We start from the raw sequence: 49,513 nt of genomic DNA, 5'->3' as shown, positions 1-49,513 counted from the left end.
CCCGTCCTACGCTCCCTGACGGCCTATGACCACTGACCCCTTGGAATTACTCATCTAGCCTGCAAGCCCCGCATCATTGACTGTTAGGCCCTCATGACAGACGACAGAGCGCACGGCCACGCCCCTCAGCCCCAGCTGGACACGTCGGTCCCCCAATCGGCGCGTGTGTGGAACTACTGGCTGGGCGGCAAGGACAACTACCCGTCCGACCGCGCCGTCGGCGACCACATCCGTCGAACGAACCCCCACATCGTCGAGATCGCGGTGGCCGCCCGCGCCTTCCTCGTACGTGCGGTCACCCATCTGACCCGCGACGTGGGCATACGCCAGTTCCTCGACGTCGGGACCGGACTGCCCACCGCGAACAACACCCACGAGGTGGCACAGGCGATCGCACCCGATGCGCGTATCGTCTACTCCGACCACGATCCCCTCGTTCTGGCCCACGCCAGGGCCCTGCTCGTCGGCACCGACGAAGGCGCCACCGATTACATCGACGCGGACCTGCGCGAGCCGGACGTCATCCTCTCCCGGGCAGCCCGGACCCTGGACTTCGGTCAGCCCATCGCCCTGATGCTCATGGGGGTCGTCGGCCACATCACTGATGACGAGGAAGCGTATTCCCTCGTCCGACGGCTCGTAGCGGCTCTTCCCCCGGGCAGCCATCTCGTGCTGTACGACGACACCAATGTCATTCACCCCGAGACGATGAACGAGATGACGCGGAGCTGGAACGAAACCGGCCAGAACCCTCGGGTGAACAGGACACCGGAGAAGATCGCCGGGTTCTTCGAAGGGCTCGAACTCCTGGATCCCGGGGTGGTGTCCGTGAGCCGCTGGCGTCCTGACCCCATCGAGGTGGGCGAGACCGTCGAGGTCGACGACTTCTGCGGGGTCGGACGCAAGCCCTGACACACCCGCAGGCCCGAACGCGCTCAGCGGGGCTCGGGACCCTCGAGTCCGCTGAGTCCGCGCCGGGCGCGCTCCACCAGTTCGAACGCGGCCCGTCCACGCACCGCGGAGCTGGACAGTGCCGAGAACACACGCCGGTACGGTTCGACCGCGTTTTCCTCGGTCAGGCAGAGCTCGGCGCCGATGGTCTCCACCAGGACCCGGTCGTCGTCGAAGATCCAGAAGCCGTGGGACGGGACCACGTCCGTGCTGCGCCGCATCGGGACGACGCCGAGCTCGATTTTCCCTGATTCGAGAATCGCCCCGATGTATTCGAGCTGAGCAGCCATGACCGTGTCCGGGGCCAGGCGGAGGTGCAGAGCCGGTTCCCACACAAGAATGTGGAACGACTTGTCGGGGTCGTCGAGCACACGCTGGCGTTCGATCCTGGCGTCCACAGCCCTTTGCCCGTCATCCCGCACACGATGGAGTCGCACCCCTCGCCGAAACATGAACCGCGCATATCCTGCGGTCTGCAGGAACCCCGGGATGCACGAGGATTCGAAGATCCGGAAATTCCGCGTCTGTTCATCCAGCGGAAAATAGGATTGCTGACGCGCTTCGTGCCCGACCGAGAGCTGACGCCGCCAGCTCGCATAATGGGTTTCCAGGGACCGGAGCTGAGCGACCAGTCCCCCCGGCTGCTTCCCTGCGCCCGCACAGCAGCGCCCATGAGTGCAGGTCCTCCGTGCTCGCAGTCTGCTTGCCGTGCTCCAACCGCGACACTTTGGACGGGTGCCGTCCCGCCCTCGCAGCCAACTCACGCCCGGACAGCCCGGCCCCCTCACGGAGTTCGCGCAGGCGAACCCCGAGGGAGACTCGGGCCGTCTGATAGTCGGTCATAGGGCGCGGGAGGCCATGTACTCGGGGAAGGTCAACGCGTGGTGCCAGGCGGCGTCCCGTGCCCGCACGGCAGCGAGCACCTCTTCCGCGTCTTCTGTCAGGGTGGCCCCGAGGAACCGGTCCTCCTCGAACTCCAGCCGGGCCACCGTTCGGCTGTCGAAGACCCAGAAGTCGTGCCCGGGGAGTTCCGCCACGATCGGATGAGTTCGCGGCAGGTACCGGATGTCCTCACCGACACCGAGGTTGTAAGGGGTACCCCACAGCTCCCAGCGCAAGTAGTCCGAAGGCGGATCGTCGATGAGGCGGACCCGTTCCATGCGCTTTCCGATGGAGAGTTCCTCACGCATCATCTGCAGCCACGGCCGGAACCACTCCACTCCCGGGTCCTTGCCGGCGAGCCATTCCTGGAATGGCTGGTTCAGACGTAACGGCGGGGCTGCCGAAGGGGGCGGCCCCGCCGTCGTCGTGCGTGGGGGCAGTTGTTGCCGTCGTCGTTCATCCCAGCCTCCTCATCCGTGCAAGGGCCTCGGGCCCTGAGGTCCGTGCTCAGTAACGAGCCCGCAGAACCATGACAGCCGAAACCGTCGCTCCAACCAATGCCCTTGCGTGGGATTGCGGCCAGGGGGCGGTCCACCGAAACGACCGACACTGAGCGGCGGACCGGGCGGGGAGCACTGTGGGCGCCCTCCGCTCAGCCGGCCGGTTCGCAGAAACGCAGAACGTTCCCGAACGGATCGGTGACCTCGACCGTAGGTCCGCCAGGAGCATCGCGGTCGATGCCGGGCCGAAGCCCCCGATAGGGGCGTCCGGAGATGTCCGTGTGGAAGGCGGCGGCGTCGGCAACGGGTATCCACACCGCCGTGCCGGGCGTGCCGTCACCGTGGTGCTCGGACAGGTCCAGCACGGTCTCGTCACGACGAACCCGCAGGTACAGCGGTATCCCGGGCTCGAAGCGGTGCTCCCACTCGACGCTGAAACCCAGGTGGTCGAGGTAGAACCCTCTGGCCAAGGGCTCGTCGAGGATACGCAGTACCGGAACCGCGGCGCCCGATCCGGTGCCCGCTCCCGCGCGCGAGGCGGACAGCGCGGCCGATGCGGTCTTCCAGTCGGCGAAGCCGAGCTGCTGCGAGACGATCTCCAGCGCACGGCTGTGGGTGATGGCGACGTCGGTCGCGGCCAGGCTCCTTCGGAGCGCCCGCGCGGCGGCCTTGGCGTCGTCCGGGGTGAGATTCATGGGCTCTTCGCAATCCCGGTGCCGGAGATCCGGAAACCCGGAGGCCGGCAGGCCTGAAGGTCCGGATCCGAGGATGTGGTCGGTGCCCGCATTGCCGTCCGGGGCACCGTGATGCTCACGAGAACCTCTGACAGAAGAACCGTGCGATGTGTTCACCGGACCGAGGACCTCGGCGCGGGCGGCGGGCCCATCGCGTGCCTCTGCCACCAAGGTACCTACCGGGCGCTCGGGCTCTGACGGACGCACGGCGAACCGAACAAGTCCGCTGAACGCCGCTGTCAACGAGTCCCAGGACCGCATGACGTCCGAAGCCCAGGCCTGGACCCGTTTCAGTTCGCGGCGGCCGAGGCGGGGTAGGGCGACCCGGGCACCGCCACAACCGGAAGCCGCTCCTCCGCCTCCTTGAGGAGGCGCACGGCCGGCCACGGTGGCGACCTGACGGAGAGTCAGGGGTTCGGCGGATCGACGGACGACAGGCAGGTGGCTTCGGCGCTGGTCTGTCGGGTTGCAGGGGTGAGCTGGGTGGGGTGTTCTGTGGTGTTGCCTCGGGGGTGGTGGCTCGTCGGGGCCGGATCTTAGCCCGGCCGGGCCCTCGCGCAACCCTCGTCGGCGCCACCCCGACACTTTCTCTGGGCGGGAAGGTGTCGGCGTTGCGGTGTGTGGATCGCGGCGCCTCGGGGTGTGCGCTCCGGCCCTGTTCGCCGGGCTGACCCGACCCACCTCGACGAACCCCCTTCACCCCCGAGGCCCCCTGGCAGCCCAAAAGAACGGGATCAAGGGCGAACAGCAACTACCTCACCCCCTGGGGTGCTTCATTGCGATCAACGGTCGAGGCGTGTGCGTGGCGGCTCGCTCCTGCGACGGCACAAGCAACGGCACAGGCCGCCCGGCGCACTCCCGGTAGAGCATTGCGTCTCAGGGGTGACACGTGTGCGGATGGCCTCCGGGCCCCGGCCGCTCCGGGTGCGGCGCTGAGGCCGAGGGCAACACATGCGCGGGATCGGACAGCCCCGATTGCTGGTGGGCCGAGTGGTACGGATGCCCTGTTCCGTGTCGTTGTTAGTGCTCACAACAGCACTGAGAACGTTGTCAGGTGCTCATAACAGCACTACCAACGACCGACAACGGCGGCTCGGGCACCGTCCTGGACCCGGTACAGGCCGGGCCGCGCGAACGTCCAAGCCCGATCACACCCCGGTGCGGTCAAGACCGGCCGCCACAGGTGTGCGAGCGGCGACCGTCTTCTGTGGAGATTCTCCAGGGGTTGCACTCGGTGCCGGTGGCCGCCGGCGGGGCGGCCATCACTGGGCGCGGGCCTGGAGCACCTCTGAGGCCGAAGGCGCTCGCACCACCGGCCCCGGCGGAGGTTCAGGCATCCTCGGCGCAGCGGTGGTGCCGGCACCGCTGGCGGGGGTGTTTTCGGTGCGGGAGTGGCGGTACTTCAGGCGGTTGTGCTTGGAGCACAGCGGCTGCAGGTTGGCCGCGGTGGTGGTGCCGCCGTGCGAGAACTCGGTGATGTGGTCGGCCTCGCACTGCGAGACCGGCACGTCGCAGCCACCCGGCCAGGCGCAGGTCGTGTGGCCGATGAAAGCGGCGGTGCGCAGGTAGCCCGGCGCCAGGCGGTGGGCCCGGCCCAGGTCCAGGGGCAGGCCGGTGCGGTCGTCGAAGATCAACCGGCGGATCTGCGCCGTCGGCGCCATCGCACGCACGGCCGACAGGGCGAGCACGTTGCCGTCCTCGGTCACCGCCATGCCAGAGGACACGGGCACACCGGGGAAAGCGGGGTTGCCAGGGAAAGCCGGGTTGCCGGGAGAGCCGGGAAAGCCGGGCGGGCCGGTGTTGGTGTTGGTGCCACCTGCGGTGCCGGTGTTGGTGGCGCTGTCACCGCCGCCCGGGTCGGGGCCAGAATCGCCGCCCGAACCGGGGCACGAGCCGGGCGGGGATCCGGTCGCCCCGGCCGCGCAGCCGGGGGCGGTTGCCCCGGTGGTGTTGGTATCGCCGTTGGCACCAGCGGTGGTGGCGCCCGCGGCGCCGACACCGTCGGCCCCGGCGTTGCCGTTGGCGTTGGTGTCGTTCTTGAAGGCGAAGCCGAAGCCCATCAGCGCCGACAGGGGCACGGTGATGTTGATGACCGCCTTGGTCCCCGGCGGCTCGGTGCAGCCACCGCCAGAAGCGGAGCCATCAGCATCAGCAGAAGAGTCAGCAGCATCGGCAGGGTCTCCCGAGGCGAAACCGACGGGGCCAGCACCCGCGTCAGCACCAGCGGTGCCGGAGGCGTTGCCCTTGCCCTTGCCGGTGACCTCGGTCCCGGCCTTGGTCTTGATGTTGGTGTGGCCGTGGTGGCCGTGGGCGAACCCCATCGCGCAGATGAGCGCGTCGTAGGTACGCCCGTAGCGCGAAGTCACCGCCTCTCCCGGCGGGATGAAGCCCAGGTCGGAGCCACCGGCGTTGCCAGGGCCACCGGAGGCGGCGGAGGCGGCCTCGGCACCGTCGGCGCCCGCGCCGTTGGCGTCGGGGGTGTTGGTCTTCTCCGTGGTGCCGTAGGGGGCCGTGAACGAGGCCAGCGCCGCCTTGAGGCGCTCACCATCGGAAACCGGGCCCCAGGCCTCGAAGGTGAACCCAGCGAAGTTGGAGCGCAGGCGCGCCCCGCGTTCGGCGAAATGGGCCTGCTCGTCCTTCTCCGCCCGGCGGGGGTTGAGGGCAAAGCCCAGGGCGCGGGCGGCCTGGTCGAAGTTCTTCACCGACATCGACGCCTTGTGGTCCTTGAAGGCCATCATCCCTGTGTCCACCTTCGCCCGGTACTCATCGGCGTCCGGGTGGGCCTCGGTGTCGCGCTTTTTCACCTCGCGCTCCACCCCCGCCGCCACCGCAGCCGCCTCACCCACCGTCAGGGCGCCCGCCTCGATCGCGGCCGCGGTCTCGGGGATGGTGCCGTGGTGCAGGTTGCGGGCCAACTCCATCAACCGCTCGGCCTCGTTGGGGCCGATCCCCCAGGCGTGGGTCACATACGCCTTGATGGTTTTCTGCCCGCCCTCGGCCAGCAATTCACCGGAGGCTTCCATCTGCGCCAACGGCGCGAGCATGGAAAAGGTGAGCTTGTCGATCTGTTCGCGCACCGCCGTCATGCGCTCCAGAACGGTTGCGGCCGTACCGAAAGGCACATCCCCGGACAGAGTCTGGATGAACACCGTCACCGCGGTCATCAGCGCGGACACGGCCGGGTCCGGGCCGGTGCCCGGGACCGAGTGCGCGTGGTCGGTGGTGTCGTTCGCCATAATCCAACAATACGCACGGGGTCCAAGAATGGGTAGTGCCCTCCAGGGTAGAAGGCCCTTACCTATTACGGCCTCATGGCCACCCGCTGCCCCTATTTCCGGCCGCCCACATTCTCCGAAAAATGAGCTTGTGGATAACTCCACGGGGTGCCTTTCCTCGGGTATTCTGGAGCGGGGGAACCCTCACTCATAAACCACCCCCGCACCAGAGAATCTCCGAATCTGGGCGGGTCGAGCGCGCAGGCGCGCGCAGCACGCACTCGGAGAATCTCCGAACCCGACCAGCCCGGCCGCCCGCACACCCGCCACCCCCGAGACTCGATGCGCCACCGGGAGTGCGCGGGGCGGCTTGTGCCTTCGCGGGAGCGAGCCACCATGCCCACGCCCCGACCGTTAGCCGCAGTGGGGCCACCCCAGGGGGTGTGTAGTTGCCGTTGCCGTTGCCCGTGCCCACCGTTCTTTTGGCTGAGGGCGGGCGTCTCGGGGGAGCGGGTGGTTCGTCGATGCGGGTCGGGTCAGCCCGGCGAACAGGGCCGGAGCGCACACCCCGAGGCGCCCAGATCAACCACGCACAACGCCGACACATCCACTCCGGCCCGGAGATCAGGGGGTGGCGCCGACGCGGGTTGCGCGCAGGGCCGGCCGGGCTATCGTTCCCGACCCCGACGAACCACCACCCCGAGGCAACACCACAGAACCCCAGCCCTCCTCACCGAGGGAACCCCCACGCGCTACGCACCACCGCACCCACGCACCCACGCACCCACGCGCTCCAACACGCCCCGCCAAGGTTCTCCGAAACCGCTGGCATCACCTCAACGGCCTACGCAAGAAACAGAAGATCCGAGCAGTCACACTCGGTTTCAGCCGCACACCCATCGCACAGAACATGAGAGGCCAGGCCGCGAGCTACCTGCCCCCACCACCGCCCCTCCACCCCACGAGCCGAACGATCCGACCAAGCCCAGATGACCGGCTCAGGGCCCCAGCGGCCGGTACTCCCCCGGCTCCGGGACCCGCTCCCCCACGGGCACAGGCCCCGGCGCAGTCCCTCCGCCAAACGGCGACCCGCCCAGCGCCTCGCGCCCGTGCGGGGTCAGCCACTGGCGCGGGTCAGGCCCCCGGGCCACGATCCGGGTCGGGTTGATGCCCTCGTGCACCCAGTAATAGTGCACGCGGATGTGGTCGAACTGGGTGGTGTCGCCGAACCCCGGTGTCTGGAACAGGTCGCGCGCGTACGCCCACAGCGCCGGGTACTCGATGAGCTTGCGGATGTTGCACTTGAAGTGGCCGTGGTAGGCGGCGTCGAACCGCACCAGGGTCACGAACAACCGGATGTCGGCCATGGTGATGTGGTCGCCGACCAAATACCGCCGGTCGGTGAGGCGTTCCTCCATCTCGTCCAGGCGGGTGAAGAGCCGGTCGACGGCGCGGTCGTAGCGTTCCTGGTCGGGTGCGAACCCGGAGCGGTAGACGCCGTTGTTGATGTCCCGGTACACCCCGGCCCCGATCTCCTCGATCTCGTCGCGCAGGGGTTCGGGGTACAGGTCGGGGGCACCTTCCCGGGTGAGACCGCCCCATTCGGTGGCCATGTCCAGGGCGAGCCGGTCGTAGTCGTTGCTGACCAGGTGGCCGGTGGGCACGTCGACCAGCCCCGGAACGCTCACGCCGCCGTCGTATTCGGGGTCGCGCGCCAGGTAGGCCTCGCGCAGCGCGTGGATGCCCAGCACAGGGTCGCGGTCGCCCGGGCTGCCGGTCTCCTCGGTGAACACCCAGTGCGGGTCGCCGTCGATGATCTCCTGCTTGGGGTCGGTCACCGCTAGGGAGATCGTGTTCTCCAGGCCCATGAGGCGGCGGGTGATGACCGTGCGGTGCGCCCAGGGGCAGGCGCGGTTGATGACGAGGCGGTACCGCCCGGGCTCCGCCGTGCGTTCGAACCGTCCGTCGGCGGTGACGCGATCGTCGAACGCCGCCGGTTCGCGCTTGATCTCTTCGGTCGGAATCCGGTTGGCACGCACGGTCCTGCCCCTTTCCTCGCGGTCGTTCGTGTGCGGACTGGCGGTGGACCACCGGTGGTGGTTCGCTGCGGGTGGTCCTGCCCCGCGCCCGGGCGTTTGTCACCGGCACCGGGGGGTCGGTGGCGCAAGAGACACAGCTCCCCTCGGGGTGCTCGGGTCAGGGCGCCCGCCACCCGAAGGCCCCGCGGCTCCGGGGTAGGTGACGGCGTCCGGGGAACAACGGCAGTACGGAACGTGACCCGGTCCGGCGCGGCCGTTCCGGCCCGGGTCGGAACGGGTCGGCCCGGGCTGGATCGGGCCGGTCGTGGCACACGCCCGAATGACCGGCCGATGGCCCTTCGGCACCGTCCGCGAGGACCTCGGACCTACGTGGTCGCACCGGCCACACCGTGACACTCTCGTCCGTGGAGGAATGGCAATGAGCACCGCGACGAACACCGACACCACCTGCGTGATCGTGGGCGGCGGGCCGGCCGGGATGATCGCCGGGCTCCTGCTCGCGCGGGCGGGTGTGGAGGTGACCGTGCTGGAGAAGCACGCCGACTTCCTCCGCGACTTCCGCGGGGACACCGTGCACCCGTCCACCCTGCGACTGCTCGACGAGCTCGGGTTGGCGGAACGTTTCGCCGCACTGCCCCAGACGCGGTTGGAGCATGTGGCCTTCCCCGTCGACGGCGGTTCCGTGACCATCGCCGACTTCACACGGCTGCACACGCCGCACCCCTACATCGCGATGGTGCCGCAGTGGGATCTGCTCGACCTGCTCGCCGACGCCGCACACCAGGAACCCACGTTCACGCTCCGCATGAACACCCGCGCGACCGGCCTCCTGCGTGAGGGCGAGCGCGTGGTCGGCGTCGAGTACGAGGGGACGGACGGCCCGGGGCAGATCCGCGCAGACCTGACCCTGGCCTGTGACGGGCGCCGTTCCCTGCTGCGCGATCTCACCGGGCTGGATTCGAAGGACTTCCCGCTGGACGTGGACGCGTGGTGGTTCCGACTGCCCGGGAGCGGGCCGGAGGAGCTCGCCCTGTCACCGAGGGCCGGTGCCCGGCGCTTCATGGTGGTCTTCCCCCGCGAGGGGTATCTGCAGATCGCCTACATCGGCCCGAAGGGGACCGACGCCGAGCTGCGGGAACGGGGTGTCTCCGCCTTCCGCCGGGACATCGGCGAACTCGCGCCCGAGCTCGCCGAACGCACCGACGCCCTGACGTCGATGGACGAGGTCAAGCACCTGGACGTACGCATGGACCGGCTGCGCCGTTGGCACACCGACGGGCTGCTGTGTATCGGCGACGCGGCCCACGCGATGTCGCCCGTTGGAGGGGTGGGCATCAACCTCGCCGTGCAGGACGCGGTGGCCGCCGCGACCCTGCTCGCCGGCCCGCTCCGCCGGGGTCGGCCCACCCCCGCGCAACTGGCACGGGTCCGGCGCCGTCGGCTGCTCCCGACGATGCTGGTCCAGGCGCTGCAGCGCGGTATCCACCGGAACGTGGTCACCCCGATCCTCACGGGGCAGCGAGCGGGCCCGCCCAAACCGGTCATCGCCGCCCTCCACCGGTTCCCCGCGCTCACACGCCTGCCCGCCCGGCTCGTGGGACTGGGTCTGCGGCCCGAGCACGCGCCTTCGTTCGCCCGGAGGGCGACGGACGCTCGGCGGGGTGCACCGGCCTCGGGCGCCAAGGGAGACCCACGGGGATCGTAGGGCGCACACGCTCTGCCGACCTCGCGGATCGCGCGGATCGCGTGCGCCTCGCGGGTGCACGTCCTGGCTCTCACCCGCGCCTCGCGAGACCCGTCTCGGCCTGTCTCGACTGTCGCTACGGCTGCTCCTGCTGCTGCCACTCCAGCCCCCGCGCCTGCTCCCGCTCCATCGCGTTCCTCCGGTTCTGCTCACGGATGCGGTCGGCCGCGTCGGCGTACTGCTGTTCTTCGGGGGTCAGGGGGAGGTCGGCGGCGGGGTCGTCGGCGCTGTAGGTGCGGATCATGAGGGGCTCCTCGTGCGGTGGCTGTGGCTGTGGCTGCAGCCGTGTCTGTGTCCGTCGCTGTGGTTGTGGCGTTGCGGCACGGGCGTCAGGTCGCGATGGGTCCGCCGATCTGGCGGCCGGGGTTGCGCAACCGCCGTTCGAGCTCGTCGGGTGTGCGTTCCATGAGGGTCGGGGTGACGCCGTTGATTCGTGCGGTGGCCATCCACCAGTTCGTGGTGCGCCAGATGCACCAGTGGTGGCCGTAGGTGCGCCGGAGGTGGGCGAGGTCAGGGTCTGGATCAGGATCCGGCTCCGGGCTCAGACCCAGGCCCGGCCCCGATTCCGAGTCAGAACACGAAGCCCCATAACGGGTGGCTTCCGAGGCCGGATCCGGCCTCGCTCCTGGGCCCAGCTTCGGTTTCGAGCTCGTGGGAGGGGTGGAGGCATCCATTCACATCGCCTCCCCGGCGTGCGCGCCGTTTCCGAACGTGTCGTGCCCGAGAGCGTCGCCCGCACGCGGTCCGCTCTCAAACGGTCCGTTTTCGAGCGGCCCGCACGGGCGTGGGCCGCTTTCCGGAACGCTCCGCTCGAGCGTGTCTCCCGCGAGCGAGTGACGTGCGAACGGGTCACGCGTGAAGGGCTCCCGTGCGAGCAGGTTCTGGACGAACTGGTGCAGGGCAACTCGGGCGAGCCGGGCGAGGTCTTCGGGTTGGAAGGCGTAGCACCGCACACGCTGCGCGCGCCTGGTACGCACGGCGTCCCTGGCGCGCGTAGCGCGCACCGCACGTGGCGCAGAGATTCCAGGCGTCGTAAGCAACTCGGGCGCCCCGTCATCACCGGGGGGCGTGTAGACCCCGTAGGGCTTGTATCCCGCGTAGGGCGCGTAGTCCCCGTAAGGGCTGTAAGCCCTGTGGCCTGCGTATACCCCACGGCCCGGACGGTTCCCGATGGTCGGCCAGGTCGGCGAGGCCGGCGACGGAGACGGGCGCGACGTGGGCGCCCCGTACCTCAGGTGCCATGGGCTCCGTGGGTGCTGTGAGTGCCGTCGGTCGCGCTCCATGGCGCACACCTCCAGGGAGGAAGCCGGATGGAAGGTCCGGCGATGAATGCGTATGACCATCATGCGATATGGAACATGGAATAATCAAGATGCGAATCGCAAGTGGATGATATGTCTGGTTCCCCCGTGCTGGCCTATGATCAGGCAGGCCAGGAAGTGAGACGGAGTGGCCGACAGCAGATACAGCCCCAGCGCACGACGTCGACGTCTGTCGGCCCTGCTACGCCAGATGCGCGAAGAGCGGGGCCTCAAGATCGAGCGCGTGAACAAGGAGCTGGGGTGGTCGTCCGGCAAGCTCAGCCGGATGGAGCGCAACGAGTGGAAGCTGCCCTCGATGCGCGACATGAAGGACCTTGCCGACCTCTACGAGCTTCCCGAGCCCATGCGGGAGGCCATCGTTTCCCTCGCACGCGAGTCCCGGGTCCGGGGCTGGTGGGTCGACTACAAGGACGTCCTACGTGGTGGGCTCGCGGACTTCGAGTCCGGCGCTTCAATGATCCGCACCTTCGAGGCACTGCTCGTCCCCGGCCTCTTCCAGACACCGGAGTACGCCGCGGCTGTCCTCCGCGGAAGCCGCGTTCTCAGCGACGGGGACATCGACCGGAAGGTCGCCGGGCGAATGCGCCGCCAGGAGGTCCTCACCTCAACGGATCCGCCCCGAGTCTGGGTTGTGGTGGACGAAGCAGCACTCCGCAAGGCCGTCGGAGGCCAGGAGGTTATAAAGGGGCAGATCCAGCACCTCATCAACCTCGCCGAGCGCCCGAACATCGACATTCAGGTGCTCCGAGACGAGGCCGGATCGCATGCCGGCATGGAAGGGGCCTTCATGATCCTGGACTTCCCCGATCCGGCCGACCTCCCACTGGTGTACCTGGAGACGGCCACCGAAGACCTCTACTTGGAAGAGCCGGAAGCGATACAGAACTACGTGGCAAGCTTCGGCCACCTGTGCAACTCCGCCGACTCGCCCGAGGCATCCGTTCGGTTCCTGAAAACCCTCGCCTGACTAGGAAGACCCCCGATGCATTCATCCGCTCACGAGCTCATCTTCCGCAAGTCCTCCTACAGCGGTCGAGGCGACAACTGCGTAGAGGTGGCCGACGCACCAGGCCGCTCCGCTGTCCGTGACACCCAGAACCGCGAGGCCGGTCACCTCTCCTTCAGCTCGTCGGAGTGGAGCGCGTTGCTCGCCGGCGTGCGCTCCTCCGAGTAGCGCATAGCAAGAAGGGCGTCGGAGCTACTCCCAGCTCCGACGCCCTTCACGTGTTCCCAGAGAAGACACCGCCAGCAGGACGATCGCTGTCGTGGCCGGCTGTGGCCACGCGGTGCCTACCGACAGCGGGTAGGTGAACGTCATGGCTGAACTGATCTTCCGTAAGTCGAGCTACAGCGACCGCAACAACTGCGTCGAGGTTGCCGATGCCTCCGCCGGTTCAATCACCCGGGAGACGCAGGCCCCGGCAGGCGACAGCGCCCACTTCCGGACATCCAGCTACAGCGACCGCAGCGACTGTGTCGCCTTCGCTGACACACACGGCGGCGCTCTCATCCGCGACTCCCAGCACCCCGACCTCGAACACCTCCCCTTCACCGCCACAGAGTGGATCGCCTTCCTCCGCACCGCCGAAACGTAGACAGACGCGCGAGGGTCCTCCGCACGAAGCAGAGGGCCCTTCCCTCATTCCCGCGCCCGATTGCATACCTTAACCGGAGATAAGGCTTTGGTGCTTATCTCGAGCGGCCAGAACCAGCACCTTGCGCAAGTCATTTCTATTCTCACCTCTGGTTTTCAGGGCGTGGCAATTTGGACATAGCGCAATCATGTTGACCGGAACATCTTTTCCCCCTTGAGCGAGGTCGCGAACGTGATCCACCTCGAGCATCGGGTCACCATTGACTGCACGCTCATCAGGGTGACCAAGGCATTCAGGATTCTCGCATCTACCCTCGCTTCTCTGCATGACAGCCTTACGAGCCGCAGGCGACCTGAAATATTCCTGAATGCTCCTCGTCGCTGAACTCGCTCTTCTAACTCTCTCAGCCTCTACAGCGCGAGAGTTCAGGAAAACGTACCTCTCCACCATCCCCTTGAACCCCACCTCCAATTCATTCTGAGCGAAACACTCTACATCCTCGCTTTCCAGTTCCAGGGTTTCATCGTAGAATTTTGCCATATCATCATCCAAGGCATTCAGAACAGGGCGGGGCCAACTTTCTACATCAGGAGATGGAACCGGAGCAAGGACCCAGACATACTCCTTTCGCTCCTTTCCGTCGGTTCCAATACCCCACTGACGCCGACGCTGAACGATGACTGTCCAGGTCTCGAACCTATAACCCCTTCTCCCATCCCCTCGCCAGAATCGCACAGGAATACGCCGCTCCTGGCATTCTGCCATCTTCCGGTTTCCAGAGATCAGATTCTGGTCACCATATAGCCCATCCCCGACGTAGGCGATCCATCCTGTGTCCTGCATCACTTTATCTGAATACGGGCTCGAGGTCTTGGATATAGCCGATACATAGCCATCCACAAAGCGCACAATCCCCCGCACACCATCTCCTCCGTATGCCGCGGAAATTCCAAGCCGCTTGGAAAACCATTCCCCAATTTGCGGCAGCAAGGCTGAGTAGAGGCGACCACGCGTAAATTCCTCAAGGTCAAGCCTGTCGATGAATCTTTCAGAGGCCCCCGGGAAGAACCTCGTAAGTACTGCGCTTACCACAGACGCAGCCCATTGAGGATCGTTATCAAAAAATTCCGAATAATTCGGCGCAAGCCTCACTGCCTCGACAGGACCTTCAGGGATGTTCTCGATAGCCTCCCACACGCCCGCTTCAAGGAGCCGATCGATTGCCCTGTCCGCATCTCTCTTCTCATGAGAAGAAAGATTGAACTTTGCCAGGATCAGAGAGAGCTCATCCGAGGCTTCAGTTCGCGATGGCACAACCTTCTTTTGCGTTACTTTTTGACCCACCGACCACAGGAAGCCAACCGAGGAATGGATGTCTTTTTCAGAAGGACCTGACTTTCTTTCCTTCGCCAGGTTCAGTGTCTCCATCAAAGCTCGGGCTGTGTCGCTCACTTTAAATTCCTTTTTAGGGGGAGAGCCAGGAGGGGGCCTGACTCCGAAGCCACAAAGGCTACACCCTTCCCCGCGCCCCCTTAAAGGCCTTTATCTCAAGGATTTGATGCGCAGATAATTCTGAACACACTTACGACTCATTCAACTACTCTGTGCAGCCCCAATGCGAGCCCACGACCACCGGAGGCCCCGGCCACACCCCCGGGGGCGGTACCGTCGAGATCGTGTGTTACCGGAACGAGACAGGACAGACCGGATACGCACGCGGGCGGCGCCCGCACGCGACAGTGACCGTCCCGCGACCCGACCACCGGAGGCCCCAGTGAGCTCCCCCTCTCCCCTGCGTGAGACCGACCCGCGCCGCGTCGGCGCGTTCGTCCTGACCGGACGGATCGGCACCGGGGGCCAGGGCACCGTGTACCTGGCCGAGGGGCCGGACGGGGTCCCGGTAGCGGTCAAGACCCTCAACAGCGAGGTTGTGGACGACCCGGGGATGCGGCAGCGGTTCGTGCGCGAGGCACAGGCGGCGCGTCAGGTCGCGTCGTTCTGCACCGCGGCGGTGCTGGCGGTGGACTTCGAGGCCCGGCCGCCCTACATCGTCAGCGAGTACGTGGACGGCCCGTCGTTGCAGGACCACCTGGGTACGCAGGGGCCGATGGGCGGCGGCGATCTGAGCCGCCTGGCGGTGGCGACAGCGACGGCGCTGGTGGCGATCCACGAGGCGGGGATCGTGCACCGCGACCTCAAACCCGGCAACGTCCTTCTGGGCGGGGACGGGGCCCGGGTCATCGACTTCGGGATCGCGCAGAACACCCTCGGTGCGGGCACACTGACCAACTCACCGATCGGCACGCCGGCGTTCATGGCGCCGGAACAGATCGCCGACGGGCGGGCGACGGCCGCCTCGGACGTCTTCTCCTGGGGTGCGGTCATCGCGTACGCGGCCACGGGACGATCGCCGTTCCAGGGCACGACGGTGGCGAACGTGCTGCACAACGTCGTCAACGTCGAACCCGACCTGAGCCGGGTGCCCGAGCCCCTGCGCGACCTGGTGGCCGGAGCGCTGGCCAAGGACCCGGCGGCGCGGCCGAGCTCGGTGGACGTGCTCATGAGGCTGCTGGGGCGCCAGGGCGGCCCCGCGGACGCGGGCACGCTCGTGCAGGCCGCGCACGCGGCGCAGGCGACCATGGTCGCCCCGACCGCAGCGCAGGGGCAGGCGGTCGGCGCGAAGGGGCCGCGGAAGCGCTCGCGTGCGCGTGGCTGGCTGCTGGGCACCGGGGCGGTCCTGGCGGGCGCGGGGTTGTTCCTGGCGGGCCTGTCTCTGGGCCTGGGAATGAACGCCCCGCCCTGGCAGGCGGACTCTCAGGGGGGCTCCGAGCAGTCGGCCGGTGCCGGCGAGCCGGGTTCGGAAGGCGGAACGGAGCCGAGCGGGGACCCCGAGGAGCCCGCGTCCGGTGACCGCGACCTGGATCCCGCCGAGGGTGTGCCCCGGTTCTCCCAGGCTCACGAGGGCGATTGGGAGGGTGTGGCCGAGAACGGTGCCCAGGTGGAGTTGCAGGCCCAGGAGGGCGACCAGTCCGGCCAGCTCGACATCGACCGCGACGACTGCGACACGGACCTGAATCTGAGCGGGTCGACCGATCGTGGATACGACGCGGTGGTCTCCTTCGACTCGATGGAGCCCGGCCAGTGTGTGCTCACGCAGTCGGCGCGGCTCGACGAGCAGGTCGCGGTGATCGTGGACGGCGACACGATGGCGATCGACTTCTTCGATGAGGGCGACGTCGGCGGTGAGCCGGTGACCACGCTCAGCCTGGCCCGGGTGGACTGACCGGGAGCTCGTTCGCTTCTGGCCCGGAGCCACAGACCGCCGGCCGCTCAGCTCAGCTCGAGGGTGGTCGAGCAAGCGGGATCGTCCTCGTCGACGGAGCCGCGGGCGCTGCACGCTCGTGCCGCTCCTTCCCCTGCCCCGCGGGGTTCTCGTCCCTGTCCACATCCCGCCCTGGACAGGCATTCGAAACCGTGTTCGAATATGAGTCATGCGCTGGGAGAACCTCCGAAACGACACCGAGGACACGGGGCAGCAGACCCTGTTCGAGGCACCAACCCCACCCGAGCGCGGCACCGGCCGCGCGGGGTTGAAGGCACCGGGGCCGGGCCCCGTGGAGTCCGGTACCGGCGACGCCCCCGTGGCGGTGGAGATCCGGGCCCGGTCGATCATCAACCGGGTTCCGGGCGAAGATCCCATGATGCGGTGGACGCTCAATCCGTACCGCGGGTGCGCGCACGCGTGTGTGTACTGCTTCGCGCGGCGCACACACGAGTACCTCGATCTGGACAGCGGCCGGGACTTCGACACCCGGATCATGGTCAAGACCAACGCCGGCGAACTACTGCGCGCCGAGCTGGCGCGTCCCGACTGGGCCGGGGAGCCGGTGGCGATGGGCACCAACACCGACCCGTACCAGCGTGCGGAGGGCCACTACCGGCTCATGCCGCAGATCATCGGGGCGCTGCGCGACGCGGCCAACCCGTTCTCACTGCTCACCAAAGGTCGGTTGGTGCTGCGCGACCTCGACCTCATCGAGGAGGCGTCCCGGGTCACGGATGTGGGCCTGGCGGTCTCGGTCGGGTCTGTGGACGAGGCGGTGTGGCGGTCGGTGGAGCCGGGCACGCCGAGCCCGCGCGCACGGCTGGACGTGGTGCGCCGCTTCGCCGAACGGGGACTGCGCTGTTCGGCGCTGATGGCGCCGATCCTGCCGGGGCTCACCGATTCGGCGGAGCAGATCGAGGAGACCGTCGCGGCGATCGCCGAGGCGGGGGCGGCCCGCCTCACCCCGGTCGTTCTGCACCTGCGGCCCGGTGCGCGGGAGTGGTACCGGGCGTGGCTGCAGCGGGAGCATCCGCACCTGGTGCCGCTGTACCGGGAGTTGTACGGACGCGGTTCCTACGTCCCGAAGGCCTACGGCGACGCGGTTGTGGCGGCGGTGCACGAGGCCGCCGGACGGTACGGGCTCAACGGGCCCGCGCGGCACCGGCCACGGAAGGAACGCACGCGCCCGGCCACACCGTCGCAGACACCGGCCCCGGGAGCCGCGACTCAGCAGCTCTCCCTCGGTTTTTGACCTCGGACCCGTGGGGGAAACGGGCCGCCCGGCCCGGCCGGCTCAGACAGAGACGTCACGCTCGGGCACGGTGACGCGGATCTTGGACTGGCCGTGCGGGAGCTCTTCCCAGTCGTCCATGAACTTCGCGTTCAGTCCGTGCCTCTCGGCCAGGGCGATCAGGTTCTCGGTGCGGTAGTAGAAGTCCTCGCGCAGCACGTGGTGCTCGGCGCCCTCGGTGCGGTCGAAGGTGAAGTCGAAGAACCCGCCCGGGGCGAGCACCCGTTCCACGTGGGCCAGGCACTCGTCGATGACCTGTGGCGGGGAGTGCGAGAAGACGCTGTGGGCGTGGACGACGTCGAAGTGGTGCTCGGGCAGGAAGTCGAAGGTCAGGTCGTGGGTGAGTGTCAGGTGCGGGAGCTTGTGCTGCAGTCCGCGTTCGGACAGCACCTTCTTGGCTGCGATGAGGATGTCCGGGGAGATGTCGATCCCGTAGTAGTCACCGGGGTCGAGGTACTCGATGAAACGCCACCCGGCGCGCAGGTTGCCGCAGCCGATGTCGAGCATGCGTTGGCCGGGCTTGAGGCCGTGGCCGGTCAGGTAGTCGAACTGCATCCGGCCCAGGGCCAGCCAGCGCTTCTCGTTGCGGCTGCCCACGGCCCTCCTGGGGTCGCGCGCGGTGTCGGAGGCCATCACCGCGCGGTAGTAGGAGACGTGGTCGCGGTGGGTCAGTCGCAGCCGCATGTCGCGGGCGGAGCGGCGCAGGTACGGGCCGATCCGTTCGGGGTGGCGCATCGCGTAGCGGATGCGGTGCCTCAGGGAGGAACGATCCGCGGTGAGTGAGGTTCGTTTCGGCATCGGCTGTTCGTGGCCTTCTCGGTCGGTCACCCTGGTGCTGTGGCGCTCCAGGTGCGGGAACTCGTCCTGTCCGCGGGGCGTGCTCGCTCGGGGGCGTGCTGTCGCGGACGGGGATCCCAGACTCTCACGCGCGCGCGTTTGCGTGGGTTAAGGAACACGTGAAGTTTGCCCGGTGGAGACCGCCCGTTCCGGGCGGCGGGACACCGGTGTGATCGGCGGGTGCCGAGCCCGGGCGCGGTATCCGGCCGCGGGTCGGCTGTTCGCGCCCTGCCGGCGCCGGGTCGTTGCGCCGAGGCCCGGCGGGGTTCTCCCGGCCGCGGACGGTCCCGAGCAGCGCCCTGGGGCGGCTAGAATTTGAAAACGGTTTTCATTTTAATCTTGGGGGATTCCCCCGGAAGGAGGACACCATGCGCATCGCCTTGGTCACCGGCCTGCACGGGCTCGCGCGCCACGAAGCCGCGCAGGCCCTGCTCTCGACCTCCCCGCACTCACTCGCGGTCCACCACGACCTGGCCCGCACCGGCGAAGGGACGGTACTGCGCCTGACCCACGGCGCCGACGGCACACACGAACGCGAACAGGTCCGCCTCGACCACGCCTGCGCCTCCTGCACCCTGCGCGAGGACCTGATCCCCTTCCTCCTGCGCACCGCCGAGGCAGGACACCACGACCTGGTGGTGGTCGAGGCCTGGAACAGCGTCGAACCCCAGCTCATCGCCGAGAGCATCGCCGCGCGGGACGAGCTGCGCCTGGCCGCCGTCGTCACCGCCGTGGACACCGCCCGCCTCACCACCGACCTGAGTACCCACGACGACCTCACCGACCGCGGCCTGGACATCGCCCAGGACGATCACCGCACGGTCACCGAGGTCCTCACCCGCCAGATCGAGTACCCCGGCCTCCTCGCCCTGCGGGGCGAGCCCACACCCCACACCCTCGCCCTGCTCGCCCAGCTCAACCCCGGGGCCCCGGCCGTCCCCACCCACGCGGCCGCCGACGGTTGGTCCGGCACCGAGTTCGACACCGGCGCCGCCCGCGCCCGGACCGAACCCGCCTGGGCCCACTACACCGACCACCCCGAGGAACACGGGGTCAGTACGGTGACCTGGACCCGCACCCGGCCCCTGCATCCCGGGCGCCTGGCCCGGGCCCTGGAGGACCTCGCTTCCGTCAGCCTGCGCGGCCGGGGGCGTTTCTGGCTGGCCGGCCGGCCCGACAACCTCATGGTCTGGGACTCCCACCAGGACCTGCTCCTGGTCGACAACGGCGGCCCCTGGTTGGCTGCCCTACCCGGAGCCGCCCTGGACCTGGTCTCCCCCGAACGCCGCGCCGCCGCCCTCCGCGACTGGGACCCCGAGGTGGGCGACCGGCGCCAGCACCTGGCCTTCACCGGGGTGGACATGGACGCCCGCGCCCTGGTGGAGCTGCTGGACTCGTGCCTGGCCACCGACGAGGAGACCGGCCAGGGGTTCCGCCACGACCCCTTCTCCGCGCTCTCGGAGAGGTGAGCGGGCCGCAACAATCCCCGCGACGACACAGCACGCCGGGACAGAACCCACACTTTCCCACAGGGACGCACACATAAAGCAAACAGACACCCCCCATTGACACCCCGAACGGCAAGGAGCACACTGAGAAACAACAAGAACCAACACACCCGAACAGACGGGGGTCGGATGCTGGCCGCACAACGGCAGGAGCGGATCCTCGAACGGCTCCGGCGCGAGGGGAGCGTACGCGTCACCGACCTCGTCGGCGACCTGTCGGTCTCCGACATGACCGTGCGGCGCGACCTGGACACCCTGGAGGTCCGCGGCGCCCTGCGCAAGGTGCACGGCGGCGCCGTCGCCCCCGAGGGTCCCCGAACCGAAGAGCCCGGGTTCGCCGCCAAGTCGACCCTGCAGGCCGCACAGAAACACGCCGTCGCCCGCGCCGCGGCCGAGCTCGTCGAACCCCACAGCGCAGTGGGGTTGTCGGCCGGCACCACGACCGCGCTGGTCGCCGAGTACCTGCGCGAGAGGCCCGGCCTGACCGTCATCACCAACTCGCTGCACGTGGCCGAGGTCTTCCACCGCTCGGAACGCTCCGACCAGACGGTGGCGCTGACCGGCGGGTTCCGCACCCCCTCCGACGCGCTGGTCGGACCGCTCGCCCTGGCCTCGGTGCGCGGCATCAACCTCGACACCCTGGTCCTGGGCGTGCACGGCATGGCCGAGCGGGCCGGGTTCACCACCCCCAACCTCATGGAGTCCGACACCGACCACGCCCTGGTGGAGGCGGCCGAGACCCTGGTGGTGGCCGCCGACTCCAGCAAGTGGGACACGGTCGGGCTGAGCACCATCGCCCCCTTGGACCGCTGCGACGTGCTCGTCACCGACGACGGGCTCGCCCCGGACGCCCGCCGCACCCTGGAGGAGCACGTGGGCCGCCTCGTGATCACCGACGTTCCCCCGGAGACCGGATGAGGAAGACCACCGCGACGCTGGCCGACGGCCGGCAGATCATCTACTACGACGAGTCCGACGGCCCCCGCCGCGTTCCGCACCAGGACCGGCGCGAGCTGCCCGGACCCGCGCCGGGCTCGGAACTGCGCCGGGACCCGCTCACCCGGGAACCGGTCGTGGTCGCGGCCCACCGCCAGAGCCGCACCCACCTTCCTCCCACCGACCAGTGCCCGCTGTGCCCCTCCAGCGGCGGCCGGCGGACCGAGATCCCCTCCCCCGACTACGACGTGGTCTCCTTCGAGAACCGCTTCCCCGCCCTCAGCGGCGACCAGGGCCGCTGCGAAGTGCTGTGCTTCTCCTCCGACCACAACACCTGCCTGGCCCAGCTGGGCGCCGAGCGGGTACGCACCATCGTCGACGCCTGGGCCGACCGCAGCGCCGCGCTGGCCGAGCAACCCGGGATCGAGCAGGTGTACTGCTTCGAGAACCGGGGACCGGAGATCGGGGTGACCCTGCACCACCCGCACGGGCAGACCTACGCGCTACCCTTCGTCACACCCCGCACCGCAACGGTGCTGGACTCGGCCCGCGCCCACCGGGAAGAGACCGGCGGCGACCTGTTCGAGGACGTCCTGGCCGCCGAACAGAACGGCCCGCGCGTGGTCGCGCGCAACGACCACTGGACCGCGTTCGTGCCCGAGGCCGCCCGGTGGCCGGTGGAGGTACACGTGTACCCGCACCGGCACGTACCCGACCTGCCCTCCCTGGACGGCACCGAACGCGACGCCTTCGCCGAGCTCTACACCGACCTGCTCGGCCGGCTCGACCGCCTCTTCGACACCCCGCTGCCCTACGTCTCCGCCTGGCACCAGGCACCCGTGCGCCAGGGCCGGGACCGGGACCTGTCCCGCCTGCGCCTGGAGGTCTTCTCCGTGCGCCGCACCGCCGAAAAACTCAAGTACCTGGCCGGGACCGAGTCCGGCATGGGCGTGTTCATCAACGACGTCGCCCCCGAGACCACCGCCCGGCGTCTGAGGGAGGCCTGCCCGTGAAACTCCTCGTCACCGGCGGCGCCGGATACGTCGGCAGTGTCGTCAGCGCCCTGCTGCTCGAGGCCGGGCACGAGGTCACCGTGCTCGACGTGCTCTCCGCCGGGCACCGCGACGCCGTACCCTCCGGGGCCGCCTTCGTGGAGGGCGGCGTCCACGACGCCGCCCGGGTCCTGGATCCCTCCTTCGACGCCGTCCTGCACTTCGCCGGCAAGTCCCTGGTGGGTGAGTCCGTACAGGACCCGGGCCCCTACTGGCACACCAACGTCGGCGGCACCCTCGCCCTGCTGGAGGCGATGCGCGAACACGGGGTCGACCGGCTGGTCTTCTCCTCCACCGCCGCCACCTACGGCGACCCGCCCACGGACGCGCCCCTGCGCGAGAGCGACCCGACCTCACCCACCAACCCCTACGGCGCGGGCAAACTCGCCGTGGACCACATGCTCACCGGATGGGCCGGCGCCCACGGCCTGGGCGCGGTCAGCCTGCGCTACTTCAACGTGGCCGGTGCCCACGCCGGTCTCGGCGAGAGGCACGACCCGGAGACCCACCTGATCCCCAACCTGCTGAAGGTCGCCGCCGGCCAGAGCTCGCACGCCTCGGTCCACGGCACCGACCACCCCACCTGCGACGGCACCGCGGTCCGCGACTACCTGCACGTGCGCGACCTGGCCGAGGCCCACGTGCGCGCGTTGGAGCGCACCGAACCGGGCACGCACCGCATCTACAACCTGGGCAGCGGCGGCGGCTCCACGGTCCGCCAGGTGTTGGCAGCGGTGCGGCGCGTGACCGGGCACCCCGTGCCCGCGGTCGACGGTCCCCGGCGCGCGGGCGACCCGTCGGTACTGGTGGCCGCCAACGACCGGGCACGCGAGGAACTCCACTGGCAGCCCTCCCGCGACCTGGACACGATCGTCGCCGACGCCTGGGCATTCGTCCGCGGCCGTTCGGGAAAGCAGGCGGCGCCGTGAACGGCCCGGCCGCGCAGTTCCGGCAGGCCTTCGGCCGCTCCCCCCAAGGGGTGTGGGCCGCGCCGGGGCGCATCAACCTCATCGGTGAGCACACCGACTACAACGGCGGGTTCGCGCTGCCGATCGCGTTGCCCCACAGCCTGACCGTGGCCGCCGCGCGCCGCGACGACGGGAAGGTGCGGTTGCACTCCCGCCAGTTCCCCGGGCCGCACGAGTTCTTCCTGGACGGTCTGGCGCCCGGTTCGGTGCCGGAGGGGGCCGCCTACCAGGCCGGGGCCCTGTGGGTGCTGCTGGAGGAGGGCCACAGGGTCGGCGGGCTCGATCTGCTGGTGGACAGCACGATCCCGGCCGGCAGCGGCCTGTCGACGTCGGCGGCGCTGTGCTGTGCGACGGTCCTGGCCGCCACCGGTCTGTACGGGCACGAGCCCGCACCGGAGGAGGTGGCGCGGCTCGCCCAGCGTGCGGAGAACGATTTCGTCGGTGTGCCCTGCGGGATCATGGACCAGTCGGCGGTGATGCTGGCCGAGCAGGGGCGGGCGCTGTTCCTGGACTGCCGGTCCCTGACCACCGTGTCCGAGCCCTTCGACCTGGCCGAGCAAGGCATGTCGCTCCTGGTGGTGGACACCAGGGCGCCGCGCCGGCTGGTGGAGGGCGCCTACGCCGATCGCCGCAGCTCCTGCGAGAGGGCCGCCCGTGTACTGGAGGTCTCGGCGCTGCGCGAGGTCACCGGTCCGGAGCTGGACCGGGCGCTGCAGCGCCTGCCCGAGGGGCCGGTACGGGCACGGGTGCGGCACGTGGTGACCGAGAACGAGCGGGTGCTGCGGGCCGTGGAGCTGTTGCGGGCGGGACGTCTGCGTGAGGTAGGACCGCTGTTGACGGCCTCGCACGTGTCCCTGCGTGAGGACTACGAGGTCAGTGTCGCCGAGGTCGACACCGCGGTGGAGGCGGCGCTGTCGGCGGGTGCCCTGGGGGCTCGCATCACCGGTGGCGGTTTCGGTGGCTGTGTGATCGCTCTGGTGGACTCCGAACAGGTGCAGGTGTGCACCGAGGCGGTACGTGCGGCCTTCGCCGAACGCGGGTTCGGTGCACCGGAGGTGTTCACGGCCCTGCCGTCGGCCGGGGCCCGCCGCCTGAGCTGAGCTCAGCGCGTCCACGGGGACGGCAGGAAGGTTCCCGGGCGCGGGAGGACGGACCGGGCTCACGACGGAAGCGGACGCGGTCCGCGGGCCGGGCCGGTGCTGCGCGGGACCGGCCCGCGGGAAGCGCGCAACGGCGTGTCGCCGCAGATTCCCACTCTCGCACGGCGGAAGTCGAGAGACTGGTCGCGCTCGCGGTCCCCGGCACCCGGAGCGTCCTCACCGCCGGGGCGCAGCCGACCGGACCCGTCGAGGAGAACCCGCAGCGATGACGCAGATCCAGGGGCGTGTTTACGTCGAGGGACGCCTCACCGAGACCTTCCAGGACCTCCGTGCGGGGGCCGATGTGCTCCGCCGCCCGGAGGTGATGGTCTGGATCGGTCTGGTGGAACCGGACACGCACACCCTGGAAGTGGTGGCGGAGGTGTTCGCGCTCCATCCGCTGGCCGTCGAGGATGCACGCAAGGGGCACCAGCGGGCCAAACTGGAGCGGTACGGCGACACGCTGTTCGTCGTGCTGCGACCGGCCGGGTACGACGACGAGGACGAACGCGTCGAGTTCGGCGAGGTGCACCTGTTCATCGGACCGCGCTTCGTCATCACGGTCCGGCGTGAGGCGAGGCCGGACCTGAGGGTGGTCCGCGAGATCCTGGAGTCCGACCCGGAGTTCCTCGCTCTGGGACCGGAGGCGTTGCTGACGGCGTTCTTCGACGAGGTCGTGGACCGGGAGGCCCCCGTCATCGCCGGCCTGGAGGAGGACATCGACGAGATCGAGGAGGACCTCTTCGGTGAGTCCGACATCGACCCCGGGCTGACGGAGCGGATCTACCGGCTGTTGGGGCAGGTGATCACCTTCCAACGCGCGGTCCAGGAGCATCCGGCCATGTTGGAGGGGCTGCTGCGTGGGGCCGACAGGTACGGCACCGACGACGAGGTCCGGCACCGGCTGCGCAACGTGCACGACCACACCGTGCGGGTGGCGGCTCGGGTCGATACCGCCCGGGTACTGCTGGAGAACACGCTCACCGTCCACTCCACGCTGGTGTCCCTGGAGCAGAACGAGGAGATGCGGCGGATGTCGGGCGCCAGCCTCCGGCTGGCGGAGGAGACCATCGAGCAGGGCGAGAAGGTCAAGAAGATCTCGTCGTGGGCGGCGATCCTGTTCACCCCGACCCTCATCGCCTCGGTCTACGGGATGAACTTCGACCTGATGCCCGAGCTGCACTGGTCGTTGGGGTATCCGTTCTCCCTGGTGCTGATGCTCGGCCTGGCCCTCGGGCTCTGGGGCGTGTTCAAGTGGCGCCGCTGGCTCTGAGGAAGCGGCACAGGCGGCGTGTACCCTTCTCCGGGTACGTCGGCCTCCTCCCCGGGGGGAAGGCGCACGAGCCGTCCGTCACCCGCGCGGGGAGAGGTGACCGCGTCCCCTCCCCCTCACCACGAAAGACGAGCTTGACCGAGGAAACCCGCTCCGAGAAAAACACCGGCCTGCCCTACCTCCACATGGTGCTGGTCGGCGTCCTGTTCCTGCTTCTCATGCTGGTCAAGTTCGAGGACCCCGTGCCCTCGTTGCGAACGCCCTTGATGATCGCCCTCAATGTGGGACTGGTCGTGGGCGCCTTCCTTCTGGGCAGTAGGACCGTGAAGAAGGACTGACCGCCACGGGAAAGCCCATCGGGTGTCGCTCGCACCGCACCGAGCGGTGCAGTACCGCTTCCGTGCGGGCGGACCCGTTCTCCACCCGCGCTGCCAACCGCCGGTCCCGTGTACACCGCCGCGTGCCGTCTGCAACGAGTACGTGAGCGATGAGGGGAGGAACAGGAAAGGGCTCACCGTACGGTGAGCCCTTCCGTTGTGTCGGGACGGCGGGATTTGAACCCACGACCCCTTGACCCCCAGTCAAGTGCGCTACCAAACTGCGCCACGTCCCGTGAGAGCCGGATCGGCACCGCGTTCACGGCGCCGCCGACGGGACGACTCTATCGCATCTGCGGCACTGACCGGACATCGCTCCTGCGGCCCGGCTGCCTGGAGCCCCGGTCATGTATCAGGGCCGTGGACGGAGGAGAGTCACCGCACGCTTCACGCTCTGCAGCGGAACCCTCCGCTTCCGGTCAAAAGCAGCGCATATGTTCAAAAATGAACAAACAGCCCCATGCTGCACACAACCATGCGAGGAGTGCCCTCAGGATGAGCGAGAACAGCCGGTTCGAGCGCGGACGCCCCGTCGTCCTGCGCGGTGGCACGGTGCTGCCCATGGACGACGCCCGCACCGTACTTCCCGAGACCGACGTCCTCGTCGTCGACGACCGTGTCGTGGAGATCGGCCGCGACCTGCCCGTCCCCGACGGCGCCGCCGTCATCGACGCCACCGACGGCATCGTCATGCCGGGCATGATCGACACCCACCGCCACATGTGGCAGACCGCGATGCGCGGCTACGGCGCCGACTGGACCCTGACCCAGTACTTCGTCTGGTACTACATGGAGGGCGGCAAGCTCTTCCGTCCCGAGGACGTCCACGCCGGCAACGCCCTGGCCGCGGTCGAGGCCCTCGAGGCCGGGGTGACCACGGTCGTGGACTGGTCGCACGGGCTGCAGACCGTCGACCACGCCGACGCCGCCGCCGACGCCCTGGAGTCGGTCCCGGGCCGCTACGTGCTGGCCTACGGCAACATCCAGGCCCAGCCCGGCGAGTGGGCCACCGACCCGGCCTTCCGCGACTTCGTACGCCGCCGCTTCGACGGCGACCGCGACATGCTCGACATCCAGATCGCCTTCGACGTCACCGGCGACCCGGAGTTCCCCGAGAAGCCCGCCTTCGAGGCCGCGCGCGAGCTCGGCCTGCCCGTGACCACCCACGCGGGCGTGTGGGGCGCCACCGGCGACGACTCCATCCGGCTCATGCACGAGCACGGGTTCATGACACCCGAGACCGTCTACGTGCACGCCGCGTCGCTGTCGACCGACTCCTACCACCGCATCGCCGCGACCGGCGGCAGCGTCTCGGTCTCCACCGAGAGCGAGCAGAGCGCCGGCCAGGGATACCCGCCCACGTGGAAGCTGCGCGAGCACGGCATCCCGGTGTCGCTGTCGATGGACACCAGCGCCTGGTGGAGCGGCGACCTGTTCTCCGCGATGCGCTCCACGCTGGGCGCCGACCGTTCCCGCGAGCACTTGGAGGCGCAGTCGCGCGGTGAGACCGTCACCCACGCGGCCCTGCGCGCGGACCAGGTCGTGGAGTGGGCGACCCGCGGCGGCGCCCACGCACTGGGCCGCGGCGACGACCTGGGCCGGATCAGCCCCGGCGCCAAGGCCGACCTGGTGCTCATCAAGAACGACCACTCCCCGGTCTCGTTCCCGATGCTCAACCCCTACGGCCACGTGGTCTTCCAGGCCCAGCGCGGCGACGTGCACACGGTCATGGTCGACGGGCGCGTGGTCAAGCACGAGCACCGCCTGGTCGGCATCGACCTGGCCACGGTCCGCCGGAACGTGGAGTCGACCATCGACCACCTGCGCGGCGAGCTCGGCGAGGAGGAGTGGGCCAAGGGCATGAACCCCGACGTGCCCGAGCCGACCATCCTCGACAACCCCTACAGCTACACCGACTACAAGAGCGCCTCCACCCACGGGGGCTGAAGCTCCGGAGCCACTGGGGCGCACCGGGTCGGGCCCGGTGCGCCCCTTCCCGTTGCGCCTCCTTCGACATGGCACGAACATGCGTCACCTTTATGCCGTAGATCTCCTCTGTGGTCCGCCTGGCTGTACGGATGCGAACGGCCTCCCACAGGACGGGACCGGGGGTTCCACCCGGTTGCATCGACCGTTCGGACACCCCTGATGCCCCACTCCCCCGCGATCGACACCACTCAGCCACACTCGGCCCGCGTGTGGAACTACTGGCTCGACGGCAAGGACCACTACCCCGTCGACCGCGAACTCGGCGACCAGATCCTGGACCTGCACCCGAAGATCGCCGTCGACGCCCGTGCCGGCCGCGCCTTCCTCATGCACACCGTCGCCCTCCTGGCTCGCGAGGAGGAGGGCGCCACCGCTTTCGTCGACCACGACCTGCGCGAGACCGGCCGGGTCCTGGAACGGAGCGCAGAGGTACTCGACCTCGATCGACCGGTCGCACTGTCGGCCATCGGGACGCTCGGGCACACCCCGACACTGAGCGAGGCCGTGGACCTCGTCCGCGCCTACACCGACGCCCTGCCCTCCGGCAGTTTCCTGGTCCTGGCCGACGCCGTCCTCCCCGACCGGGGCAGCGCCGCCGAAGCACTGGACGAGTGGAACCGTGAGGCCGCGCCCACCTGTCGGGGCCGCACCCCGGAAGGGTTCGCATCTTACTTCGAGGGGCTCGAACTGCTGGCCCCGGGCGTGGGGCCGCCCCCTCTCTGGCGTCCGGCGGCTGTGGACGTGGGCCGGGCTCCGGACACCGACATGTACGGCGCGGTCGCCCGCAAACCCTGACCACAGCCGGGGTTCACCCGCTGGTCAGCAGACGGCGGACCTCGTGGTCGCCGACCTGGGTGAAGTCGGTGTACCACTCCCCGACCGCCCGGAAGCCGGCGGGTACTTCGATGGCGACGACCCGGTCGCACAGATCTGTGGGGTCGGCGTCGGGCGCGCGCACGGGAACGGCCAGCACGAGGGAGGCCGCGCCGTTCTCACGCACGTGGCCCAGGGCGGCGCGTGCGCTCATGCCGGTGGCGAGGCCGTCGTCGACGACGATGACGTCGCGACCGCGTACGTCGGGTTCGGGGGCTCCGCCGCGGTAGAGCTCCACGCGGCGGCGGGCCTCGCCCTGTTCGACGGCGACCGCGTCGGCCAAGCCGTCCTCGGTGAGGCCGAGCCGGTCCAGTGCGGCCCGGTTGAAGATGGGCGGGCCCTCGTAAGTGGTGGCGCCGACGGCGACCTCCGGGCTTCCGGGCACGGGGATCTTGCGGGCCACGACCACGTCCAGTGGCGCACCCAGGCGGCGTGCCACCGGGGCGGCCACGGGTACGCCCCCGCGTGGCATGGCGAGTACGAGCGGGTTCTGCCACTGTGTGGCGGCCAGTTCCTCGGCCAGGCGTTCACCGGCCTCGTGTCGGTCTCGGAACACCTTCCTCACCTCAGCTCTCTTCAGTCGCCGTCCGGGTCTGGGCGCCGTAGCGGGCCCAAGCCCGACGATCCCGGCAAGCCCGACGAGACCGCTGCGTTCTTGGTCGGGCCCTGTTTGGGGCGCTCTACCCGCCCCCGGCCCGCAGTTACCCTCTGGCGGAGGTGTCGGCACAGGTCAACCTGCGCGTTCATCCCCGATCGGACCCCTGCCGCGCGATATCCCGTCCGGGTGCGCCGGTGCGGGGCAGGACCCGAGCCGTCGGACGCAGGGACGTTCCTTCCTGAGCGGGCTCAACGGCCCGGTGTGGAGAAGGCCACGGCGTTGGCCAGGACGATGACACACACCGCAGCCCAGGAGAGCGGGTCCAAGTACTGCTGGAGCACGGCCATGCCGACCAGGCTCGCCAGTACCGGATTCACGCTCATGAAGATGCCGAAGAAGTGGGCCGGGACCCTGCGCAGCGCGAGCATGTCGCTCAGGAACGGCACCGCCGAGGAGAGCACCCCTGCCAGAAGGGCACACGCCAGGGCCCAAGGGGTGGGCGGCATCAGCCACAAGGCGACGGCGCCCACGGGCAGGTAGACCAGTCCCGAGACGGCCGCGGCCGCGGCCGAACCCTGGAGCCCGGGCACCCGGGCCCCCACCGACCGGTTGAGCAGGACATAACAACCCCAGCACACCGCAGCCACCAGGGCCAGGCCGATCCCGACGTAATCGGTGCTGGGCTGCGGCCGCAGCAACACCACCACGGCCGCGCCCGCGGCCAGGGCACACACCAGGTCGACTCGGCGTCGCGAAGTGGCCAGGGCGACGGTGAGCGGCCCGAGGAACTCCAGGGTGACGGCCAGACCGAGGCCGATGCGGTCGATCGCCATGTACAGGGTGAGGTTCATGCAGGCGAAGACCGCGGCGAGCCCGAGGATCGGCCGCCACTGGTGAGCGCTGAACGAGCGAATCCGCGGCTGTCCCACGGGGGCGAGCACGAGGGCGGCCACCCACTGGCGTACGGCGACCACACCGACCGGACCGATGACGGGAAAGGCCAGGGAGGCCACCGAGGCGCCGACCTGGTTGGACAGTCCGCTGCCGAGCATCATGGCCGCACCCACCGTGCGGGAGGCGCGGTCGGTCCCGGACGTACGCGGTGCGGTGTCGTGGTCGCTCATGGCCCCGAGCGTGGCCCTGCCCGAGGCATACGCCAAATGCATAAGCGGCGCTTTCCATACGCTGAACGTATGAGCAAGCGTGATGTGGAGCTGCGGCACCTGCGCTGCCTGGTGGCCGTGGTCGACAACGGCGGCTTCTCCGACGCCGCCCTGGAACTGGGGATCTCCCAGGCCTCGGTCTCGCGCACCCTGGCCTCGCTGGAGTCGGCACTCGGCGCACGTCTGCTGTACCGGACGAGCCGGGTGTGCACACCCACGACGGCGGGACTGACGGTGCTGGCACGGGCCAGGTCCGTGCTCACGTCGGTGGAGGACCTGCACTCGGAGATCGCCTCGGGACACAGGCTCGTCCGAGTGGGGCACCCGTGGTCGGCGCTGGGCCGGCACACCGCCGAGTTCCTGCGTGTGTGGGAGGAGCGCCATCCTGATGTGGAGCTCCGGCTGGTGCGCCACAACAGTCCCACGGCCGGGCTGGCGGAGGGCATGTGCGACCTCGCTGTGGTGCGCACGCCGGTGGACGCCCGCCGCTACGAGCACACCGTGGTGGGCCACGAACAACGGTGGATCGCCATGGCCTCGGACGACCCGTGGCGGCGACGGCGCTCCGTACACCTGTCGGAGCTGGCCGGGCGCACCCTGGCCACGGACCTGCGGACCGGCTCGACCACCGTGGAACTATGGCCCGAGGGGGAACGCCCGGAGGTGGAATACACCCAGGACGTCGACGACTGGCTGAGCATGATCGCGACCGGCCACTGCGTGGGGCTGACCCCGCACGCGACCACCACCCAGTACCGGCGCGAAGGCATCGTCTACCGGCGGGTACGCGGGGCCGACCCGGTCGCGGTGCGCCTGGCCTGGCACCGGCACGACCCGCACCCGGCCGCGCACGCGACCGCGGTGTTGTTGTCGGAGCTGTACCGGGTCGATGGTTCGGGGCGGTAATTCTGAGGGGCGGGGAATGTGGTCGTCGAGGTTTGGGTGTTGGGGACGATAACGGTGGTGTTGTCGTGCCCGGGGACCATGATTGGGTGATCTTGTCCTGCCGTGGGGTGGTGGTTCCTCGGTGTCGGGAGTTCAGCCCGGCCGGGATTTTCCGGCCCTGCTCGACGAACCCCCTCCCCAGGCGCCCGGCAGCCAAAAGAACGGTGGGCACGTCCGTCCCCCTGTGGTGGCTTCATCGTGACCACCGCTTGCGGCGTGGGCACGGCCGCTCGCTCCTGCGAAGGCAACGACGGCCCCGGCCGGCCAGTGGTGGCCACATTGAGACCAGGGGACGGCGGGCGTGTGCGCGGAGGCGGGCACCCCCTTCGTATTCTACCGCAGAAAAGCGGGCCGGTGGAGTTATCCACAGCCCCCTGCGGAAAAGTGAGCACGCGGATACGAAGCGATTCAAGAGAACACCGGAAGAGGGGGTAAGGGTTTTGCTGCCTTGTGGAGAATGCCATTCCCAAAGGGGGTTCTTTTAGAATGGAAGCATGGCGAACCACACCGCAGCACCCGGCACAGGAGCGTCCCCGACACGGCCGCTGCTGAGCTGATCGCTGCGGCCGGGACGGTCATCAGAGGATTGCGGGGAGCCCCGGCCGGGCTACGCTCGACGCTCCGACGAACACCATCCACCCGAACCGGTCCACACCCACCGAGAGTCAGAACCCGCCCATCACCGGTCCGTGGTTCCCCATCCCTGCCTCGGGAGACCCCGCCACTCTACGGCACGCTCGGGCACAAGACCCCGAACGACCGGAACGATGGCGGACGCCGGTGCGGTCCGACCTACGCCACGCACTCTCTAGGCGTGCAGGGGTTCGATGACGCAGAACTCGTTGCCCTCGGGGTCGGCCAGGACCACCAGGAGGTAACCGTCCTCCTCGAAGAACGGGTGCCGCACACGGGCGCCGAGGCCGGTGAGGCGCTCGGTCTCGGCTCGGGCGTCCTCGACGTGCAGGTCGATGTGCATACGGTTCTTGCCCTGCTTGGGTTCGGAGACCTCTTGCAGCAGCAGCGGCGGGAACCGCCCCTCGGGGTCGGAGAGGGTGAGGTAGGGCGAGTCGTCGCGTTCGGCGGCGCGGAACCCCAGGGCCGCCGACCAGAACCGGGCAGATTCACGCAGGTCGGAGGTGTCCAGGACGTAATTCATGCGCATGGGCGCTCCCCCTCAGCCGATGCGGACACCCCGGAAGGGCTCGGCCAGGTGCCCCTCGGGCAGGCCGGCCTCGGCGGCGTTGGCGGCCATCCATTCGCGCAGCATCGGTTCGAGTTCGGCGATGTCGCCGACCTGGCTCTTGTGCGCGGCCAGCGCCGCCACCTTGCGTTCGAAGACGTCGGTGATGTCCGAGTACTGGTCGGGGCGGGGCCCGCCGACCACCCACACCTCGGGCACGGCCCACGGCGCCAGGCCTTCCTCGTGGAGGAGTTCGCGGTGGGCGTGCGGGTTGCGGGCGTCGGGGAAGACCGCGTTCATGGCGGCCTCCCCGGCAGCCATGTGGTCGGGGTGGCTGGCCGGGATGCTGTCCCAGTCGCGCTCGGGACTGGGGACGACCACCCGCTGGGGCCGGACCTGGCGGATGACCCGCGCGATGTCGCGGCGCAGGCCGAGGGTGGGTTCGAGCCGACCGTCGGGGTGGCCGAGGAAGCGCACGTCGTCGACGCCCACCTCGGCGGCGGCCCGGCGCTGTTCCTCGCGGCGCATCGCGCCGATCTCGGAGCTGTCCATGGTGAGCTCGTCGCCGCCGGCCTCGCCGTCGGTGGCCATGAGGTAGACGACCTCGGCCCCGGCCCGGGTCCACAGGGCCACGGTCCCCGCGCAGGAGAAGTCGGCGTCGTCGGGGTGAGCCATCACGACCAGGGCACGTTCGGGCACGTCAGCCACCGGGGCTCCTTCCGTTGCGGGCATGCCCGCGTGTTCGGGGTCGTTCCCATCGTACGGATGGCCGTTCGGACCCCGGGCACGGAGGAGGGTGAGGCATCGGACACCGTCGGGACGGCTGCTCGTGCCCCGGCCGCGCCGGTGCTGCCACGCCTGGTGCTCACCTTGGTCCAGGCGCCTCCGTGGCCTTGAGGGAAGACTCCGGTGCACGCACCGAACGGCCCCGAAGACCCCTGCCGGAGAATCTCTACCCCGGACGGCTCCTGTTGTCCCGAGGTGTTCGGGGCCGTTCTTCCGGGAGCGCGCAGCGGGCCCCCGACCCGCACAGCCGCGCCTTCCACCCCGATCGGCAAGAAAAACTCACTCGGGGGAAGTAGATATTTTCTGCCGAGGGGGTTCGGTAACCTGAGAGGACAGCAGATGCGAGGCGCCGGGGAAGGCGCAGGAGCAGGGACATCCCTCGACCGGACCCGCGGGGTCGGCACCGGCTGTGGCGCGAACTGCTCGGAGCCCCTCCGATGGGCCGTGTCGAGGGTATCGAGCGCAGAGGATGCAGTGAGCCCAGAACCGCGAGACATCGACGACAAGTTCGACGACGAGGACTACCCGGCTTACAGCATGGGCCGGGCCGCCGAGATGCTGGGAACGACGCCCGGGTTCCTGCGGAGCCTGGACAGGACGGAAGTGATCGCACCGCTGCGCTCCTCGGGCGGCCACCGCCGTTACTCCCGTTACCAGCTGCGCATCGCCTCCCGGGTCCGGGAACTCGTGGACAGCGGCACGCCGCTGGATGCCGCGTGCCGGATCATCATCCTGGAGGACCAGCTCAAGGAGGCCCAACGCCTCAACGCCGAGATGCGTGCCGACCACGAGACCTGAGACACCGTGCGCGCCGTGCCGGCCTCAGGCGGCCCTGCGGCGAGCGGAGCCCCGGTTCCCGTTGCGGCGCCGCCCGCGCGGGGCACCGGACTGCCGGCCTACAGGTGCTGGAACCGTGACGGGGACCCCGGACGGGGCCCGTGCACCGGTCACCCGGCTGAGATCCGCCCCGTCCGAGTGCACGCTCCTGGTGCTCGCGGTGATCTCCGCCGTACTCAACAGGCGTGACATCGCCCGACGCTGATGGGGCAGGATCAGGCTCACCACGCTGCCGCCGGCCCCGGCCCTCGCGGTCCGGCCACCGCGGTGCAGGTAGTCCTTGTGGTCCTGGGGCGGATCGACGTTGACCACGAGATCGAGGTCGGCGATGTCGATCCCGCGGGCCGCGACGTTGGTGGCCACCAGCACGGTGGCACGCCCGTCCTTGAACTGTTCGAGGGTCCTGGTCCGCTGCGACTGGGACTTCCCGCCGTGCAGGCCTCCCGCCGGGACCCCGTTGGCAAGCAGGTGCGAGACCAGTCTGTCGACGGCCCGTTTGGTGTCGAGGAACATGATGACCCGCCCCTCGCGGGCGGCGATCCTGGTCACGGTCGCACGCTTGTCGTCCTCACCGATGTGGAGGACGTGGTGCTCCATCGTCGCCACAGCCCCGGCCGAGGGGTCCACGGAGTGGACCACGGGATCGTGGAGGTAGCGGCGGACCAGCCGGTCCACGTTGCGGTCCAGCGTCGCGGAGAACAGCATCCGCTGCCCGTGGGGAAGCGTCCGGTCGAGCAGGTGGGTCACCTGCGGCATGAAACCCATGTCGGTCATCTGGTCGGCCTCGTCCAGGACGGAGATCTCCACCCGGTCCAGACGGCAGTCCCCGCGTTCGAGGAGGTCGGCGAGGCGACCGGGCGTTGCCACGACGACCTCGGTACCACGGCGCAGCGCCCCGGCCTGGCGGCCGATGGGGAGCCCGCCCACCACGGTGGAGATCCGCAGTCGCGCCGCACGGGCGTAGGGGGAGAGCGCCCCGGTGACCTGCTGGGCCAGCTCACGGGTGGGGACCAGGACCACGGCCAGGGGCTGGTGCGGGGAGGCGGTCCGGCCGGACAGACGGGAGAACACGGACAGCCCGAAGGCAAGGGTCTTTCCCGAGCCCGTGCGTCCGCGCCCCAGCACGTCGCGCCCGGCGAGGGAGTTCGGGAGCGTCGCCGCCTGGATCGGGAAGGGCTGCTCCATCCCGAGTTCGGCGAGCTTCGCGCTCAGCGGCTCGGGCAGGCCCATGTCGGCGAAGGCGTGGACCGCCGGCAGAGGCGGCGTGGTGGTCACCGGGAGGGCGAAGTCCGAGCGCTGCGGGGCACGGCCCTGCTTCCGATCGTTGTGGCTGCGGCGGTGCTGCCCGGACGTGGACGGGCGGGGCTTCCGGTTCCTCCTGGCGGCGGTGGTTCTGTTCATGTACGACCTTTCTCGGGTCGGGGACGCGTGTGCCCGGCAGGAGGGGGCTCCGGCACGGAATTCGGGCACACGTGGAAAATGGTGAACACAGAAAGAGCTGTGGCCCGCACCCGGGGGTGCGGGCCACAGCTCTGCGTGGGTCGTCAGCCTCAGGAGGCGACGATGTTCTCCGCCTGCAGACCCTTCTGGCCCTGCGTGACGTCGAAGTTCACCTGCTGGCCTTCGAGCAGCTCACGGTACCCGGAGCCGGCGATGTTCGAGTAGTGGGCGAAGACGTCTGCTCCGCCGTCCTGCTGCTCGATGAAGCCGAAACCTTTTTCCGAGTTGAACCACTTCACGGTGCCAGTCGCCAAAATAAATCTCCTTCAGGGCGGTACACGAGGCCACACTGCGTGTCCTCGGTGTTGCCGCAATGATTGCCCGTCCGGCAAAACCGGATCGCGCAAAGCGCACCCGGAGTGAACCTGGAGCACGCCAAAGTCTTGGGTAACCACAACTGCAACTGTCAACAACAGTAACACGATGAAAGCGCTTGTCAACGAGGGTTCGGTTTCAATTTTTCTGCGCAATAAATATTGTCGGTAGGCCTTCGATGTTTCTGTCGTGGCCGAGGGAGATTTTCTGACGCCGACGGGAGGACGCCGGTCCCGCACCCGTCCGGGCCCGGCCGCGGCGAGCGCTCCACGTACGAGCCGTCCCCGCAGAACCCCGGCCGACTCTGCTTGTTCGACCGTCCGCACCAGCCGCCGACGGACCGCGGCGATCACCTCAGGGACTGTGTTTCGAATCTCAGGATGCACCGAAAGGGGCCGCGACGGGATCGGTGGGTCCGTTCAACCGACGCGGCCGACGCCTCTCGGGGTTCTTCTGCACGGCCACGGCCGGACCAGCACGCCAGAACGACGGCGCACCGCTGTCGTGACAAAAATATTCCGCCTCGGACCCGAAGCCGTCCATTTCTTCGGCCCACCCACACGTGCGCGCCATGCTGTTGCCATACTTGTCGATGAGAGTGATCGTCGTCCCGTGGGAACGGCGTGGGACCGCTCTCCCGATGCTCGAGACCGACGTTCCCGGGTCGGGAGCGCTCGTGTGGCGGACACTTCACCAGGCAGACCGGGGACATCGACCGGCGGTAGGGGTACGGCGCTTTCCCGGTCAAGCAGTTGGAGGCGCGTGCCGCTCAGCCAGGTCACCGGCCAACCGGCGGACACGCTCGCGGGCCGCCTCCGGTCCGAGTACCTCGATGTGGTCACCGAACTGGAGCAGCTGCCGCACCGACTCGACATCGGGGTAGCGGACGACGACGGTGCACCACCCTTCCTCTGCTCGGGAGACCCCGTGGATGCGGGTGCCGAGAATGCGGTGTGCGAGATCGAGGCGGCTCTCCCGGAGACGGACAGTGACACTCACCCGGCCTGGTGACTCAATGCGTTCCTTCAGCGCGGCCCACCTGGTGCGGAGCGTCTGATCCGCACGGAGGGCAGCCGGCTCGCCGAGCATCTCGTAGGCCGAGAGCCGCTCCAACGCGAACAGCCGACCACTCCCCCGGTCGTCAGCGACGAGGTACCAGCGGCCCGACTTCGCCACGATCCCGTACGGGTCGACCACGCGTGTGGACGCCTGCCCCTCGGCGCTGCGCCGGTACCGAATGCGCATCCGCCGTCGATGCCGCAGCGCCGACGCCAGGTCGGCGATGTCCACCCCCGTTGCCGAACCTGCCAGCCACGCGGTGCTGTCCACCACCACCAGGTCCGCCAGAGGCGCCAGGTTCGAAGCTCCGGGTGTCTGGGCCTGCCGGGCGGCGATCTTGCGCGCGGCCGTCCCATGCACCGCAGCCAGTCCCAGGCGCTCGAGGTGCTCGCCGTCCAACCCAGCGACGGACAGCGTCTCCAGTTCCCGGGGTTCCAGGTGGGAAGCGTTGAGTCGTGCACCGGGGAGCAGGACGACCCCGCCGTTCCGGCCCCGTTCGGCATACACCGGTACACCTGCCGTCGAGAGCGCCTCGACATCTCGCAGCACGGTCCGCCGGGACACCTCCAGACGTTCGGCGATCTCGGTGGTGGTGATGCGCCGACGCGTCTGCAGGAGCAGTAGGAGATGCAGCAACCTCGAAGCCTTCATGCCGACCGAGTCTCACAGAAAAGGTGACAAGTTCTGTCGTGTTCAGGCGCTCAACTGGCGCGGTCCCGAGATCCACCGACCGGAGGAGCGTTCCATGCCCACGCCCAACCTGTTCCTGATCTACGTCAGCAACGCCGAGGCCGCCACTGCCTTCTACAGCAACTTGTTCGAGATCGAACCGAGCTTCATCAGCCCCCGCTACGTGGCTTTCGAGGTTGCGCCCGGTGTCCTTTTCGCGCTGTGGACCGGCCGCAACGAACACGCGGTCCCGAGCACCCCGCGCACGTGCGAGATCGGGCTGATGCTGCCCGGGCCGGCGTCCGTGGTGGAGGAGACCTGCACGGAGTGGGTCGCAAAGGGCGTCCGCGTGGTGGAGGAACCGCACGACGCCGTCTTCGGCCGCACATTCGTGGTAACGGACCCCGACGGGAATCTCATCCGGGTCTCCCCGGTGGACTGACCCGCACGAACCCCACATCCACCATGTCCGCCTTCGAGGAGTCGGCCACGCCCGGTGTATTCAGCCACGAAGGGCTCCGGGCCCGTCTCAGAAGTCGTCGGTGTGCTTGGCCGGACGCCGCCGGGGTACCTCGCCCCGGCGGCTCGCGCGCCTCGCCGCCGTTGACGCCGGCCGCGGAGGTCGCGCAGGTCAGCAAGGTCCTGGCCGCCACACAGACAGGTGGAGCTCGGAGCGGGGTCTGCCAGGGTCAGTGGGCTCCTCTCCTCCTCTCTCGGCATGGATCGACTGGGAGTCGATCGTGGCGCGGGAGCAGTCCAGCAGGGCGCCTCTGTCCAGCTCGTCCAGGACTGATCGGTGGATGCGGGGCCACAGGCCGTTCTCGGTCCGGGTCCGGAACCCGCGGTGGTCGGTGGCAGTGCGATCGGGCGGTGCCGCGTCGACCTGTTCTGGGTCACCCCTGCCCTGGCGCCGGCCGTGGTGGACCACAACCGTCACCCCGGCCCCAGTCCGACCACACCCTGCTCTGGCCGCATCGGCCCCGCGCGCGTGGGCGTGGAAGCAGCCCTGCCCGAGTTCGTCCGAGCCACAGGGCTCAGGCCGGCACGCGCCATGCCCGTTCCGGTCCGGTGCGGGCCCCCTGAAAGGGACGCACCGGTACCCGCGCTGATTCGGCCCACGCCCCTCGTCCTGGGCCCCGGCCGTGGCCCAGGCACCGCATCCCACAACTGCTGCCCTGGCACACGCACCGCACCTGCTTGCGACGAATCGGGCCGACCACAACTTTCCGGAGCGGGAGAAACCGGTGGCGCACGTCGGCTCCGGTTCGCCAAGCTCCTGCCATCGCAGTCCACCGACGGAGACCGCATGACACGGACCCAGCAAACCGATCCGGCTCCCTCCCAGGAGGAACTCGACCTCAAGCACTGGCAGACCCACGACGTACACGCCGCCACCGCCGGACTGCTGCACAAGATCTCCCGCCGGCCTGCCCTGCGTCCGCACGTACTCGGCCGACGGCGCGAACGACCAGGGGCACGGCAGAGGGAAGGCCGCCGTCTCCTCGGGCCGAGTGCTCGCACCTGCCCCCCTCACCAACGCACCGGCAGAGTCGCCGGCCCGCGGGCGAGACGGTCATCGCGGAACTCGACCTTGTCGGCGGGAACCGCCAGCTCGAGTCCGGGGAAGCGGCGCAACAGCTCTCGGAGCGCCACCTGCAGCTCGATGCGGGCCAGTTCCGCGCCGAGGCAGTAGTGCGCACCGTGGCCGAACGCGAAATGCTTGCCCGGCGGGCGACGCAGATCCAGTTCGTCGGGGTCGTCGCACAACTGCGGGTCGCGGTTGGCCGCACCGGTGTGCACCGTGATGGCCTCGCCCTCGCGGAGGGTGGCCCCGGGGAACTCGACGTCCCGGGTGGCGATGAACGGGTAGCCGGTGCCGGTTCCGAGGGGGACGAACCGCAGCAGTTCTTCCACGGCGCCGGGAAGCAGCTCCGGTTCGGCCCTCAGCAGCGCCAACTGGTCGGGGTGTGTCAACAGCGTGAACGTGAAGTTGGCGATCTGGTTGCTTGCGGTCTCGTCCCCTGCCAGCAGGAGTGTCACCCCGAAGACCGCCAACTCGTCCTCGGAGAAGTCCTCGTCGTCCAGTGCCGCGGCGAGCACGCCGATCATGTCGTCGGCGGGGTGGCCGTGCTCGACCATCCCGTCCAGCAGACCGGTCACCATGCGTTCGATGCGCGGCCGCATCCATTCGATGTGCTTGGAGGTGAACGCCCTGGCCAACAGCCTGCGCACCCGCTGGTGCTCCGGCGGGTCCATGAACAGGATGCTCGGGTCGGTCTGGATCATCGACACCGGCCTGGCACGTCCCGGCCGAGCGCGGCCGAACGGCTCAGCGCCCGGTCGGTGAGTGCCTTGCGCACGTCGGCGTGGTCGACCGCCAGCCATCCCTCACCTCCGTAGGGCATGGTCACCCGCGACGGTCCGCCCCTGCCCCGCAGCTCGGCGTACTCAGGGCGCATCCGCAACTGGTCGTTCGCACCGAACGGGTACGGGCAGCGGAACCGGTCCGGTGCTGCGCCGTCCTGTCCTCGGTACTCATACGCTCTCTTCTCGATGGGTCACACTCGCGCTCACTCGTCGTAGCCACGGCTCTTTCGGGGAAACGCGTTCGGTGCGGACTCGCCGCACACGGCGGTCACAGGTGCACCGCCCGTCTGGAACGGTCCAGGCGTTCGGTGTACCGGGCCAGGAGCTCTCCTGCCTTCGCCAGCAGGCGTTCGGTCAGGTCCGCGACGTGTCGGCGCTGCCAGGGAGCGAGGTCGGTGCCCGCCAGCCAGGAGTTGCACGCCCCCATCGCGGAACCGCAGAACACCAGGTGATCGACCCGGCGCTCGACCTCACCGCGGACGGCCGATTCGAAACCGGTCTCCAGGTAGGACCGCAACGCGAGGGCGAGGCGATGCTTCGGATCGTGCTCGCCCACCGCGGATTCCGGGGACAATGCGCGCAGCCGGGCGGCGGCGCCGGCTGCGGCCTCCTCAACGGGGCACCGCAGGATGCGGGACTCGACCTCTTCACGCACCGCCGGATCCAGTGCGGACGGCGACTCGTGTGCGCGCCACAGCTCTTGCAGCCGGGCCGCCCCGGCGGGCAGGAACACGCCCCGTTTGACCACGTTGGCGCGGACTCCCCACTCGAACAGGTCCGGTGCGGGGGCGGGATCCACGTCGTGCGGCGCCAACCCCTGCAGTAGGTCTTTGACGGCCCCGCTCGTCGCGGCCTCCGGGGTGCACTGGTTGATGGAGCCGGTGACGAGGAACTCCGCGCCGAGAAGGAACGCCGCTGCGGCCGCTTCCGGGCTCCCGATGCCACCTGCGGCGCCGACGTGCACGTGGGCCGCGCCGTAGGCTTCGCGTAGCCGCAGCACACCGCGGGGCGGAATGTGTCAAGTCCAATCGGACACGGACCAGTGATCGTCAAGCCACTTCTTGCAGGTGTCGAGCACAATGCTCGACAGCACCCTGCTCCTGGGGCTCGTTGATCCAGGCGGCCTCGGGAAGACCGGGCAACACGGGCCGGCGGGTGAACCGCTGCGGGTGGGCCGCCCGGAACGCCTCGATGGTCTCGCCCCGCTTGTGCCGGATCGCGTGTGCGGTACCGATATGGGCCGTGAAAGGCGTGTGCAGACCGATCCCTTGAGGTTGCTTCGGCTCGGTAGACAGGTACCCGCTTTCGGGTAGTTTGTCACCGAATAAGGAGTCTGAAGTACCCAAGACCTGTCCCGCGTACCCGCCGGAGTACCGCGACCAGATCATCGCCCTGGCCCACTCCGGACGCACACCCGAGGACCTGGCCACCGAGTGCGAACCCTCGGCCCAGACCATCCGTACCTGGACAGTAAAAAAGGGCCCACCGGATGGTGGACCCTTCGATGACCTGCTGCTTCTGTGTCGGGACGGCGGGATTTGAACCCACGACCCCTTGACCCCCAGTCAAGTGCGCTACCAAACTGCGCCACGTCCCGGCCGTCGCCGCATCGCGTACGGCGACCAACAGGATCCGACTCTATCGCACTCGCAGGGGCGCTCGGACCAGTGCGCCCCGGGTCGAAGTGTGTCCGGGTCCGGCCGGTCCCGCCGTCCCGGCCTCGACCACGACCGCTCCGGGGGCCGGAACGAGCTCGGTCCCGTCGATCGGCTCGGGCCCGCCCCGCCCGCGATCGGACGACCGGCCGTTCTTGTGCCCCCGTCTCCCGTCCGCCCCAACTCTGTCGTGGCCACATCCGGCCAGATATGAAAAATTCTCACGTTGGTGACCGCTCCCCCAGGCACGGGCCAACGCCCCGGTACACCCGGCCGAATCCCCGGTGCACCGGAGTCGTCACCGTCGGTATCCGGTCACGTACACATGTGCTTCCAGAAAAAGCCGAACCCGGGATCGTACCCAGCCGCTCCCGGCGGATCCACCGCAGGGGCACCGTGGCCACGCCCCCACCCGTTGCCGGAAAGGCCCTGTTCGTCTTGAATGACCATCGCCCCCGTCCCCTGCTGGCCCCGCTCGGGGCCGTGAGGATCCCCGCATGGCGTCCCTGCACCGTCGCGGCTTCCTGGCCGCCGGGGCAGGCCTGGGCCTGGGCCTGAGCCTGCCGTCCCTGCCCGTGTCCGCCACGACCCACGACCGTCTGATGCGACGGACGCTGGACCGTGTGACCGCCCCCGAGGGCACCACCCTCGCCGAGGTCGCCACCCCGGTCGGCGACGGGTACCGGTTGCTCAGCTCCGGTCCCGGATGGCCGATCCAGGTGCGCGAGGACCTGGTGGCGGCCGACCCCGGCCGCGACGAACGGCGTACCGCTCTGACCGCGTTCGTGCAGTTCACCGACACCCACGTGGTCGACGTGCAGAGCCCCGTGCGCTTCGAGTACACCCACCCGGTCCTAGGCACCGGCGCCCACCGGCCCCAGGAGGCCTTGGCGCAGATCGGCGCCTCGGCCCTGGTGCAGCGGGTCAACGCGCTGCGGGCCGGACCGGTCACCGGCCGGGGGCTGGACTTCGTGATGACCACAGGCGACAACACCGACAACCACGAGCAGATCGAGCTGGACTGGCTCATGGCGATCCTCAACGGTGGTTCGGTCACACCCAACACCGGGGATCCGTCCGGGTTCGAAGGGGTACAGAACTGCGGGTCGGAGCTGTACTGGCAGCCCGAGAGCGACATGGCCGACCGGTACAAGACCGAGGCCGGGTTCCCGCACCTGCCGGGGTTCCTGGAGGCGGCGATCGCGGAGTTCACGGCCCCGGGCCTGGACATCCCCTGGTACTGCACGATCGGCAACCACGACAACACCCCGGCCGGGACCCTGCCCGCGGGATCGTTGACCGAGGCCTTCACCGGCGACCGCAAGATCATGTTCGCCGAGGGTGAGGCGGCCGAGCAGGCGGCGGCCGCTCAGGCCGACCCGGACCAGGTGGGTGAGCTGCCCGAGGAGGTGGAACGGAACCAGCAGGTCGACACCTCCGGTTCCACGACGCTGGTCTCCACCGTGACCCCGGACGAGCGGCGGGCACCCTTCGACACCGAGGGTTTCGTGGCCGCGCACCTGGACGGGACCAACACCGGCCCCGGCCCGGTCGGGCACGGCTTCACCGAGGACAACGCCGACGGCACGGACTGCTTCTACACCTTCACGATCGCCGAGGGCGTCACGGGCGTCAGCCTGGACACCACGACCCTGGCCGGGCTCGCCAACGGCTCGATCGGCAAGCACCAGTTCGACTGGTTGGAGCAGACACTGCGGGCGGCCAGCTCGACCTACTACGACCTGCTCGGGCGTCGCCAGACCCAGGACGTGACCGACGAGCTGTTCATCCTGTTCAGCCACCACACGAGCGACACCATGGACAACCCGCTGCCGGACAGCCGCCGGCCCGGGGAGGTGCGCTACATCGGCGGGGTCCTGGTCGGCATGCTCAAGCGGTACCCGAACGTGTTGGCGTGGGTGAACGGGCACACGCACGCCAACACGGTGCGGGCTCACACCTCCGACCGTCCCGAACGCGGGTTCTGGGAGATCAACACCGCCTCGCACATCGACCATCCGCAGTTGGCACGCTGCATCGAGCTGGTCGACAACCGGGACGGGACGATGTCCCTGTTCACGACACTGCTGGAGGCCGACAGCCCCTACCGGGTCGACCACGGGGACTTCTCGCCCGCGGGGTTGGCGTCGCTGTACAGGGAGCTCTCCCTCAACGACATCCACGCCGACGCCGCGAACCTGGGCTCGGAGGCCGACCGGAACGTGGAACTGCTGGTGGCCGCCGGCCGGTGACCGCCGGTCCCCCTGCGTCCGGGGCCGGAAGGAGGGGCCCGGCGTGTCAGGCGGTGCGCCGGGCTCGCAGGACGACGTCGTTCTTGTGGGCGCTGCCCTCGGGTGCGGCGTCGACGCGTGGGCGCACCTCGTCGGTCTCGACGGTCCATCCGTCCTGGAGGAACCCGGCGAACTCCGGGGGCTGGTAGTAGTCGGCCGGGTCGTGGTCGCCGCCCTCGTCCCCCCGGAGGTCGCTCATGTCGTGGCCGACCACCAGCAGTGTGCCGCCGGGTGCGACGGCCTCCACCAGCCCGAGGAGGGCGATGTGGTCCTTCTCGCGCAGGAGCGGGAAGTAGTGCAGGGAGACCAGGTCGTAGGAGGCGGGTTCCGGCGGCTCCTGGGCGAGATCCTGTCGGCGCAGCGCCACGGGCAGGCCCCGGCACACCTGGCGTGCGCGTTCGAGCGCGACGCTGGACAGGTCCACGCCGGTGACGGTCCAGCCGTGCTCGGCGAGCCAGTGCGCGTCGCCGCCCTCGCCGCATCCGACGTCGAGGGCGTGTCCGGGGGCCAGGTCTGCAGCTTCGGCGACCAGGGTCCCGTTGGGGCGCCCGCTCCAGAGCTGGGCGCGGTCGCTGTACATCCGGTCCCAGAACTGCTCGTCCATGTTTCCCCCTCGTCGGTGCGTCGTTCCCCCCATCCTGGCCCACCACGGGACCACGAGGAGAATATTTTTGCCGATATGGCAAAACAGTAGGCGGATGTGGGGCCGGGACGCTCACGGGTTCAGAGGAGGCCGGTGAACCAGTCGACGGCCGCGTTCGCGACCTCCTCCAACGCCCCGGGTTCGGCGAACAGGTGCGTGGCTCCGGGGACCACGTGCGTCCGGCGCGGCCCGGCCAGCTGGGCGGCCGCCTCCTCGTTGAGGCCGAGCACCGTGGCGTCGTCGCCGCCCACCACCAACAGCGTGGGGGCCTGGACCCTGGCCAGAGCCGAGGACCCGGCAAGGTCGGGGCGTCCGCCCCGCGAGACCACGCCCGCGATCAGATCGGGGGCCTCGGCTGCGGTACGCAGCGCGGCGGCCGCGCCGGTACTGGCACCGAAGAGGCCCACGCGCAGCGCCGAGAGGTGTTGCTGCTGCCCCAGCCAGAGCACCGCCCCGGCCAGGCGTTCGGTGAGCAGGTCGATGTCGAAGCGTTGGCCCTCGTGTTCGTCCTCCTCCGGCGTGAGCAGGTCGAACAAGAGCGTCGCAATGCCCGCTTCCTCGAGCTCGGCAGCCACAGCACGGTTGCGTGCGCTGTGCCGGGAGCTGCCGCTGCCGTGTGCGAACACGACGATCCCCGTCGATCCCGCGGGTACGGCGAGCCGGCCGGGGAGCGATGCCCCGGGGAGCGGCAGGGTGACCTCGTACTCGTCCATGTGTGCCTCCCGTGGGGCCGGCGGTGGTTCGCGGTGGCCGTGCAGGCCACGCGTTTCCGGTGCGGAGGGTCCTGTGCCCCTCGTCCGCCGCCCCTACCCACGTGTACCGTCCGTTGCCCGGCCACGGGGCTCTGATCTGCGGATCCGGCCCCGGGCGGACCGGGGGCCGGCACCACGCGCGGTGCGGGTCCCGGGGCGTCCCCTGCCGAAGGGTTACTGTGCGAGCACACAGACCCGATACGAGGAGTCGGCCGTGCTGATGATCCGACCATCGACCGCCGTCCGCGCCGCCGTCCTGGGCCTGGCCACGGGTTCACGCAGTTCCCTCGGACCGTGTGCCCCGCTGTGGTCCCGCGCCCGCGCCCACGGGCGCAAGGGCCTGCTGTGTTCGACCGTACTGGCCGTGGCCGGGGAACTCGCCATGGACAAGGTGCCGGGTATGCCCGGCCGCACGACCGGTCCGGTTCTGGCGCTGCGTGTCCTCAGCGGGGCCGTGGGCGGGGGCCTGCTCGCGCTCGGGCTCGGTGAGCGGGTGGTGCCGACCGCCGTGATCGCGGCACTGGCCGTTCCGGCGAGCGCTGCGGCGGGGGTCGGCTGGCGAGCGGGGTGGAGCGGCCCGGCCCATGTCGACGCGGTCCTCGAGGACACCGCCGCGCTCACCCTGGCCTGCCTCGCGGTTTCGGGCACACGCGCCGCCGTGTCATGAGACCGAGAGGTGCTCGAAGTCGAGAAGGCCGACTCGGCCAGGACACCCTCGACCCCACGGAGTGACGGCTCTCGACCGGACGGGCAAAATCCGTGCCCCGTTCGGGGTTGTCAGCCGGGTCCGGTCAGGCCGTGCCGCCCCCGGTAGGCGGCGGTCGGTGGCACGCTCCACCCTTCCGTCAGTGCCGGAGAGGGGCGGTGGACCTCCACCCCGAGCGGACGGCACACCTCGACCGGGTCCCGCGCGTCCGGACCCCACAACGGAACGGAGAGGTCTCCGCCCGGGCAGGTCGACAGGGCGCACAACAGGTCCTGCTCCGCGAAGAACTCGAAGAAGTCGCCCGGCCCGGCGGGCGAGGCCTTCATGAAGTACTGGTCCCGGTCGTTGAGGCCGGTGCACTGGAAGACGTTGAGGACGTCGTGCACGTCGAACTCGGTCAGCCCGTGCGGCAGGACCGCGCGGGTCAGGTTCGAGTGACAGTGGCGGTCGAAGTCCTCGCCGGTCAGCATCCGGTTCACGTACGGGTCGCACCGGGTCCCGAGCAGGTCGTGCACCCGCCCGCCCTCCTCGTCCGTCCCGTACCACTCCAGGGTGTCGTTGGTGATCGTGACCAGAGGACGCAGGTACGGCAGGGTCGACCACAGCCGGTCGTGGCGGCTCACGTGCGCACGCTGCAACTGGCGTGTGCGTGAGGCCCACAGGCGCTCGCGTGGATTGTGCCGGTTCCAGACGTTGAGGTCCCCGACCTGGGGCCCTTCCGGGGTGGAGATCCGGCACAGATGTCCGGCGGGGACCTCCCACGCCTGCCCGGAACGGATCGGCAGCACGAAACGCTCCACCAGTTCCCGCTCCCCGGTGTGTTCGGCGAGCCGGTCGTAGAAGGCGGTATCGACGTGCAGGGCGCTGCCCTCACCGGATCGGTAGGCGGCCTCGGGTGAACCCAACGGTCCCCTCGCTTCCGGGCGGGCCCGCACCCCGGGCACGCCCTGCAGACACCAGGTACGCCCGGGAACCTACCCCGCTCCCTCCGGCCGGAAAGAGAGGAAGGCCGGACGACCCCTGCCCCCGCATCCACCGGCCGTCCGACGGCATGCGGCTGCCGCACGGACCGTGAACGGGAACCGGATCCGGCCGAGCATCGAACAAAACGGCAATTCGATCCCTCGGGACCTGACACAGAACAACTGATTGCGCCTCGCACTACATTCAACTTTCGGCGCCATGGACTACGATCGGAACCTATGCCCGACCTGATGAAGTTCCGGATCGGTGACCTGGCGAAACACATCGGGGTCAGCGCCCGCTCATTGCGCCACTACGAACAGAAAGGACTTCTGTCACCTTCCCGGGACGAGAACGGGTACCGGGTCTACGACCAGCTCTCCGCCGTCCGGGCCGACAACATCAAGCAGCTTTTCGAGGTCGGTCTCACCTCTGCGGATGTCATCCACTACATCGAGAACGGGTACCTGGACCGCCCCCTGGCCGAGTCACCGCACTGCCCCGCCGAACTGGACACCGTACGGGAGCGGCTGTCCGGTTTGGACGAGCGCATCGCACGGCTCCAGAGCCTGCGGGAACGGCTGGCCTCCCACCACGCCGAACTGGCGTGCGCCATCGGGCCGGAGCAGGCACCCGAGCCCCATGAGAGCGGGACGCCCGGGGCGTGCTCGGAAGGCATGAGCGGCTGAACACCCCGCGGGTATCCTGTCGGCCGGCGTCCGGTTTCCGACGGAACGACAACCGTCCGGACGTGCGAGCAAGGGAGCAAGGTTGACCTTGACACCAGTGTCAACCTCCTAACGTCCACCCATGGTTTCTCTCGAGAAGAAGGACGTCGCCGGAACAGGATGGCTCCTCTGCCTCCTGCTGGTCACGTTCGTCATCGGCACCGATGACTTCATCATCGCGGGCGTGCTACCAGCTGTCGCCTCCGATCTACAGGTCAGCGAAGCCGCGGCGGGACAGTTGGTCACCGTCTTCTCCGCCACCTACGCGGTGGCCGCACCCCCCATCGCGGTAGCGACGGCCCGGTGGCCACGCAAGACCCTGATCGTGGGAGGTCTGCTGGTCTTCGCGGTGCTCAACCTCGTGACCGCGTTCGCGCCCACGTACACGGTACTCATGGTCCTGCGCGTGCTCGCGGCCCTGGTGGGCGCATCCATCACACCCGCGGTCTTCGGCACGGCCGGGCGGATCGCCGCCCCGGACAAGGTCGGCCAGGCCATGGGCGTGGTCGCCGCGGGGCTGACCGTCTCCCTGTTCGTGGGGGTGCCGACCGGTTCGCTCCTGGGAACCACTTTCGGCTGGCGCTCGGCATTCATCGCGGTGGCCCTGCTCACCGTCGCCGTGTTGATCGCGTGCGTGGCTCTGCTCCCGCGCCTGCCCGGCGCACCTGAGATCGGGGTGCGCCAGCAGCTGAGCATCCTGTCGCGTCCCGCCGTATTGACCTGCGTGGTCGGCACGGTAATGGGCGCCAGTGGCGGGTTGCTGGTCTACACCTACATCGGCCCCATCACCGAGGCCCTCAGCAGCCAGGGCGGCGTGATGCTCGCGGTGTTCATCGGCACGGTCGGTGTGGCCGGCGCGATCGGTACCTTCGTGGGTGGGCGCCTGACCGACCGATGGGGAGCTGACCGCACGCTGATCGCGACCTTCGCCGTGCTGGTCCTGGGCGCAGTGGGCCTGGCCTCGGCCGGCCTGCTGTGGCCGGGCACTACCCCGGTCTGGATGGTGGTCGTGGCACTGGCGGTGTACGGTTTCGGCGGATGGGGCTTCAACCCGCCCATGAACACCCGCGCTCTGAGTTTGGCCGGCGACGCCGGAACCGAGGCGGTGGCGCTCAACACCAGTGGCCTGTATGTCGGTATCGCTGTCGCGGGCGCTGTGGGCGGCGGTGCCATCACCCTCTACGGCGGAACCGGTGCCGCAGTGGCCGCGTCCGCGATCGGCTTGGTGATGCTGGTGGTCATGGTCCTGTCGGTACGTTCCTACCCGTCGACCATCGGCGAGAGCACCCACGAAGGGAGCCCCACGGGCTGAGCCGGTTCGGGGAGGGCCGCCTCGTCGGGCCCTCCCGAGCCCGGCGTGGGGAACCGGACCAGAGCTCCCATCCCACATGGACAGCAGGAAAGGGCCCACCGGACGGTGGGCCCTTCGAGCACCTGGTGTTCTTCTGTCGGGACGGCGGGATTTGAACCCACGACCCCTTGACCCCCAGGCAAGGTGAGCCCGGCCGAGGGAGGTCGAGAAGGGTCGCTCAGGAACATGAACACCCTGGTCAAGGCACATCGCCTGGCCAGCAGAGGACGGGAACGGTCGTAGAGGGGCGCCGAACGGCGCCCCTCTTTCAACCCCACCTCTACCCCACCAGGCTGGCCTCGCCACATCCGAGCCGCGGAGCCCTGGCGACGCCCGGGGCCCCCGTTCCGAACCTCGCCTGAAGCTCACGCCGGCCCCGGACACTTACTCTCCCAATGAGGTGATCCCAGCGACTTTGAAGTGGGATGAAAACGGCAAACCGAACCTGAGGGGAG

The 49,513-nt window shown here is 69.4% G+C and carries 44 protein-coding genes, 2 tRNA genes and 1 pseudogene; 23 read left to right on the top strand and 24 right to left on the bottom strand.

Annotated features, from left to right (window positions below; translation table 11 throughout):
- Positions 1-93: 93 nt before the first annotated feature.
- On the top strand, positions 94-912 hold the full coding sequence (locus tag D456_RS0120895) for an SAM-dependent methyltransferase (protein ID WP_051049517.1): 819 nt from the start codon (positions 94-96) through the stop codon (positions 910-912).
- A gap of 23 nt (positions 913-935) precedes the next feature.
- Here D456_RS0120895 and D456_RS27965 read toward each other — a convergent pair whose 3' ends face one another.
- The 6 genes and pseudogenes from D456_RS27965 to D456_RS0120865 form a co-directional block, all read right to left on the bottom strand.
- Entirely contained in the window at positions 936-1,442 is a 507-nt protein-coding gene (locus D456_RS27965) for a DUF5753 domain-containing protein (RefSeq protein WP_338036332.1), read from the bottom strand.
- Between the two features lie 37 nt (positions 1,443-1,479).
- Positions 1,480-1,794, bottom strand: coding sequence for a helix-turn-helix domain-containing protein (locus D456_RS27960; protein ID WP_338036331.1), 315 nt, complete (start codon positions 1,792-1,794; stop codon positions 1,480-1,482).
- Positions 1,791-2,213, bottom strand: a pseudogene (locus tag D456_RS24715) (DUF6879 family protein); the annotation flags it as partial. The gene D456_RS27960 and the pseudogene D456_RS24715, both read right to left, overlap by 4 nt.
- A 272-nt stretch (positions 2,214-2,485) precedes the next feature.
- A complete protein-coding gene (locus D456_RS0120880) occupies positions 2,486-3,028 on the bottom strand; it encodes a glyoxalase superfamily protein (protein ID WP_017578120.1) in 543 nt (180 codons plus the stop codon).
- 1,301 nt (positions 3,029-4,329) lie between these two features.
- Positions 4,330-6,303 (bottom strand): HNH endonuclease signature motif containing protein, encoded by a 1,974-nt coding sequence (locus tag D456_RS0120870; protein WP_017578119.1) that lies wholly within the window; start codon positions 6,301-6,303, stop codon positions 4,330-4,332.
- A 977-nt stretch (positions 6,304-7,280) separates the two neighbouring features.
- Positions 7,281-8,321, bottom strand: coding sequence for a glutathione S-transferase family protein (locus tag D456_RS0120865; protein WP_017578118.1), 1,041 nt, complete (start codon positions 8,319-8,321; stop codon positions 7,281-7,283).
- A gap of 418 nt (positions 8,322-8,739) precedes the next feature.
- On the opposite strand from D456_RS0120865, the gene D456_RS0120860 reads away from it, so the two are divergent.
- On the top strand, positions 8,740-10,026 hold the full coding sequence (locus D456_RS0120860) for an FAD-dependent oxidoreductase (protein ID WP_017578117.1): 1,287 nt from the start codon (positions 8,740-8,742) through the stop codon (positions 10,024-10,026).
- A 115-nt stretch (positions 10,027-10,141) separates the two neighbouring features.
- Here D456_RS0120860 and D456_RS27165 read toward each other — a convergent pair whose 3' ends face one another.
- Positions 10,142-10,309, bottom strand: a complete 168-nt coding sequence (locus D456_RS27165; protein ID WP_017578116.1) for a hypothetical protein — start codon at positions 10,307-10,309, stop codon at positions 10,142-10,144.
- Positions 10,310-11,514: 1,205 nt separating this feature from the next.
- Between D456_RS27165 and D456_RS0120840 the strand changes: the two genes are divergently transcribed.
- From D456_RS0120840 to D456_RS0120830, 3 genes are all read left to right on the top strand, one after another.
- Positions 11,515-12,354, top strand: a complete 840-nt coding sequence (locus D456_RS0120840; protein WP_026116079.1) for a helix-turn-helix domain-containing protein — start codon at positions 11,515-11,517, stop codon at positions 12,352-12,354.
- A 15-nt stretch (positions 12,355-12,369) separates the two neighbouring features.
- Positions 12,370-12,561: a DUF397 domain-containing protein gene (locus D456_RS0120835; protein ID WP_017578112.1), complete on the top strand. Its 192-nt coding sequence runs from the start codon at positions 12,370-12,372 to the stop codon at positions 12,559-12,561.
- A gap of 142 nt (positions 12,562-12,703) precedes the next feature.
- Complete coding sequence (locus D456_RS0120830; protein WP_026116078.1) at positions 12,704-12,982, top strand: DUF397 domain-containing protein; 279 nt, start codon at positions 12,704-12,706, stop codon at positions 12,980-12,982.
- Between the two features lie 69 nt (positions 12,983-13,051).
- On the opposite strand, the gene D456_RS26705 is transcribed toward D456_RS0120830, so the two are convergent.
- Complete coding sequence (locus D456_RS26705; RefSeq protein WP_152442638.1) at positions 13,052-14,434, bottom strand: HNH endonuclease signature motif containing protein; 1,383 nt, start codon at positions 14,432-14,434, stop codon at positions 13,052-13,054.
- 322 nt (positions 14,435-14,756) lie between these two features.
- Between D456_RS26705 and D456_RS26360 the strand changes: the two genes are divergently transcribed.
- Together D456_RS26360 and D456_RS0120820 are read left to right on the top strand one after the other, a co-directional pair.
- Positions 14,757-16,265, top strand: a complete 1,509-nt coding sequence (locus D456_RS26360; protein ID WP_026116077.1) for a serine/threonine-protein kinase — start codon at positions 14,757-14,759, stop codon at positions 16,263-16,265.
- Positions 16,266-16,473: 208 nt separating this feature from the next.
- Positions 16,474-17,559 carry an Rv2578c family radical SAM protein gene (locus tag D456_RS0120820; RefSeq protein ID WP_017578110.1) on the top strand — a complete coding sequence of 362 codons (1,086 nt, stop codon included), beginning with the start codon at positions 16,474-16,476 and terminating at the stop codon, positions 17,557-17,559.
- Positions 17,560-17,601: 42 nt separating this feature from the next.
- Here D456_RS0120820 and D456_RS0120815 read toward each other — a convergent pair whose 3' ends face one another.
- Positions 17,602-18,396, bottom strand: a complete 795-nt coding sequence (locus D456_RS0120815) for a class I SAM-dependent methyltransferase (protein WP_017578109.1) — start codon at positions 18,394-18,396, stop codon at positions 17,602-17,604.
- Between the two features lie 407 nt (positions 18,397-18,803).
- Here D456_RS0120815 and D456_RS0120810 point away from each other — a divergent pair, with 407 nt between their 5' ends.
- From D456_RS0120810 to D456_RS0120780, 7 genes are all read left to right on the top strand, one after another.
- The gene (locus tag D456_RS0120810; protein ID WP_017578108.1) at positions 18,804-19,904 is read left to right on the top strand and encodes a CobW family GTP-binding protein; all 1,101 of its coding nucleotides are present in this window, start codon (positions 18,804-18,806) and stop codon (positions 19,902-19,904) included.
- Between the two features lie 168 nt (positions 19,905-20,072).
- Entirely contained in the window at positions 20,073-20,861 is a 789-nt protein-coding gene (locus D456_RS0120805) for a DeoR/GlpR family DNA-binding transcription regulator (RefSeq protein ID WP_017578107.1), read from the top strand.
- A complete protein-coding gene (gene galT, locus D456_RS0120800; RefSeq protein WP_017578106.1) occupies positions 20,858-21,892 on the top strand; it encodes a galactose-1-phosphate uridylyltransferase in 1,035 nt (344 codons plus the stop codon). The genes D456_RS0120805 and galT overlap by 4 nt, the downstream gene beginning before the upstream one ends.
- Positions 21,889-22,860 carry a UDP-glucose 4-epimerase GalE gene (gene galE, locus D456_RS0120795; RefSeq protein ID WP_017578105.1) on the top strand — a complete coding sequence of 324 codons (972 nt, stop codon included), beginning with the start codon at positions 21,889-21,891 and terminating at the stop codon, positions 22,858-22,860. The genes galT and galE overlap by 4 nt, the downstream gene beginning before the upstream one ends.
- Positions 22,857-23,999, top strand: a complete 1,143-nt coding sequence (gene galK, locus D456_RS0120790) for a galactokinase (protein ID WP_017578104.1) — start codon at positions 22,857-22,859, stop codon at positions 23,997-23,999. Before galE ends, galK begins: the two co-directional genes overlap by 4 nt.
- A gap of 265 nt (positions 24,000-24,264) precedes the next feature.
- Positions 24,265-25,311, top strand: a complete 1,047-nt coding sequence (locus D456_RS0120785) for a magnesium and cobalt transport protein CorA (RefSeq protein WP_017578103.1) — start codon at positions 24,265-24,267, stop codon at positions 25,309-25,311.
- 134 nt (positions 25,312-25,445) lie between these two features.
- Complete coding sequence (locus D456_RS0120780; RefSeq protein WP_017578102.1) at positions 25,446-25,649, top strand: hypothetical protein; 204 nt, start codon at positions 25,446-25,448, stop codon at positions 25,647-25,649.
- Between the two features lie 201 nt (positions 25,650-25,850).
- Here D456_RS0120780 and D456_RS0120775 read toward each other — a convergent pair.
- A tRNA-Pro gene (locus D456_RS0120775) sits at positions 25,851-25,924 on the bottom strand.
- 259 nt (positions 25,925-26,183) lie between these two features.
- Here D456_RS0120775 and D456_RS0120770 point away from each other — a divergent pair.
- The gene (locus D456_RS0120770) at positions 26,184-27,635 is read left to right on the top strand and encodes an amidohydrolase family protein (protein WP_017578101.1); all 1,452 of its coding nucleotides are present in this window, start codon (positions 26,184-26,186) and stop codon (positions 27,633-27,635) included.
- Between the two features lie 201 nt (positions 27,636-27,836).
- Positions 27,837-28,472 (top strand): SAM-dependent methyltransferase, encoded by a 636-nt coding sequence (locus D456_RS0120765; protein WP_017578100.1) that lies wholly within the window; start codon positions 27,837-27,839, stop codon positions 28,470-28,472.
- A gap of 13 nt (positions 28,473-28,485) precedes the next feature.
- Here the strand turns inward: D456_RS0120765 and D456_RS0120760 are convergent, their stop codons facing one another.
- Positions 28,486-29,106, bottom strand: coding sequence for a phosphoribosyltransferase (locus D456_RS0120760; RefSeq protein WP_017578099.1), 621 nt, complete (start codon positions 29,104-29,106; stop codon positions 28,486-28,488).
- A gap of 290 nt (positions 29,107-29,396) precedes the next feature.
- Positions 29,397-30,272 carry an EamA family transporter gene (locus D456_RS0120755; RefSeq protein ID WP_204366793.1) on the bottom strand — a complete coding sequence of 292 codons (876 nt, stop codon included), beginning with the start codon at positions 30,270-30,272 and terminating at the stop codon, positions 29,397-29,399.
- 69 nt (positions 30,273-30,341) lie between these two features.
- Between D456_RS0120755 and D456_RS0120750 the strand changes: the two genes are divergently transcribed.
- On the top strand, positions 30,342-31,217 hold the full coding sequence (locus D456_RS0120750; RefSeq protein ID WP_017578097.1) for a LysR family transcriptional regulator: 876 nt from the start codon (positions 30,342-30,344) through the stop codon (positions 31,215-31,217).
- Between the two features lie 847 nt (positions 31,218-32,064).
- On the opposite strand, the gene D456_RS0120745 is transcribed toward D456_RS0120750, so the two are convergent.
- Entirely contained in the window at positions 32,065-32,418 is a 354-nt protein-coding gene (locus D456_RS0120745) for a VOC family protein (protein WP_017578096.1), read from the bottom strand.
- 12 nt (positions 32,419-32,430) lie between these two features.
- Positions 32,431-33,144, bottom strand: a complete 714-nt coding sequence (locus tag D456_RS0120740; protein WP_017578095.1) for a PIG-L deacetylase family protein — start codon at positions 33,142-33,144, stop codon at positions 32,431-32,433.
- A 552-nt stretch (positions 33,145-33,696) separates the two neighbouring features.
- Between D456_RS0120740 and D456_RS0120735 the strand changes: the two genes are divergently transcribed.
- On the top strand, positions 33,697-34,020 hold the full coding sequence (locus D456_RS0120735; protein WP_017578094.1) for a MerR family transcriptional regulator: 324 nt from the start codon (positions 33,697-33,699) through the stop codon (positions 34,018-34,020).
- Between the two features lie 24 nt (positions 34,021-34,044).
- Here D456_RS0120735 and D456_RS0120730 read toward each other — a convergent pair whose 3' ends face one another.
- The 3 genes from D456_RS0120730 to D456_RS0120720 all read right to left on the bottom strand — a co-directional run bounded on the left by D456_RS0120730 (position 34,045) and on the right by D456_RS0120720 (position 37,584).
- Positions 34,045-35,460: a DEAD/DEAH box helicase gene (locus tag D456_RS0120730; RefSeq protein ID WP_017578093.1), complete on the bottom strand. Its 1,416-nt coding sequence runs from the start codon at positions 35,458-35,460 to the stop codon at positions 34,045-34,047.
- A gap of 149 nt (positions 35,461-35,609) precedes the next feature.
- A complete protein-coding gene (locus tag D456_RS0120725; RefSeq protein WP_017578092.1) occupies positions 35,610-35,813 on the bottom strand; it encodes a cold-shock protein in 204 nt (67 codons plus the stop codon).
- 805 nt (positions 35,814-36,618) lie between these two features.
- Positions 36,619-37,584, bottom strand: coding sequence for a helix-turn-helix transcriptional regulator (locus D456_RS0120720; protein ID WP_026116076.1), 966 nt, complete (start codon positions 37,582-37,584; stop codon positions 36,619-36,621).
- A gap of 94 nt (positions 37,585-37,678) precedes the next feature.
- On the opposite strand from D456_RS0120720, the gene D456_RS0120715 reads away from it, so the two are divergent.
- Positions 37,679-38,044: a VOC family protein gene (locus D456_RS0120715; protein ID WP_026116075.1), complete on the top strand. Its 366-nt coding sequence runs from the start codon at positions 37,679-37,681 to the stop codon at positions 38,042-38,044.
- A 1,088-nt stretch (positions 38,045-39,132) separates the two neighbouring features.
- On the opposite strand, the gene D456_RS24710 is transcribed toward D456_RS0120715, so the two are convergent.
- The 4 genes from D456_RS24710 to D456_RS0120695 all read right to left on the bottom strand — a co-directional run bounded on the left by D456_RS24710 (position 39,133) and on the right by D456_RS0120695 (position 41,566).
- The gene (locus tag D456_RS24710; RefSeq protein WP_017578089.1) at positions 39,133-39,888 is read right to left on the bottom strand and encodes a cytochrome P450; all 756 of its coding nucleotides are present in this window, start codon (positions 39,886-39,888) and stop codon (positions 39,133-39,135) included.
- Positions 39,885-40,061, bottom strand: coding sequence for a hypothetical protein (locus tag D456_RS27295; RefSeq protein ID WP_017578088.1), 177 nt, complete (start codon positions 40,059-40,061; stop codon positions 39,885-39,887). The genes D456_RS24710 and D456_RS27295 overlap by 4 nt, the downstream gene beginning before the upstream one ends.
- A 176-nt stretch (positions 40,062-40,237) precedes the next feature.
- Complete coding sequence (locus D456_RS0120705) at positions 40,238-40,969, bottom strand: beta/alpha barrel domain-containing protein (protein ID WP_017578087.1); 732 nt, start codon at positions 40,967-40,969, stop codon at positions 40,238-40,240.
- A 523-nt stretch (positions 40,970-41,492) separates the two neighbouring features.
- A tRNA-Pro gene (locus D456_RS0120695) sits at positions 41,493-41,566 on the bottom strand.
- Between the two features lie 555 nt (positions 41,567-42,121).
- Between D456_RS0120695 and D456_RS0120690 the strand changes: the two genes are divergently transcribed.
- A complete protein-coding gene (locus tag D456_RS0120690) occupies positions 42,122-43,876 on the top strand; it encodes a TIGR03767 family metallophosphoesterase (RefSeq protein ID WP_017578085.1) in 1,755 nt (584 codons plus the stop codon).
- Between the two features lie 46 nt (positions 43,877-43,922).
- Here D456_RS0120690 and D456_RS0120685 read toward each other — a convergent pair whose 3' ends face one another.
- Positions 43,923-44,519, bottom strand: coding sequence for a class I SAM-dependent methyltransferase (locus D456_RS0120685; RefSeq protein WP_017578084.1), 597 nt, complete (start codon positions 44,517-44,519; stop codon positions 43,923-43,925).
- A 119-nt stretch (positions 44,520-44,638) separates the two neighbouring features.
- Positions 44,639-45,271, bottom strand: a complete 633-nt coding sequence (locus D456_RS0120680; RefSeq protein ID WP_017578083.1) for a dienelactone hydrolase family protein — start codon at positions 45,269-45,271, stop codon at positions 44,639-44,641.
- Positions 45,272-45,530: 259 nt separating this feature from the next.
- On the opposite strand from D456_RS0120680, the gene D456_RS24705 reads away from it, so the two are divergent.
- A complete protein-coding gene (locus D456_RS24705; protein ID WP_040699800.1) occupies positions 45,531-45,977 on the top strand; it encodes a hypothetical protein in 447 nt (148 codons plus the stop codon).
- A 110-nt stretch (positions 45,978-46,087) separates the two neighbouring features.
- Here the strand turns inward: D456_RS24705 and D456_RS0120670 are convergent, their stop codons facing one another.
- Positions 46,088-46,921, bottom strand: coding sequence for an urea carboxylase-associated family protein (locus D456_RS0120670; RefSeq protein ID WP_017578081.1), 834 nt, complete (start codon positions 46,919-46,921; stop codon positions 46,088-46,090).
- 297 nt (positions 46,922-47,218) lie between these two features.
- On the opposite strand from D456_RS0120670, the gene D456_RS24700 reads away from it, so the two are divergent.
- Both D456_RS24700 and D456_RS0120660 read left to right on the top strand, forming a co-directional pair.
- Positions 47,219-47,668, top strand: a complete 450-nt coding sequence (locus D456_RS24700; RefSeq protein WP_017578080.1) for a MerR family transcriptional regulator — start codon at positions 47,219-47,221, stop codon at positions 47,666-47,668.
- Between the two features lie 121 nt (positions 47,669-47,789).
- Entirely contained in the window at positions 47,790-49,019 is a 1,230-nt protein-coding gene (locus D456_RS0120660; RefSeq protein ID WP_017578079.1) for an MFS transporter, read from the top strand.
- Positions 49,020-49,513 lie beyond the last annotated feature (494 nt).

Source organism: Nocardiopsis kunsanensis DSM 44524, assembly GCF_000340965.1.
GTDB classification, from domain to species: Bacteria; Actinomycetota; Actinomycetes; order Streptosporangiales; family Streptosporangiaceae; genus Nocardiopsis; species Nocardiopsis kunsanensis.
Note: the sequence above shows the minus strand (reverse complement) of the source record. Positions and strands in the feature narration are given on the sequence as shown.

Bases quoted from the DNA above. Each gene is read 5' to 3' on its own strand.
- D456_RS0120720 (WP_026116076.1), bottom strand. From the start codon at position 37,584: ATGAAGGCTTCGAGGTTGCTGCATCTCCTACTGCTCCTGCAGACGCGT.
- D456_RS0120745 (WP_017578096.1), bottom strand. From the start codon at position 32,418: ATGCGCATGAATTACGTCCTGGACACCTCCGACCTGCGTGAATCTGCC.
- D456_RS0120660 (WP_017578079.1), top strand. From the start codon at position 47,790: ATGGTTTCTCTCGAGAAGAAGGACGTCGCCGGAACAGGATGGCTCCTC.
- D456_RS24705 (WP_040699800.1), top strand. From the start codon at position 45,531: ATGATCCGACCATCGACCGCCGTCCGCGCCGCCGTCCTGGGCCTGGCC.
- D456_RS0120860 (WP_017578117.1), top strand. From the start codon at position 8,740: ATGAGCACCGCGACGAACACCGACACCACCTGCGTGATCGTGGGCGGC.
- D456_RS0120680 (WP_017578083.1), bottom strand. From the start codon at position 45,271: ATGGACGAGTACGAGGTCACCCTGCCGCTCCCCGGGGCATCGCTCCCC.
- D456_RS0120685 (WP_017578084.1), bottom strand. From the start codon at position 44,519: ATGGACGAGCAGTTCTGGGACCGGATGTACAGCGACCGCGCCCAGCTC.
- D456_RS0120715 (WP_026116075.1), top strand. From the start codon at position 37,679: ATGCCCACGCCCAACCTGTTCCTGATCTACGTCAGCAACGCCGAGGCC.
- D456_RS0120785 (WP_017578103.1), top strand. From the start codon at position 24,265: ATGACGCAGATCCAGGGGCGTGTTTACGTCGAGGGACGCCTCACCGAG.
- D456_RS0120830 (WP_026116078.1), top strand. From the start codon at position 12,704: ATGGCTGAACTGATCTTCCGTAAGTCGAGCTACAGCGACCGCAACAAC.
- D456_RS0120870 (WP_017578119.1), bottom strand. From the start codon at position 6,303: ATGGCGAACGACACCACCGACCACGCGCACTCGGTCCCGGGCACCGGC.
- D456_RS24710 (WP_017578089.1), bottom strand. From the start codon at position 39,888: ATGATCCAGACCGACCCGAGCATCCTGTTCATGGACCCGCCGGAGCAC.
- D456_RS0120880 (WP_017578120.1), bottom strand. From the start codon at position 3,028: ATGAATCTCACCCCGGACGACGCCAAGGCCGCCGCGCGGGCGCTCCGA.
- D456_RS0120820 (WP_017578110.1), top strand. From the start codon at position 16,474: ATGCGCTGGGAGAACCTCCGAAACGACACCGAGGACACGGGGCAGCAG.
- D456_RS27295 (WP_017578088.1), bottom strand. From the start codon at position 40,061: ATGCGCCCTGAGTACGCCGAGCTGCGGGGCAGGGGCGGACCGTCGCGG.
- galT (WP_017578106.1), top strand. From the start codon at position 20,858: ATGAGGAAGACCACCGCGACGCTGGCCGACGGCCGGCAGATCATCTAC.
- D456_RS0120755 (WP_204366793.1), bottom strand. From the start codon at position 30,272: ATGAGCGACCACGACACCGCACCGCGTACGTCCGGGACCGACCGCGCC.
- D456_RS27165 (WP_017578116.1), bottom strand. From the start codon at position 10,309: ATGATCCGCACCTACAGCGCCGACGACCCCGCCGCCGACCTCCCCCTG.
- D456_RS0120815 (WP_017578109.1), bottom strand. From the start codon at position 18,396: ATGCCGAAACGAACCTCACTCACCGCGGATCGTTCCTCCCTGAGGCAC.
- D456_RS0120690 (WP_017578085.1), top strand. From the start codon at position 42,122: ATGGCGTCCCTGCACCGTCGCGGCTTCCTGGCCGCCGGGGCAGGCCTG.
- D456_RS24700 (WP_017578080.1), top strand. From the start codon at position 47,219: ATGCCCGACCTGATGAAGTTCCGGATCGGTGACCTGGCGAAACACATC.
- D456_RS0120835 (WP_017578112.1), top strand. From the start codon at position 12,370: ATGCATTCATCCGCTCACGAGCTCATCTTCCGCAAGTCCTCCTACAGC.
- D456_RS0120770 (WP_017578101.1), top strand. From the start codon at position 26,184: ATGAGCGAGAACAGCCGGTTCGAGCGCGGACGCCCCGTCGTCCTGCGC.
- D456_RS0120810 (WP_017578108.1), top strand. From the start codon at position 18,804: ATGCGCATCGCCTTGGTCACCGGCCTGCACGGGCTCGCGCGCCACGAA.
- D456_RS0120805 (WP_017578107.1), top strand. From the start codon at position 20,073: ATGCTGGCCGCACAACGGCAGGAGCGGATCCTCGAACGGCTCCGGCGC.
- D456_RS0120765 (WP_017578100.1), top strand. From the start codon at position 27,837: ATGCCCCACTCCCCCGCGATCGACACCACTCAGCCACACTCGGCCCGC.
- D456_RS27960 (WP_338036331.1), bottom strand. From the start codon at position 1,794: ATGACCGACTATCAGACGGCCCGAGTCTCCCTCGGGGTTCGCCTGCGC.
- D456_RS0120750 (WP_017578097.1), top strand. From the start codon at position 30,342: ATGAGCAAGCGTGATGTGGAGCTGCGGCACCTGCGCTGCCTGGTGGCC.
- D456_RS0120730 (WP_017578093.1), bottom strand. From the start codon at position 35,460: ATGAACAGAACCACCGCCGCCAGGAGGAACCGGAAGCCCCGCCCGTCC.
- D456_RS0120895 (WP_051049517.1), top strand. From the start codon at position 94: ATGACAGACGACAGAGCGCACGGCCACGCCCCTCAGCCCCAGCTGGAC.